Source organism: Sulfitobacter sp. W027 (assembly GCF_025143985.1).
Classification (GTDB): Bacteria; Pseudomonadota; Alphaproteobacteria; order Rhodobacterales; family Rhodobacteraceae; genus Sulfitobacter.
Genome location: NZ_CP083564.1, coordinates 610249 through 664630, shown reverse-complemented (window position 1 = coordinate 664630; position 54382 = coordinate 610249). Strand labels below are relative to the sequence as shown.

Here is a 54382-nt window from a genome sequence, read left to right as displayed (position 1 = left end):
AGGATCACATCGACCTGCTCTGCGGCTGCGTCGAGCCTTGCGCGCAGCGCGGCGCTGTCATCGGCCACACGGCCCAGATCGACCGCCTCATGACCGAACTCCGCCGCGAGTTGCAGCAGCATCGGACGATTGGCGTCGTAAATCTGACCCTCGCGGGCCGTCTCGCCCATCTCGACCAACTCGTCGCCGGTAGAGAGTACCCCCACCTTCAACCGCTTGCGCAGGCTCACCTCCGCCACGCCCGCTGCCGCCAGCACTGCCAATTCCGCCGGACCAACGCGCCTGCCCCCCGCAAGGATCACATCGCCCGCCTGCACGTCCTCCCCAGCTTTGCGGGTGTTGGCCCCCTGCTTTACCGGCCCGTTGAACCGCAACACGCCGCTCTCGGCGGTCACGTCCTCTTGCAGGATCACGGTATCGACCCCCTCGGGCAGCGCCGCACCGGTCAACACGCGGATCGCCTGCCCCGCAGGGACGGCCCCCGGACGATCCCCCGCCGCCGCACGCCCCGGCATGAGCGGCAGCTCGTGCAGCCCTTCCCCACGCCCCCCGGCAAAGCCGTAGCCATCGACCGCCGTATTGGGCAACGGTGGATTGGCGCGGATTGCGGTGACGTCCTGCGCCAAAATGCGCCCCCCGGCATCGGCAGCAGGAAGGGTTTCCGCCCCCGTCACCGGGTTGAGGCGCTCTTTCAACAACGCCAGCGCTTCGTTCACCGGGGTCCAATGCACACCGGGCGGCAGGGCGAAACAATCGTTGCGCAGCGGTGGCGGCGAGGCCGTGACGGGCTTTGCAGGGGCCGCGATCAGACCCACTTCGCGCAGGATGAAATCAGCAATCGCCTTGGTGTCGTTTAGATCAAACACAGGCCGATCCAACTCCAGCACCACATCACTGGCCACGGCGCGCACCGTGGGGTCATCCGGCGCGATCAGGGCGTTTCCGGTCTCCGCCCGATGCGCTTCGACTTTGGGGTGGCTGTCGCGTTTGTAGCCCTCGATCAACACCAGATCGACGGGCGAGAGCCGCGCGAGCTGAGCCTTCAGATGTGGCTCCTCTGCGCCGCGCAACTCGTGCATCAGGGCAAATCGCGCGCCAGAGGCCAGCAGCACCTCGCGTGCGCCTGCGATGCGGTGGCGGTGGCTGTCCTTGCCAGGGTGATCCACGTCGAAGGTGTGATGGGCATGTTTGACGGTGGAGACGGTGAACCCCCGGCCCGTGATTTCGGCCACCAGCCGCTCCATCAATCCGGTCTTGCCTGCATTCTTCCAGCCGACGACGCCGTAAACCCTCATGCCATCGCCTCTGCTGTCGCCAAATCCTCGGGCGTGTTCACGTTGAAGAATGCCGCCTCATCGGGGAAGAGCGCTTCGCGCCCGTCGTGTTTCTCGGTCCAGAGCACCACCTTACGCAGCCCAACCGCCAAAGCGCTGCGCAGATCGTCGCGCAGCGCCACGGGCCAGAGGCCAAAGGTCGGATGCCGCGCCGTGCCGCGTTTGGCGTCTGGGGTCGCAGCCAAGGCGAGCGGGTGGGTCATGCCATCAGCGGCGAGCAACAGACGCGGCACCAAATCGCAGGGGAAGAAAGGCGTGTCGGCAGCCGCGGTGACAATCGTCTCCGCCCCCTGCTCCGCCGCCCAATCCAACCCGGCAAGCACGCCTGCGAGCGGCCCGGCGAACCCTTCGATACTGTCCGCCAGCACCGGCAGGCCCAGATCCGCAAACCGCGCAGCATCGCCATTGGCGTTGAGCGCCAGCCCTGCCACCTGCGGCTCTAGCCGGTCGATTACCGACGACAGCAACGTACCTTGCCCAAGTGGCAGCAGGCCCTTGTCGCCACCGCCCATACGGGTCGCCTGCCCGCCCGCCAAAATGACACCAAGTGGTTGTTTCATCATTTTATTCCTTTGCGGCCTTACGCCCGCTTTTGCGCGGCTCGTCGGCCACGGTGGACGGATCCGCGTCGCGGATCAACCGACCCTCGCCCGCCAGACAGGTAAATCGCTGCCCGCGCATCCGACCGATCAGCGTGAGGTTCACCTGCTGCGCGATCTCCACCCCCCAAGCGGTGAAACCCGAGCGGGACGCCAGCACCGGAATGCCCATCATCGCCGTCTTGATCACCATCTCAGAGGTCAGCCGCCCGGTGGTATAGAGCACCTTATCTTCGGCCCCCACGCCTTCGGAGAGCATCCAACCGGCGATCTTGTCGACCGCATTGTGGCGGCCCACGTCTTCCATATAAACGAGTGGCCGGTCGCCTTGGCACAGCACGGTGCCGTGGATCGCGCCAGCTTCAAGATAAAGGCTCGGCGTGCGGTTGATCTTGGCCGCCAGCGCATAGAGGTCCGAGGTGCGCACCGGCACTTCGGGCAGACGCACATCGGCCAGCCCCTCCATCATATCACCAAAAACGGTGCCCACCGCGCAGCCGCTGGTGCGGGTCTTGCGCTGCATCTTGTCTTCGTAGTCGGTCGCGCGTTTGGTGCGGACGACGACGGTCTCAAGCTCTTCGTCATAGTCGACGCCGGTGATCTCCTCGTCCGAGCGCAACATCCCCTGATTGCGCAGAAAGCCGAGCGCCAGATAGGCCGGATAGTCGCCTATGGTCATCGCGGTCACGATCTCCTGTCGGTTGAGGAATATCGTCAGGGGGCGTTCTTCGACCACATTGATCGCCACCTCCGCGCCGGTGTGATCCACGCCAGAGACATTCCGCGTCAGTCGAACAGCAGTGGGATCGGGGGCGATCAGATAATTGCTAAGTTCATTGTCTCGGGCCAATTGTATCCCCTTCCGGTTAGGTCTAAGCCTTTGACATTATATTTAAGAGTTCGTCATGGCCATCACCACCACCAAATCCGCCTATCGCAAAGGTATCGTTGACGCATTGCCCTTTGTGCTCGTGATTATCCCCTTCGCCTCGCTCTTTGGCCTTCTGGCCACCGAAGCCGGGTTGAACGTCTTTGAAACACTGACCTTCTCCATTGTGGTGATCGCGGGGGCCGCGCAGTTTACGGCCCTGCAGCTGCTGCAAGAGGATGTACCTACGGCCATCGTGCTCGCCTCGGCGCTGGCGGTAAACCTGCGGATGGCGATGTATTCGGCCTCTCTTACCCCGTGGATCGGAGGCGCGCCGGTCTGGCAGCGGGCACTGGCGGCCTATATGACGGTGGATCAATCCTATGTCGCGGCGATGACCCAGTATGAGCGGGAACCGCAGATGACGGTGCCGCAGCGCATGGCCTATTTCTTTGGGACCGTGACGCCGGTGGTGCCGCTTTGGTATATCTTCACGCTGATCGGCGCGATGGTCGGCTCCAGCGTGCCTGACAGCTGGGCACTGGACTTTGCCATCCCGATCACCTTTCTGGCCATGATCGCGCCGATGTTCCGCACGCTGGCCCATGTGGCAGCGGCACTGGTTGCGGTGATCGTGAGCCTCTTTGCTGTCGAGGTGCCCTATGCGCTTGGGCTGATCATCGCGGGGCTTGCGGGCATGATCACCGGCGCGCAGGTCGAAGCGTGGATGGAACGGCGCAAACCGGGGAGCATGGCATGATGATCGATAGAACCGCACTCTGGGTCGTGATTATCGGCCTCGGGCTGGGCAGCTTTTTCCTGCGCTTTGTCTTTACCGGGCTCGTGGGCAACAAGCAGATGCCCGCGTGGCTGTTGCGGCACCTGCGCTATACCGCCGTGGCGATCCTGCCCGCGCTGGTGGCACCGCAGGTGCTTTGGCCCTCGGGCACGGACGGGCAGTTTGACCTGCCGCGTGTGACTGCGGCGGTGGTTACGCTGGGTGTGGGGCTGGCGACCAAAAACGTGCTCGCCGCGATCCTGTCAGGGGCCGCAGCGCTCTATGGGATGATCTATCTGGTGGGGTAAGCGCGGGCGCTACTGGCGGGCCAGTTGCGCCGCATGCAGGGCGTCGATCACGTCGCCCTCATCATCTTCGTAGTATTTCGTTGTGGTCACGCCCGGCAAGGTCTCAAACCGCTCTTGCAGTTTGACGGGATAGAAGGTCGAGCCGACGTTCTGGAAACCGGAAATCTGACTGAGAATACCGCTGGTGGCATTGGCGCAAAAGGCGCCGGGCACCGCCCCGTTGGATGTCACCAGCTGAAGCGCCCGCTCGGCCACTTCGGGGCTGACGGGAATTTCCTGACTGACCACGTGAAAGGTGCTGCGGGCATGGGCCGATTTATAGGCCTGCAACCAGCCCGGCGTTACACCGTAGAGCACATCGCCCCGCTCAGGCAGACGCCCGTCCCGGAACGATCCCGCGGGATCAAAGATCACACGTTGAGACCCGCTCACCATCAGCGCGCTATGGCCGCCACTTCCGGTGCGGTTGTTCACCATGGTCATCAACGTGAGGGACGGCGGCTCGGGTGAGCGATAGGCCGCACGCGCCACGACGTCGGGCGGGCTATCGGGGCTTTGATCCGCCGAACAGCCAGCCAATACGCTCACCAGCGCGAGTGTCGCCAAGAGAGATTTCAAAAGCCTATCCTCTTGAGCAAGGGTGAGAAGCGATTAACCGGCAAAGATCGCCAGAAGAACCAAGATCGCAAGAATGACAACGACGCTGCGTGTCACGAAGGTCATGAACCCGTCAAAGGTCTTTTCTTGGGCATCGTAATTCATGCTACCGTGTTCATGTTCAGCCATTTTCGTCTCCCTAAGACAAGTTGTTGGCGCTGATTAACCTATTCGCATCACCCTGTCACGAGGGGAAGATAATCAGAATACCATACTAGCAATACGGGAAACTGCGCGCTATAGGGGAATCTTACGGTTGCGTGCACGTTAGAGATTCTTTAGATCAAGTTTCCTCCAGATCGGCGACCAATCGAAACCCAATTCTCTGCGGTGCGGCATCGGGCACCTTCTTTGGCAAGGCCCGCAGCATCACGTTCAACTGCGCAACATGCTGCACCAATTGCGCCCGCGCCCCCGCCGGATCGACACCGTAGAATGTAATGATATCTGGATCGAAGTACCCCATGCCTTCAATTCGCAGCACGCCTGCATCGCCCCCGGCAAAGCCGATGGCCGCCTCATGGTCATTGTCGAGCTTTTCCTCGAAGTTCTTGAGGTAAAGCACCACCCGCTCATAGGCCCATTGCGCCGGAGACTTCTGCTTGACCGGCTTGTCCGTGACCGATTTGGGCAGCGGCTGATCGCCTGATTTGGGCTGGTCCGCGCCGGTGTGCACCTCATGCATGCGCGGTAATGCCGCATCCTCATAGGCCTCGGCTGCTGTCTTTACCTCATCGCCCATCGCTCACCCCCTGCGCTGATACACCCATGCGCCATCCGCCGCGCGCAGCACGCGCGTAGCCTCTCCGGCTTGGTAAAGGTGGCTCAGATGGGCGACGGCTTCAACCAGAGCAAGGCCATATTCCGCCTCTCCGATGTTGCGTTTGAACAGAGGCGCGAAACATTCCGAGGCCGATTTTGGCATGTCGATATAGGCCAAGAGACGGCGAAGGGCGCTGTGGTGGTTTTCGATCAACTGTTTAAGCCGCGTGGGCAGGCCGGTGAAGGGCAGTTTATGCCCGCCCAACACCAGATGATCTTCCCGCGTCAAAGGCACGAAACGCTCGCAGGCCTCCAGCCATTCGCCGATCGGGTCGGCCATGGGCTCGGTTGGATAGACGCCAATATTGGGGCTGATGGAGGGCAGGATTTGATCGCCCGCAATCACCAAATTGTCATCCCGGCTCCAGAAGGTGGCATGCTCGGGTGCATGGCCATTGCCGATATGCACATCCCATTCACGCCCGCCCATGCGGATCACGTCACCTTGACGGATCCGGGTAAAGCCCAGTGGCAAAGGCGCCACCACATCCGAGAAATTGAACGGCCGTTCGCTGGCGCGTTTGTCATAGAGCTCAGCCGCCATGCCCGATTTACGATAAAACGACAGGGATTCGGCAACCGGCACCTCTTGAACATCCAACGTCAGCATCCGCGCGGTCAGCCACGCGGTGCGGGTGGTGACCAGTTCCGCACCGAATTCGCTTTGCAGCCAGCCCGCAAGGCCCACGTGATCTGGGTGATGATGGGTCACGATCACACGGGAAATAGGCTTGCCACCCAGTGGGCCTGCCATCAACCCACGCCAAAGCTCCTTGCTCCGGCGTGAGGCAAAGCCCGTGTCGACTACCGTCCAGCTATCGCCCTCGTCCAATGCGTAGACGTTGACGTGATCCAGCTTCATCGGCAGCGGCAAGCGGAACCAAAGCACCCCCGGCGCCACCTCGATTGCCTCCCCCTCGGCGGGCGGCACCTCCCAAGGATAGCGCAGCCCCTTGGGCGGTTTCGGCGTGGCGGCGGAGAGGGTGGCCTGCTCTGTCATCAACTTCTTAGGTCTTCGACATCAAGCGCATAGAGGTCCTCTGCCCCCGCCTGCGCATGGACCAGTAGGCCCTGATGCTCGGGCAAGAGACGTTGGATATAGAACCGTGCCAGTTTCTCACGCGCGCCGCTGCCGCCTGCGGCTTTCTCGGCCATCGCGGCTTGCAGATGCAAGTGCCCACCCAGCACGCGGGCAAAGGCGCGCAGGTAGGGCACGGCACCGGCGAAACGCTCATTCATGTCCTTTTGCGCGGTGACCCACTCGGTCGCCTCGCGCAGGGTTTCGCTGGCCTGCCAGACGGCATCGGCCATGCGCGGGAACGGGTCGCGTGCGGTTTCGGCATCGGCTTCGATCTCATCCAACAGCCGGTTCGCCGCCTCCCCGCCGTCCATCATCTTGCGGCCCACAAGGTCCATCGCCTGAATGCCGTTGGTGCCCTCGTAGATCGCCGTGACGCGCACATCGCGGCTGAACTGCGCCGCGCCGGTTTCTTCGATAAAGCCCATGCCGCCGTGCACCTGCACGCCCATCTCGGCAACGCTCATGCCCACATCGGTGCCAAAAGCCTTGGTGATCGGCGTGAGGAACGCCGCCCGCGCCGCCCATTCGTCGCCCTGCCCGACGCGTGCCATATCGCTGGCATAGGCACAGCTCAGCGCAATGGCGCGGGCTGCGAAAATGTCGGCCTTCATGCTCAGCAGCATCCGGCGCACATCGGCATGGTCCACAATGGTCCCGGTGCCACCCTCAACAGGCGACCGGCCCTGCTTGCGCTCCAACGCATAGTCCAGCGCCAGTTGATAGGCCCCTTCCGCCGTGCCGATGCCTTGCTCACCCACGCCAAGCCGGGCGTTGTTCATCATCGTGAACATCGCCGCCATGCCGCCGCCCTCGCGGCCAATCATCCAGCCGGTGGCCTTGTCATATTGCATCACCGCGGTGGGCGAGCCGTGCAGGCCCATTTTGTGCTCAAGGCTCACAACGCTGACGCCATTGCGCTGACCCGGCTCGCCATTCTCGTCGGGAATGAACTTCGGCACGAGGAAGAGGCTGATCCCCTTGGTGCCCGCAGGTGCGCCCGGCAGGCGGGCCAGCACCAGATGGCAGACATTGCCCGCAAAATCATTATCGCCCCATGAGATATAAATTTTCTGGCCCGAGACCGCATAGGTCCCGTCGCCATTATCCTCTGCCCGGCTGCTGAGCGCGCCGACGTCCGACCCGGCCTGCGGCTCGGTCAGATTCATCGTACCGGTCCACTCGCCGCTGATCAGCTTGGGCAGGTAGAGATTCTTAATCGCGTCCGAGGCATGATGCTCCAGAGCTTCGATCTGGCCTTGGCTCATCAAGGGGGCGAGCTGCAAAGACAGGCAAGCACCGCTCATCATCTCGTTGACCGCGCTGGTCAGGGTCATCGGCAGGCCCATGCCGCCGTATTCAGGGTCCGCCGACATGCCGATCCAACCGCCCTCTGCAATCGCGGCGAAACCTTCGGCAAACCCGGGAGAGGTTCGCACGATACCGTTTTCCAGCTTTGCAGGGTGCAAATCCCCGCCCCGTTGCAGCGGCGCCAGCACATCATCGCACAGCCGCCCAGCTTCGGACAGGATCGCCCCGGTGACGTCTTCGCTGGCTTCAGAGAAACGGTCGGTGCTGCGGAGCGTTGCGAAATCCAGTACGTCCTCAATCAGAAAACGGTAGTCATCCACGGCGGCGCGGTACGGCATATCATATCCTCCTGAAAGGCGCGCTTGATCTGGCAAGCCTGACATGGCCCTGATAAAGGCTGGTTTATGTTGCCGCCAGCATGAAATGCCCGGCCGCCCCCCGCAACCCAAACGCGGCGTCACGGGATGCTGCACGATCCGACAGGCCGAAACACCCGATGACCCAACCGACCGAGACGCTGACCGCCACGCCCCAAGGCATCGCCCGCGCGGCACGCCTGTTGCAAGACGGCGCGCTCGTCGCCCTGCCGACAGAGACGGTCTATGGCCTTGGCGCGGATGCCCGCAATGGTGAGGCCGTCGCGGGGATCTACGCGGCCAAGGGACGACCCAGTTTCAACCCGCTGATCGTACACCTGCCGGATACCGAGACCGCAAAACGCTACGTGCAATGGACCGACGAGGCCGACTGTCTGGCGCAGGCATTTTGGCCCGGTGCCCTGACGCTGGTTTTGCCGCTGAGGCCCGACAGCGGACTGTCGTCATTAGTTACGGCAGGACTGCCCAGTCTCGCGGTGCGCGTGCCAGCCCACCCTGTGATGCGGCAGGTGTTGCAGGCGCTCGACGGTCCCGTGGCCGCGCCCTCGGCCAACCCCTCAGGCAAAATCAGCGCCACCACGGCCGCGCATGTGTTGGCGGGCCTCGACGGTAAGATCGCGGCGGTGCTGGATGACGGCGCTTGCAGCGTGGGTCTGGAAAGCACGATCATCGGCCTGACCGGCCCGCGCCCAACCCTGCTCCGCGCAGGTGGTCTGCCGAGTGAGGCGATTGAAGCGGCGCTCGGACAAACGCTAGAGATCGTCGATGGGGCAGAAATCATCGCACCGGGGCAGTTGGCCTCCCACTACGCCCCCGGCGCGGCTGTGCGGTTGGATGCAGAAACGGCCGGGCCGGGCGAAGTGTTGCTTGGCTTTGGGACGATGATCTGTGATCTCAACCTCTCACCTGCTGGCGATCTAACCGAGGCGGCGGCGAACCTTTTCGACCATCTGCACCAGCTTGACGCGACCGGTCAGCAAATCGCCGTGGCACCGATCCCCAACCACGGGTTGGGCCGGGCAATCAACGACCGTCTGGCCCGCGCCGCCGCGCCGCGCTAGGCGTGGCCGGCTGAGGCCGAGAGCCCCAAGGGGTCGATGCCAAGCGTTTTGAGCGCCGCGCCCCATTTCTCAGCATCCGGCAGGTCAAAGATCACCTCGGGCGAGGCTTCGCAGGTCAGCCAGCCGTTCTGCGCAATCTCGCCCTCCAGCTGCCCCGGCCCCCAGCCCGCATAGCCCAGCATCAACTGCGCGCGCTCTGGCCCCTTGCCGGTGGCGATGTCTTCGAGAATGTCGCGCGTGGCAGTGAGGGCGATGCCATCGCCCACCCTCAGCGTCTCAATGGCAGAGCGGTATTCGTCGGAATGCAGCACAAACCCGCGCCCCGTCTCAACCGGGCCGCCGAAATGCACGGCCAGCGATTTGGCCTGCGGCGGCGTGTCTTCAACCAGTTGATCCAGCACATCCGACAGGCGCAATTCCGGGGCGGGTTTATTAACCATCAGCCCCATCGCGCCCTGTTCAGAATGCGCCGAAAGATAGATCACGGCATGGGCGAAACGTGGATCGCCCATGCCCGGCATCGCGACCAGCAGCTTGCCCGTCAGTTCCATTGTCTGACCCGTCAACGCCCACCTCCTAAAGGTAACCTTTCCTTGAACATGGCCGCTCGCGCCCCACAAAACAAGAGACCTGCCCCGCCGCCCGCCGCATCGGCGAAACATGGATGATGCAAATGTGACTTGGCAGGCGCGGATGGATACCGCATCAAGGCCGCATGAATATATCGCGCCTCTTCTCCGCCCTTCTGTCCTGCCTTGCCCTTGCCCTGCCTGCCGCCGCACAGGACGGTGTCGGCACGCCGTTGCAGGGTGATCTGCTCACCGGTTGGCAACAGGCTGACGGGCGGCGGGTGGCGGCCATCCGGCTGCGCATGGCACCGGGGTGGAAGACCTATTGGCGCAGCCCCGGTGACGCAGGCATCCCGCCAGAGTTCGACTGGTCCGGCTCGGACAACCTGCACGACGTGCAGATCACATGGCCCGCGCCCAAGGTCTTTGACCAAGGCGGTGTGAACTCCATCGGCTATGCGCGCGAAGTAATCCTGCCGCTGACCATCACCCCGCGCCGCCCCGGTGCCCCGGTAAGCTTGGACGCCAGCATCGACCTTGGCGTGTGCAGTGACATCTGCCTGCCACAAACCATCCGCCTGCGCGCCCTGCTCGACACCCGTGACAGCAAACCCACCCCGGCCATCGCCGCCGCCTTTGCAGCGCGGCCCTTTTCGGGGGCCGAGGCCGGTCTGAAAAGCGCCCATTGCAGCCTGCGCCCCACAGCGCGGGGGCTGGAGATCGTAACCCGGCTTGCCCTGCCCTCTGCCGGAGGGAAAGAAACCGTGGTGATCGAACCCGGTAATCCAAACATGTGGATGAGCGAAACCATCAGCCAGCGGTCGGGCAATACGCTCGTCGCCAGCGGTGAGATGATCGCCGAGAACGGCACGGCGCTGGCGCTCGACCGGTCCGCCATTCGGATCACGGTGATCGGCAAGAACCACGCGGTCGAGATCACAGGCTGCACCTCTGGCTGACCTACGGCGCTACTTGCGGCGCTGATGCTCGTCTAACCGCGGCATGATCTCAACGAAGTTGCAGGGCATGTGACGGTAGTCCAACTGCTTCAGCAGGATGCCGTCCCACGCGTCTTTGCAGGCGCCCGGACTGCCCGGCAGCGCGAACAAATACGTCCCCTGCGCCACACCGCCCGTCGCGCGGCTTTGCACGGCGCTGGTGCCAATTTTTTCCATAGAGATCATGGTGAAGACCGTGCCGAAGGCATCAATCTCTTTCTCATAGACATCCCGGTGCGCCTCGACGGTCACGTCGCGCCCGGTGAGGCCGGTGCCGCCGGTGCTGATCACTACATCGATTTCAGGGTCCGCGCACCAGTCGCGCAATTGCGCCGCGATGGCGGGGCGGTCGTCGGTCACGATTTCGCGCGCCGCCAGCACATGGCCCGCCGCTTCAATCCGCGCGACCAAAACATCACCCGAACGGTCCTCGGCCAAGCTGCGGCTGTCCGAGACGGTCAGCACGGCGATTCTTACGGGAATAAAATCTCGGCTGTCATCGATCCTGCTCATGTTCGCTCCATCATTGCCAAACGCGCGGCCAGTGCCACGAAAATGCCGCTGCTGATCCAGCCGAGCACACGCCCGCCTCCGGCCAGTCGTCGCCCGATCCCGGCAGCGAAAACACCCACCGCGCCGTTGATGACGAAGCCGCCCAAGGCCAGCACCGCGCCGAAGGTCAGGAACTGCGCCAAGACCGGCCCGGCGTCGGGCACCACGAATTGCGGCAAGAACGCCAGCACGAAAAGGATCACCTTGGGGTTGGTCAGATTGACGATAAACCCGGTGTTAAACGCCCGCCAGCCGCCCATGCCAGGCGTCGTATCCCGCGGTTTTCCGGCTTGCCGCAGCGTTTGCACCGCAAGCCACAGCAGATAGGCCACGCCGAGCCAGCGGATCAGATCAAGCGCCCAAGGCAGCGCCGCCACCAGCGCCCCAAGACCAAGCCCCGCCAGAGTCACATGCACCAAAGCGCCCGCTGAAATCCCCGCACTCGCCGCCAGCGCGGCACGCGGTCCTGACCGCAGCCCCTGCCCAAGGCAGAACATCATATCCGCCCCCGGCGTGAGGTTCAACGCCAAGGCGGCGGGCACGAAGGCTAGAAGGGTCAGCGCATCAACCATCGCGCAGCTTAGCCTGAACGCTGAGCAGATCGGCCCAAGCTTCACGTTTGGCTTCGGGATTGCGCAGAAGGTATGCGGGATGCACCATTGGCATGCAGGACAGATCAGCGGCCTTGGTCCAATTGCCCCGCAGCCGCATGATGCTGCGTTTCTCCAGCAGCGACTGGCAGGACCAATTGCCAAACAGCACCAGCACCTTGGGCTTGGCCAATTCGATATGACGCTGCACAAAGGGCCGCATCATCGCAATCTCATCGGGCTTCGGGTCGCGCCCCTGCGGTGTGCGCCATGGCAGGATATTCGATAGGTAGACGTTGCGGTCCCGCCCCATGTCGATCGCCGTCAGCATCCGGTCGAGCATCTGACCGGTACGCCCGACGAAAGGCTTGCCCGCGCGGTCTTCGTCGCGGTCGGGCGCCTCGCCTAAGATCATCAGCGGCGCGCCCGGCACCCCATCGCAGAACACCAGATTGCGCGCGCCCCTGTGCAGCTCGCAGGCTTCAAACCCTTGGATCGCCGCGCGCAATTCGTCCAACGTCTGCGCGCCCTGCGCAGCGCGGCGGGCCAGCGCTACGGGGTCGGGCGTCTCTGCCGCTTGCAGAGGCTGCGGCCCTTTGCCGAGCTTGGCACTGGCCTTGGGCGGGCTTGCGGGCACCTCATAGCGGTTGACCGGCGCGTCGCAAATCGCCTCGGTCGCGCCAAGCTCAACCTGCCACGCCAGCATCTCAGCCGCGTGATGATAATCGAATGATTCCATGGCCGCAGCTTACGCTCTGCGCGCGGGGGGCGAAATGCCCTATCGCTGCGCTTTACCTGCCAACCCGCCCGCGCCTATAAGGCGGCAACAGCAGAAGGGATCGTCACCATGTCATTCGCCCATCGCCACCTGCTTGGCATCGAGCAGCTCTCGCAGTCCGACATTACCACCCTTCTGGATCTGGCCGACACCTATGCCGACCGCAACCGCCAGCCGAACAAGCATTCCGACGCGCTGCGCGGGCTGACGCAGATCAACATGTTCTTTGAAAACTCCACCCGCACGCAGGCGAGTTTCGAGATCGCGGGCAAGCGTCTTGGCGCGGATGTGATGAACATGGCGATGCAGGCCAGCTCAATCAAAAAGGGCGAGACGCTGATCGACACGGCAATGACGCTCAATGCCATGCACCCCGATTTGCTGGTCGTGCGTCACCCGCAGTCGGGCGCGGTGGACCTGCTGGCGCAGAAGGTGAACTGCGCGGTGCTCAACGCGGGCGACGGGCGGCATGAGCATCCCACGCAGGCGCTGCTGGATGCGTTGACGATCCGCCGCGCCAAGGGGCGGCTGCACCGCCTCAGCATCGCCATCTGCGGCGACATCGCGCACAGCCGCGTGGCGCGGTCGAACATCCTGCTGCTGGGCAAGATGGAGAACCGCATCCGCCTTGTCGGCCCGCCAACGTTGATGCCGAGCCAGATCGACCAATTCGGCGTGGAAGTTTTCGACGACATGAAAAAAGGCCTCGAAGGCGTCGACGTGGTGATGATGCTGCGCCTCCAGAAAGAGCGGATGGACGGCGGCTTTATCCCCTCCGAGCGCGAGTACTACCACCGCTACGGGCTGGACGCCGAAAAGCTCGCCCATGCCAGCCCCGATGCCATCGTCATGCACCCCGGCCCGATGAACCGCGGGGTCGAGATTGACGGCACGCTGGCCGATGACATCAACCGCTCGGTGATCCAAGATCAAGTCGAAATGGGCGTCGCCGTGCGCATGGCCGCGATGGATCTGCTGGCGCGCAACCACATCGCCGCTCAGCCCGGCGCGGCCTGACCGGAACCCCAAAGGGCCGCGCGGCGTTTTCCTCTGAACAGTCAAAGGAAGCCGTCATGCCCCATACAGAAGTCGCCCCGCAAGAAGCTGGCAAGGTCCGGGTCTATACTCTCTCGCTCTCTGATGACGAGGCGCGGGCCATGCGTGATGATGAGACCGCGCAGGCGGCAGCACTGGGGGTCGAGCGGATCGACGCGGCCTATACCGAGGTGTTCCGGGTGGCCGACCTCGATCAACTGGGGCTCGCGGGCTATCTGCGCGACGGCAATGGCGTAAATCCAGATCAGATTGAAAAAGACCGCAGCAAGCTTGCCGCGTTGGACGGCTGGGTGCTGATCGTCTACTCGCGCGCCTTCGCCGGGCAGTCGCAGCATCTGACCCCGATCCCGGCGCTGACCCATATCGGGACCTATAGCGAAAGCGGCCCTGAAACCTCTGTGCAAGCGATGGAAGCGGAGGCCGCCCAGCCCTACACCGGCATTCCTCGCGTCTCACCGCCCGAGCCTGCTAAGGGCGGTGGTGGCAAAACAATGTTAATCATCGGGGTCGCTGCTTTGATCCTGATTATCATCTGGTGGCTTCTAGCCTAAAGACGAAAATCGCTGGCGCCTCTGGTGCCAGCGGGGTACATCTGGCGCATGCAAGAACCTGAACACGATCCAAAAATGTCTGGCCGTATCGCCATGGTTGCCCTGCTGGTTGCCTTTGGCGTGGTTGGGCTGATGATTTGGATTGGCGGGTAAGGGCCAGCCGCCTGACGGGCCGGGTTAAAACCGCTTCGTAAATCTGCTTGGTTCGGGGGGCGATTTGGGGCATGACAGCGGCGCATCCGCTTTCGTATCAAAGGCCCGCCCATGACCCAGCTTTTCACCAACCTGCGCATTCTTGACCCCGAAGCTGGCACGCTTGAGCCAGCCGCTGTTTTGGTCCGCGATGGGGTGATTGCCGAGATTTTGAACCACGGGGTTACCGCGGTAGATGGTGCAGAGGTGATCGACTGCGGCGGTCATATCCTCGCCCCCGGCATCGTCGATATCGGCGTGAAGGTTTGTGAGCCGGGCGAGCGGCACAAGGAAAGCTACCGCTCTGCCGGGCTGGCCGCGGCGGCGGGCGGGGTGACCACGATGGTCACGCGCCCTGATACAGACCCCGCCATCGACAGCCCCGAAACGCTCGAATTCGTCACCCGCCGCGCTAATGAGGCCGCCCCGGTGAATGTGGTCCCGATGGCCGCGCTCACCAAAGGCCGCGAAGGGCGCGAGATGACCGAGATCGGCTTTCTAATGGACGCCGGTGCCGCCGCCTTTACCGATTGCGACCGCGTGGTGACGGATACCAAAGTCTTCTCTCGCGCGCTGACCTATGCCCGCAGCCTCGGCGCGCTGGTCATCGCACACCCGCAGGATCCGGGGCTGAGCAAGGGGGCGGCCGTCACCTCCGGCAAATTCGCCTCGCTGCGCGGTTTGCCTGCCGTATCTCCCATGGCCGAACGCATGGGGCTGGACCGCGACATTGCCTTGATCGAAATGACCGGCGCGCGGTATCACGCAGACCAGATCACCACCGCCCGCGCCCTGCCCGCGCTGGAGCGCGCCAAGCGCAACGGGCTCGACATCACCGCGGGCGTGGGCATCCACCATCTCACGCTCAACGCGCTCGATGTGGCCGATTATCGAACCTTCTTTAAGGTGAAACCGCCGCTGCGGGACGAAGAAGATCGCATTGCCGTGGTGGAGGCCGTCGCAAGCGGCTTGATCGACATCATCTGCTCCATGCACACCCCGCAGGATGAAGAAAGCAAACGCCTGCCCTTCGAAGAAGCCGCCAGCGGCGCGGTAGGATTGGAAACGCTGCTGCCCGCTGCCCTGCGACTGGTCCATGCTGAGATGATGGATCTGCCCACGCTTTGGCGCGCGCTGTCGCTGAACCCGGCCAAACGCCTCGGGCTGCCCGGCGGGCGGATCGCGGTGGGTGCGCCTGCGGATCTGGTGCTGTTCAACCCCGACGCCCCCTTCGTACTGGACCGCGCGACGCTGCGGTCAAAATCCAGAAACACGCCCTTTGACGGGATGCGGATGCAGGGTAAGGTCGTCGCAACTTATGTTGCAGGCTCCTGCGTTTACGAGGCGAATTGATGCCCCCTATCGAAACTTCAATCGAGATGATCCTTTTCTGGGCGTTGGCGGGCTATATCATCGGCTCCATCGCCTTTGGTATGGTGCTGGCCCGGATGATGGGGCTGGGCAATCTGCGCAGCATCGGGTCGGGCAACATCGGCGCGACCAATGTGCTGCGCACCGGCAACAAAAAGGCCGCGGCGCTGACGCTGTTGCTGGATGGGGCCAAGGGGGCCGTGGCGGTGTTGCTGGCGCGGGCCTTTGCGGGCGAAGATGCGGCGCAGGCGGCGGCACTTGGGGCGATGATCGGCCATTGTTACCCGATCTGGCTGGCCTTTCGCGGCGGCAAGGGAGTGGCGACTTTTCTAGGCATCATGCTGGCGCTGGCTTGGCCGGTTGGGCTGACATGCTGTGCGGTCTGGTTGATCACTGCGGCACTCTCGCGCATTTCTTCCCTGTCCGCGCTAGCTGCGGCGGCAAGCTCAACCTTCTTGCTGGTATTTCTCGGCTACGGGGAAATGCTGCTCTTGGGGATCGCGCTGACGCTGCTGATCTTCTGGCGGCACCGCGACAACATCCGCCGCATCCGTGCAGGTACGGAATCGCGGATCGGTCAGAAAGGCTGACACCGCCCCGAAGGCGGCATCAGCCTCTTCATGCTTTAGTAGGAATATTCGGCGTAGATACGGCTTAGGTCGCCGTTCCATGGCCCATGATAATCTGCCAGCAGATCATCTGCAGGCACGCGGCCTGTCTCGATACTGTCGCGCAGGGCGTTGAGGAAATGCGTTTCATCCGGCACAAGACCACCGGCACCGGGACGCGCGCGGGATTTCAAACCGGCCTCTGACAGGGCCACCGCCTCGCGCGCAAGATCATGCATCTTGAGCCCGCCAACCTCGGCCTGAAGGCCATGGGTCGAGGCGGCGACGCGCAGTTCTTCCCGCGTCTCTGCATCCCAGTCCTTGACCAAATCCCAAGCGCCATCCAGCGCGGATTGGTCATACATCAGCCCTACCCAGAAGGCGGGCAGCGCGCAAAGACGCCGCCAAGGGCCACCATCGGCCCCGCGCATCTCGATGAACTTCTTTACCCGCGCCTCGGGGAAAAGGGTCGTCAGATGATCGGCCCAATCGCTGAGCGTTGGCTTTTCGCCGGGCAGCGCAGGCAGTTCGCCTTTCAGGAAATCGCGGAAAGACTGGCCAAGCGCGTCGATATATTTACCGTCGCGGTAGACAAAATACATCGGCACATCGAGCGCATATTGCACCCAAGCCTCGAACCCGAAACTTTCATCAAAGACGAAAGGCACCATCCCGGTGCGGGCATCATCCAGATTGCGCCACACCAGCCCGCGGGTGGATTTCACACCATTGGGCTTGCCATCAAGGAAGGGTGAATTTGCGAATAGCGCGTTGGCGATGGGCTGCATCGCCACGGCCACGCGCATCTTTTGCACCATGTCGGCCTCGGTGGCGAAATCTAGGTTCACCTGAACCGTACAAGTGCGGCGCATCATGGTGGTACCCATGGTGCCGACCTTTTGCATATAGCCGTCCATCAACTTGTAGCGGCCCTTGGGCATCAAATCCATTTGCTCATGCGACCATTCGGGTGCTGCCCCTAGACCGATAAAGCCCACGCCGATCTCGTCGGCCACGTCTTTCACTTCGCGCAGATGGGTGTTCACCTCATCACATGTCTCATGGATGGTCTCGACCGGCGCGCCTGACAGCTCCAACTGGCCGCCCGGCTCAAGACTGATGTTGGCACCCTCTTTTTCCAGCCCGATAAGCTTGCCACCCTCCTCGACCGGCGCCCAGCCGTGGCGGTCGCGCAGCCCTTCCAGCATCACCTGGATTGAGCGGTCGCCCTCATAGGGCAACGGCTTGAGGGTATCGGTGCAATAGCCGAATTTCTCGTGTTCTGTGCCGATGCGCCAATCTTCTTTTGGCTTGCAGCCGTCGGCCAGATACTGCGCCATTTGGTCATGATGTTCGATCGGGCCGCCGCCGGATTGAGGAATGGACATATGCGAGGGCTCCGTTTTGAAGGGTCGTCTTGGGTGTCTTCTGAATTGTCGACTTGACGTCGTGTCTTGCAGGGATGGGCGGAATTGCCGGGGCTGTCAATGCAGCAAGACATGCGCCGGGCGCAGGGGTGCGCGCTCCCAGATCACAACGGCGTCATGACGGGTCTTGCGCAACTCAAAGAGCATCCTCTCGGTGCGCAGCCCCGGCAGGGCGGCAAAAGCGTCAAACAGCGCCTCGGATCCGGCAGCATTCACCGGGATCAACAGGGGCGTCTCATCGTCGCGCGGCTCAAGCCGCCAATGGGCTGGAAACATCTGCCGGTCGAGGCTCAGCCGTTGCAGTTCGCGCAGAGAAACCGTGCCCCCGGTCAGCGGGCCGAAATAGGTAATCTGCCCCTCGACGACCTGAACGGCCCCCGCCCCGTCACCTTCACCGCGAAAGCGGGCACGTTGCACGCCAAGCCAGATCAGCGCCGCGCCCCCAGCAAGCGCCGCATAGCCCGGCACCGCGAGTAAAAACCCCGGCCCGGCCACCAGCCAGAGGCCCAAGAGCATCAGCACGCTGCCGACAATCGCTTCGCGCCAACGCCAAAGCTGGTCGCGGGCCCCTTGGCGCAGAAAACTCATTGGGCCATCCTTTGCATCACCAGTCTCCCAAAGCCTGCTGCCACATGGTCATCGCAGCCACCGCCGCCGTATCGGCACGCAGGATGCGCGGGCCTAGCGTGACGGCATGAGCGTGATCGAATGAGTGGAGCCGTTTGCGTTCGCTCTCGGAAAAGCCGCCTTCGGGGCCAATCAGGATGGCCCAAGGCCCCTGCGCGCCTACAGGCAGCGCGCCGCTCTCTCCGACCAGAGCCTCATCGCAGAACATGATCTGCCGGGTGCTGTCCCACTGGTCCAGCAGCCGCCCCAGCTTCTCGGCCTCGGCCACTTCCGGCACATAGGTGCCGCCGCATTGCTCTGCCGCCTCGACCGCATGGGCTTGAAGACGGGACTGCTGCACGCGGCCTGCGTTGGTAAACTCTGTCATCACTGGCATAATGCGGGACGCACCCATCTCGGCGGCTTTTTCAACAATAAAGTCGGTGCGTGTCTTTTTGATAGGGGCAAAGAGCAGCCACAGGTCAGGCGGCATCTGCAAGGGGCGGGTCTGCTCAACACAGATCAGCACCCCGCCGCGTTTGCCCGCCTCGGTGACCTCCGCCAGCCATTCGCCATCGCGCCCGTTGAACAAAAGCACCCCGGCCCCGACCGAGAGCCGCATCACCCCAAAGAGGTAATGCGCCTGCTCACGCGCCAAAGGAACCGTTTGCCCCTGCCCCAAGGGCTGATCTACATACAATCTGATTTTTGCGTTCATAGGGCCAGATATATGCACAACCAGCCGCCTTCGCCAGATGCTACGCCCGATGCGCCTGTTGCCGATGCGGTGGCCGACAATTGGGTCGACCGCCATGCCCCCCGCGCCTTGCGGCCCTATCTGCGGCTGAGCCGCGCGGATCGGCCCATCGGCACATGGCTGTTGTTGTTGCCCTGCTGGTGGGGGCTGAGCCTTGCGATCCTGTTCGACCAATTGCCACGGTGGGAGGATCTGTGGATTTTCGCAGGCTGCGGCATCGGCGCGTTTCTGATGCGCGGCGCAGGCTGTACGTGGAACGACATCACCGACCGCAACATCGACGGCAAGGTCGCGCGCACCCGCTCGCGGCCTATTCCTTCGGGCGCGGTCACGGTGAAACAGGCGCTGGCGTGGATGGTGCTGCAGATGCTGCTGGCGCTGCTGATCCTGCTGACGTTTAACCAAGCGGCCATCGCCATGGGCGTTCTGGCGCTGCTGCCGGTGGCGGTCTACCCCTTTGCAAAACGCTTTACATGGTGGCCGCAGGTCTTTCTGGGGCTGGCCTTCAACTGGGGCGCGATGCTGGCTTGGACAGCCCACGCAGGCACGCTGCACGCGCCTGCCGTGGTGCTCTACCTCGCAGGGATCGCTTGGACGCTGTTCTATGACACGATCTATGCCCATCAGGACGCCGAGGATGACGCGCTGATTGGGGTGAAATCCACCGCGCGGCTTTTTGGTGAGAATTCGGGCCAATGGCTGCGACGCTTCTTAATGGCGACCGTGGGGCTGATGGGGATCGCGGTGATCTATGCCGGGTTGCCGCAGGCTTCGGTGCTGGCGCTGGCGATTGCCCTCGGCGGGCCTTGGGCGATGGGCTGGCATATGGCGTGGCAGCTTCGGGGGCTGGATACGAAGGACAACGCCAAGCTTTTGCAGCTCTTTCGCGCTAACCGTGATACCGGCATGATCCCGCTGTTGTTTTTCGCAGCAAGTCTTCTGGCCTGATTGCACCCCCGGCAGGACGCGCGTATCAAGTCTTGAGCTTAACAACCAGAAGGCCGCCCATGCGCCTCTCCGCCATTTTCATGATCGCCCTGACCTTTGCAGCCGCAGCGGTGGTCTCTTTAGTGGCGGCAAGCTTTTCGGTGCAACTGATCGAGGATACTTCCGAAATCGGTGTGCGTGACGCGCTGGACGATCAGGGCATGACATGGGCCGAGGTGCAGGCCGACGGTTTGCAGGTCACCCTCGCCGGGATCGCGCCGACCGAAGCGGTCCGCTTCCGCGCCCTCTCAACTGCTGGAACCGTGGTCGACGCCGCCCGTGTGATCGACGAGATGGAGGTTGAAGCCCAATCCGGAATCGCCCCGCCGCGTTTCTCTGCCGAAGTGCTGCGCAACGATGCGGGCATTTCGATCATCGGCCTGATCCCCACCAGCACCGACCGCGACGCGGTGATCGAAGCCTTTGGCGACATGGCGGGTGAGGCCACGGTGACCGATCTGTTGGAATCCGCAGACTATCCTGCACCTGATGGCTGGGAAGACGCATTGAACTTTGCTGTACGTGCCATGGCGGACCTGCCCCGCGCCAAAGCTTCCGTCGATGCAGGCCGCGTGACGATAACCGCCATCGCCGACAGCGCCGCCGCCAAAGCACAGATGGAGCGCAAGTTGCAGCGCGCGGCCCCACCCAGCCTGCGTCTGCGTCTCGACATCGCCGCACCGCGCCCGGTGATCACGCCTTTCACTTTGCGGTTTGAGATCGACGAAGAAGGCGCGCGTTTCGATGCCTGTTCTGCCGATAGCGATGCTGCCGCCAACCGCATCCTCAAAGCGGGCATCGCCGCTGGCGCGCCTGAGAGCGCCAATTGCACCATCGGTCTGGGTGTGCCCAGCCCGAACTGGGGCCGCGCCGTGGCGCTGGCGATCGATGCGCTGAGCCGTGTGGGCCAAGGCTCCATCTCTTTCGCGGACGCAGACATCACCTTGCTCGCGGCGCCGGGCACCGATTCCGATAGTTTCGACCGCGTGGTGGGAGAGCTGGAAAATGCCCTTCCGGACGTTTTCGCCCTGACCGCAAGATTGCCCAAGGTCGAAGACCCCGACGCTGGCCCGCCTGAATTCACCGCGACCCTGTCCCCCGAGGGGCAAGTGCAACTCCGTGGACGGCTTACCAGCGAAGGGCTGCGCGATCTGGCGGACAGCTATGCGAAATCGCATTTCGGGTCGGCCAATGTCTACACCGCCGCCCGTCTGGATGAGACCCTGCCCGCCGATTGGGCCACCCGCGTTTTGACCGGGCTTGAGGCGATGGCCTCGCTCGCCAATGGCTCTGTCACGGTCACCCCCGACCGGCTTGAAGTGATCGGCGACACCGGTAGCAAAGAGGCGAACACCACCGTTGCCTCCCTTCTGGCCGACAAGCTGGGCGAAAGCGCCGATTACAGCATCGACATCACCTATAAAGAAAAACTCGATCCCATCGCCGGGCTGCCGACCCCCGAGGAGTGCGAAGCCGAGATCCGCGAAATCCTCAAGATCGGCAAGATTACCTTTGAACCGGGCAACGCCACGATTGACGCCTCGGCACTTGGTACGATGGATGACATCGCCGAAGTTCTGAAACATTGCGGGGACATTCCGCTGGAGATCCAAGGCTACACCGACAGTCAAGGCCGCGGATCGATGAACCAGTCACTCTCGCAAAGCCGCGCGGAATCGGTTCTAAACGAACTGCGCGCCCGCCGGGTTCTGACTTCTTCCTTCGTAGCCAAAGGCTATGGTGAGGAAAATCCCATCGCCGATAACCAGACCGAAGAGGGCCGCGAAGCCAACCGCCGCATCGAATTCCGCCTGATCCGGCCCGAGGCTGAGACCCCCGAAGACGAAACAGCGCTGGAATCTGCTGAAGAAACGGGCGATACCACGGCAGAAGAGATCGGGGAATCCGACGAAACCGAAGAAGGCAGCGGTGATGAGCAGAACTGAGTTTGTCCTGGCAACAGCCATCATTCTTTTCGTGGCCTTCTGCATGGGATGGTTCGCCAACTGGCTGCTGAACCGCTTCACCCGTGTGGCCGCCGATGATGTGGCCCAGCTTGACCGGATGAGCCAAGAGCTGCACGAGGCCGAGGAGACCCGCGATCAGGCGATCACCTATCTGCAACAGCGCGAAGCCGAACTGACCAACCAGCTTGCCCAGACTGAGGCAGAGCTGCGTGCCGCGATGGACGGCCTGCGCGACGCCCGCCACGAGGCCGAAGAGATGCGCGCCTATATCGAGCGTCAGAAAGCCTAACCACACGCCCTGCCGGAGGGTCCCATGGCCAAACTTGCCCATTCCATGATCCGCGTCCTTGATGAGGCGGCATCAGTGAAATTCTACGAAGACGTGTTTGGCCTTAGAATCGCCGACAGGCTGGATTTCGACAGCTTCACCCTGATCTACTTGCGCGATGCTGCGGGCGATTTCGAGCTGGAGCTGACGGTCAACAAGGACCGCGACACGCCCTATGACTTGGGCGATGGCTATGGCCATCTGGCCTTTGTGGTCGAAGACCTTGAGGCCGCCCGCGACACCGCGATCAAAGCCGGTGCCGCCCCGCGTGACATCGTTGATTTTCGCCCTGCGGGGGAGACTGTGGCAAAGTTCTTCTTTGTGGCGGACCCCGATGGCTATCAGATCGAAGTCATAGAAAAAGGCGGGCGCTTCGCCTAAAGCGATCGCTTACCAGCGCTCTAGCGCGGCCTCATCCTCGTCTTTTGCGGCGACCCAAGCCTCACCCTCTGCCGTGATCTCACGCTTCCAGAACGGCGCGCGGGATTTGAGGTAGTCCATCAGGAATTCCGCCGCCTCGAAAGCATGGCGGCGATGCCGCGCGGCGCTGGCGACCATCATAATCTGCTCACCCGGGGCCAGCCGCCCATAGCGGTGGATCACCAGCGCATCTTGCAAATCGAACCGCGCGACCGCCTGCTCAGCAATCTCGCGCAGGGCCTTTTCGGTCATGCCGGGGTAATGTTCGATCTCCATCGCGCTCAGCGTACCTGCATCATTGTCGCGCACGACGCCGGTGAAGGTCACAATCGCCCCGCTGGCCCCCTCGCCCTTGGCAAAACGCGCGGCCTCCTCGGCCAGATCAAAGGGCGCTTCCTGCACCAGAACCCGCATCGGTCAGCCCCCGGTCATCGGTGGGAAAAAGGCCACTTCGCGCGCGCCTTGGAGCGGGGCGTCGAAATCGGTCAATTCCTGATCTACGGCCACGCGCAATGCAGAGAGGTCAGAGAACGCCAAAGCGTAGCGCTCTTCTCGGCCGCGCAATTCTTCGACCAATTCGGCCACGGTCGCGGCGGTGCTTTCCACCCGTTCGCGGGGCAGGCCGATCCGCTCGCGGACCCAAGCGAAATACAGAACATCCATCAGCGTGGCTCCTTCAAATGTGGCAGCGCCTTGCGCAGGTAGTCAAAGCCGGTAATGGCGGTCAGCACCGCTGCGATCCACAGCAGGACCAGCCCCAACAGCCCGGCCCATTCCATTCCGGCAAGTTTCCAGCCCAGCCCCAGAGTATCTTCAACCTCACCATCCAGGATCGCTTCGATCATTTGCTGGTCCATGCCAAAGACGCTCATCCCGAGGTAATGTTCAAACACGCCTTGTGAGAACAGCACCGCGATGGCAATCATCTGTAGCGTCGTTTTCCATTTGGCCAGTTGGGTGACCTTCAGCGTCCCCGCAACATCGCCTAGATATTCCCGCAAGCCCGAAACGAAGACTTCGCGAAACAGGATCAGCGTTGCAGGCAGGACAAGCCACGGCGACCAACTGGAGAAGGCCACGATTACCATCAGCGCGATCACGACCATCGCCTTGTCGGCAATCGGGTCAAGCATGGCGCCCAGCTTGGTCTCTTGCCCCCAAGCGCGGGCGAGGTAGCCGTCAAACCAATCCGTCACCGCCGCCCCTACAAACAGCACCAATGCGAACCAATCGGCATAGGGACGTGTAAAATAGAGAAACATGACCGCCACACCGGGGGCCGCGACCAGCCGAAGCAGGGTCAGGATATTGGGCAAATTCCATTTCATGACATCATCCTATCCTGCGCCTTTCCCGGCTGAAAGGACGAAACCGCGCCAGCGGTCTGCCCTTCGGTTGGCGCGTCGCTAGCCCTTCTCATGGAAATAACCGTAAATTGTCTCTGCCAGCGCATCCGACACGCCATCGACGGCCTTAAGATCGCTGAGGTTCGCGCGGCCCACGGCCTTGGCCGAGCCGAAATGCGCCAAAAGGGCGCGTTTGCGCGCGGCCCCGACGCCCGGCACATCATCGAGCGGCGTGGCGCTGACCCCCTTGGCGCGTTTCGCGCGGTGAGTGCCGATGGCGAAACGGTGCGCTTCATCGCGCAGACGCTGCACGAAATAAAGTACCGGATCATTGTGCCGCAGTGCCATGACCCGCTTGCCGACGCGGTGGAACTCCTCTTTACCCGCGTCACGGTCGATACCTTTGGCCACGCCGACCATCGGAATATCCTCAACCCCATGCTGCGCCATGATGGAGGCCACGGCGCTCACCTGCCCCGCGCCGCCGTCGATCAGCAGCAGGTCAGGCCAAAGGCCCCGGCTCCGGTCCGGGTCTTCTTTGATGAGCCGTTTGAAGCGGCGGTGGAGCACCTCTTTCATCATGCCAAAGTCATCGCCCGGGGTCAGGTCATCACCACGGATGTTGAACTTGCGGTACTGGTTTTTCATCATACCCTCGGGGCCCGCGACAATCATCGCGCCAACGGCATTGGTGCCTTGGATGTGCGAGTTGTCGTAAACCTCGATCCGCTCAGGCGGCACCGGTAAATCAAAGGCATCGGCCAGCCCTTGCAGCAACTTTGTCTGGGTCGCTGTCTCGGCCATCTTTCGGGCGAGACTTTCACGCGCGTTGCGCAGCGCACCATCGACCAACTCTGCCTTCTCGCCTCGTTGCGGCACCAGCAGTTCGACCTTGCGACCGATCTTGCCACTCAGCGCCTCGGCCATCAGATCGGGGTTTTCGATCTCGTTGCTCAGGATCAACTGGCGCGGCGGCTCGCGGGTGTCGTAGAACTGGCCGATGAAAGCCTCCAAGACTTCAGCGGCATCCACATCGGCCCCGACGCGCGGATAGTAATCGCGGTTGCCCCAGTTCTGATTGGCGCGGATGAAGAAGACCTGCACGCAGGCCTGTCCGCCTTCCATATGCAGCGCGATGATGTCGGCCTCATTCACCCCTTGCGGGTTGATGCCTTGCGCCGTCTGAACCTGCGTCAGCGCCTTGATCCGATCGCGCAGGGCCGCGGCGCGTTCAAACTCCATCGCCTCTGATGCTTCGGCCATGTCCCGCGCCAGACGCCCCTGAATTTCAGTCGATTTGCCACTCAGAAACCGCTCCGCATCGCGGACGGTCTGGCGGTATTCCTCGGCCGAGATCTTGCCGACGCAAGGAGCAGAGCAGCGTTTGATTTGGTGCTGCAAGCAGGGCCGCGTGCGGCTGTCGAACATTGAGTTAGAGCAATCACGCAACAGGAACACCCGCTGCAACTGGTTCAGCGTGCGGTTCACCGCACCCGCGCTGGCGAAGGGGCCGTAGTAGCTGCCCTTTTCCTTTTTCGCGCCACGGTGTTTCTTGATCTGTGGGTAGTCGTGATCGGCTGTGACAAGGATATTGGGAAAGCTCTTGTCGTCGCGCAGCAGCACGTTGAACTTGGGCTTGAGCTGTTTAATCAGGTTTTGTTCAAGCAGCAGCGCCTCGGTTTCCGTCTTCGTGGTCAGGAACATCATCGAAGCGGTATTGGCGATCATCCGTGAGATGCGCCCCGAATGTCCTGTGGGCCGCGCATAAGACGACACTCGCGCCCGCAGGTTCCGCGCTTTGCCGACATAGAGCACACGGCTTTCCGCATCGAGCATCCGATAGACGCCCGGCGACGAATCGAGCGACTTCAGATAGGCCTGAATCACCTTGCGGCCTTGAGGCGGTGGGCTGTCGTTGGGCGTGGTCATCTTAGGCGCTGATTCTCATGCTTTGCTGCAATAGGACGGCAATGGGGGCAAGCTTTAACATGTCCACTGAAGATGTGGATAAGTCTGACGATAACTTCTGGGCATCTCGGATTTCTCTTTGTTTTTAACATGGTTCGCTGATTTGCCTAATTTTTAGGCACGCCCATAATGTCCTGATTTTGCTCATCCTTTTGTTTACTGTGAAACAAGCCCCTGAAAACAAAGGGGTTTCGGTAACACTTTGGTTACATAGGTTAAGGACGTGCAAAACTTCTCGCATGGCTATCAGTTTGCGGGGCTTCTGGGGCTTTTATCCCACTGCAAATGTTCGCCTCCGTCAGTGCAGATCAACTGCCCTGTGACCCCCGGCGAATCGATGAAATACCCAAGTGCTGCCGTAATATCCTCAGGATTAGCTCCCCGGCCTAGAACCGTGGCGCGCCGCTGTGCGGCAAAGTCTTCGGCGTCTTGATGAGAGCCCTGCAAGGTGGGGCCGGGGCCGATCCCATTGACCCGGATCGCGGGCGCCAGCGCCTGTGCGGTCGTGCGCGTCATCGCCCAGAGGCCCATCTTGGCGATCGTATAGGTGGTGAATTCCGGCGTAAGGTTACGGACCCGTTGGTCGAGCATATTAACGATCAAACCGCTCGACCGCGGCACTCCTCTGTCGTCGGTTTCGGGCGACACCCCCTGCCCCGCCATCGCCTGCGTCAGCACGAAAGGCGCCCGCAGGTTGCTGCCCATATGGCGGTCCCAGCTTTCGCGACTGGCGCTGATGATATCGTCCTGTTCGAAAATTGACGCGTTGTTCACAAGGCAGGTGATCGGCCCGCCGAGCGCCTCTGCCGCGCGGGGCAATAGCGCTTCGGTCGCGGCATCATCCAAGAGGTCTGCCTGTAGCGCTACAGCACCACAGCCCATGGCGGCGATCTCGGCGGCGGTCGCCTCGGCCCCGTCGCGTGAGGTGGCGTAATGCACCGCCACATCAAAGCCCCGCTGCCCAAGATACAGCGCCATGGCGCGGCCCAGACGTTGCCCGGCTCCGGTCACCAATGCCCGCCGCATCTGTCGCCCTCCTCAGATCAGGATGATAAACAAATAAAGTCCATAAAGCGCGCTGAGCGCCACACCCCAAAGCCGCGTGATATCCCGCCCCAGATAAACGAAGGGGATCAGCAACAGCGACGCGCCCAGCATCACCCAAAGGTCGATCCGCAAGAAGGCTTCGTCGACCTTAATTGGGCCAACAAGGCTCGCGATGCCGATGATTGCCAGCAGGTTAAACATGTTCGAGCCGATAACGTTGCCAAGCGCCACATCCGCCTGACGGCGCAGCGCGGCCATCACGGTGGTCGCCAATTCCGGCAGCGATGTGCCCACGGCCACAAGCGTCAGGCCAATCACTGTGTCACTCACCCCATAGGTCTGGGCGATGATCGTGGCGTTATCCACCAGAAGGCTTGCGCCCAAGGGCAGGCCAATCAGACCAAGGATCAGGAACAGCGCAATCTGCCAACCGGCCATATTGGGGTCAGCGCCTTCAAGCTCTTCCTCATCCTCAGCGGCACCGCTGCGACAAGCGTGACGGTGATCCTTGGCATCGCCAAAAGCGTCATAGAGCATATAGGCCAGCCCAGCGAGCAGGATCAGCCCCGCGATCCAGTCAAAGACCCCGCGGAAAGCCAGCGCGATGAACAAGACCGAGGCGGCGATCATCTGGTTATAGGTCTTACGCGTGCTGCATTCCGAGGTGTGCATCGTCGCCAGCAACGCCGGAATACCCAATACCATCAGGATGTTCGCCGTGTTCGACCCGACGACATTCCCAAGCGCCAAACCCGGCGCGTTGTCCAAGATCGCCTTGACCGAAATCAGCAGTTCAGGCGCAGAGGTGCCAAAGGCCACGATCGTCAGACTGACAATCAGCGCGGGCACCCCAAGGCGCAGCGACAGGTTCACCGCCCCTTTGACCAGAGCATCCCCCGCGAACAGCAGGATTACGAGGCCAAGCCCCGACAGTAGCCACGGCATCAGCATTAACGCCCTCCCTTACAGGCACAATCGCCTTTGCCAATGCGGTAACGTCCGCAGTCACGGCATTTGGTCCGGGACAGGCGTTTGCCTCCTAGCCAATGCATTTTTCCAAACCAAGCCAAAAGGCCCATGGCCACCAGAAAGAGCAGAACGATCTTAAAAACCATGCGCTAGAGACCAAACCGCGCATAGGCTGCGCGTTCCTCTATGCCCTGCACCGCGTCTTGTACCATCTGTACGCCAAAGCGTGACAGAAGCCCGCGTTTCGCTCCGTAGCGGCGCAGTTTGACCTTCTCGCCAAAGCGCTCTTTCAGCAGGGGTTTCAGATGGCCGATGCCGTCGATCAACCCCAGTTCGGCGGCGCGTTTCGCCAGCCAAATTTCCCCGGTGAAGAGGTCTTGCCCCTCGGGCAGTTTGCCCGCACGGCGTGTCTTTACATGGTCGATAAAATTCTCGTGGATGTCTTCCAACAGCACCTTCAGCCGGGCAACATCCTCGGGGTTTTCAGGGCGGAACGGGTCGAGCATGGATTTGCTCTGCCCTGCCGTATAGACGCGCCGCTCAACTCCATGTTCCCGGATGAACTCATGCACCCCGAAAGAGGCCGAGATCACCCCGATTGAGCCCAAGATCGAGCTTGGGTCCGCGTAAATCTCATCCGCCGCAGCCGCCAGCCAGTAACCGCCCGAGGCGGCGACATCTTCGACAAAAGCGATGACGGGGATGTTCTTTTCCTCCGCCAACCGCCGAATGCGTGCGCCGATCAGCGATGATTGCACCGGACTGCCACCGGGAGAGTTAATCTCCAACGCGACAGCGGCAGGCTTGCCCTTGGCAAAAGCCTTTTCGATGACCGGACCCATGGTGGCATCGTTCAACACCGCGCGGCCCTGCGATCCGATCATGCCGGAAAGCCGGATCACGGAAACGCTGGGCGGGGATTTAAGGAAGGGCAGCCGAATTCTCATTCTTCTCATGTAGAACGCCCACCCCGCGCAAACAAGGCGGGCGCAGAAGTTTCGCGGCCCTCAGGCCCGCAGACGCCAGCCGGTGCGGAAAATCCACCAGATCACAACAAGGCAAAGCGCCGTAAACAGCGCGATTGCGGCAAGGCTGGTGAGGATTGGCACATCGGCAGAACCGAAAAATGCCCAACGAAAGCCTGAGATCAGATAGACCACCGGATTGAAATGCGAGATCACCTGCCAGACCGGCGGCAGCATCGAGATCGAGTAGAAGGACCCGCCGAGGAAGACCAACGGCGTGACGATCAAGAGCGGCACCAGTTGCAACTGCTCAAAATTCCCCGCCCAGATTCCGATGATGAAGCCCATCAGCGCGAAACTGATGCAGGTCAGGATCAGGAAAGCGAACATGGCGATGGGATGCTGGATTGTGATGTCGACAAAGAAAAACGCCGTGATCAGGATGATCGTGCCGATAAACAGCGCTTTGGTCGCAGCCGCCCCGACATAGCCGATGACGATCTCGAAAAAGTTGATTGGGGCCGAAAGGAGCTCATAAACCGTGCCGATAAATTTCGGGAAATAGATGCCGAAAGAGGCGTTTGAGATCGACTGCGTGATGACGCTCAGCATGATCAGCCCCGGCACGATAAAGGCGCCATAGCTCACGCCCTCGACCTCTTCGATCCGGCTGCCGATGGCTGCGCCGAAAACAACGAAGTAGAGCGAGGTTGATAGCACCGGGGAGATGATGCTCTGCGTGATGGTGCGAAAGAAACGCGCCATTTCAAAGGCGTAGATGGCTTTGATCGCGGTCCAGTTCATGCCGCATCCTCCTTGAGCAGATCGACGAAGATATCTTCCAGACTGCTTTGCCGTGTCGCCACGTCCTGCAACACCAGACCGCTTTCGGCGACTTTCGAGAGTAGCTTAGTGATGCCGGTCCGCTCGGCGTTGGTGTCATAGGTGTAGATCAGGGACTGCCCGTCGGTGGACAACTCCACATCCGGCGATCGCAGCGCCAGTGGGACTTCGGTGATCGGCTCGGTGAGCTGCACTTCAAGTTGCTTTTTGCCCATCCGCGCCATTAGAGCGTCTTTCTCTTCGACCAGCAGCAGTTCACCCTTGGCGATGACGCCGATCCGGTCCGCGATGGCCTCTGCCTCTTCGATATAATGGGTGGTCAGGATGATCGTCACGCCAGAGGCTTTCAGCCCCGCGACGATCTCCCACATGTCCTTGCGCAGCTCCACATCAACGCCCGCGGTGGGCTCGTCCAGAAACAGCACCTTTGGGTCATGCGACAACGCCTTGGCGATCAGCACCCGGCGCTTCATTCCGCCCGAAAGCTCACGGATCTGGCTGTCTTTCTTATCCCAGAGCGAAAGTTGACGCAGGATTTTCTCCAGCACCGCCTCATCCGCCGGCCGGCCAAACAGCCCGCGCGAGAAGCGCACGGTGTTGAGCACCCGCTCGAAAGGTTCGAGATTGATCTCCTGCGGGACCAGTCCGATCATCGAACGTGCCGCGCGAAAATCGTCCTTAATGTCATGGCCGCCCACGGTTACCTTGCCGCTGGTCGCGGTGGTGATGCCACAGATGGTCGAGATCAGCGTCGTCTTGCCCGCCCCGTTGGAGCCGAGAAGAGCAAGGATTTCGCCCTGCTCAATCTCCAGATTGACCCCTTTAAGCGCCTCGAAACCGCCCGCGTAGGATTTACGCAGGTTCTGAATATCCACGATTGTCGGCATGGTCGTCTCCGCTTTGGTAAGGCGGGCAACCTAACTGGCTTTGGGCCGGGTGAACAGATGCCTTCAAGTCTTGGCGCGGCCGAACCAGCCCTTTTTGGCGGGGGCGTCTTCATCAGCTTCCGCGCTTTCGCCCGTCTCTTCTGCCGGACCTTCGAGCGAGGATTGCAGGCTATCAAAGAACTGATCTGCCATCTTTTTTGCGAAACCGTCGATGATCCGACTGCCAAGCTGCGCCAGCTTGCCGCCGACTTTGGCCTCGACATCATAGCTCAGCTCGGTGCCGCCGTCCTTTTCGGCAAGCCGCACTTCCGCACCGCCTTTGGCGAAACCGGCTGCACCGCCCTTGCCCTCGCCCGTGATGGTCAGCGCTTCGTTCGGCACGAGATCAGAGAGTTTCACATGGCCCTTAAAGGTCGCCTTCACCGGGCCGACCTTTTGCACGACGGTGGCGTCATAACCCTCTTCAACCGAGCCGGTTACATCCTGCGCGCCGGGCACACAGGTTTGCAGCATCTCAGGGTCCAGCAGCGCGGCATAGACCTCAGCTGGGGTGGCGGCGATCTGACGGGTGTCGGACATCTGCATGGCTGGCTCTCCCTTTGGCGTATCCCACCAGTCTAGCGGGTAATTCTGCGCAAACCAACGTCAAAGCGCTGGACCTCCCGCGCCGGGCTGGTAGGTCTTTGCCATGACAACTACTCCCCATAACCGCGCCGGTCTGGCGATCGGTCTGATCCTTCTCGGCGTGGCCGCGATTTCGGTCAATGACATGCTCATCAAACGTCTGTCGGGCGGCTATCCGCTGCATCAGATCGTTTTTACGCGCTCGGCCATCGGGATCATTCTGGGGCTGGTACTGGTCAAACTTGAGGGCGGGTTTCATCTGCTCAAGACGCGCCAGCCGGGGCTGCATCTGCTGCGCGGGCTGCTGATCGTGATCTCGAACATGTCCTTCTTTCTAGCGCTGTCGGTCCTGCCCTTGGCCGAAGCGACGGCGCTGTTCTTTGCCGCACCCCTGTTCATCACCCTGCTGTCGATCCCGCTTCTGGGCGAAAAGGTCGGCCCGCTGCGTCTTGGCGCCGTAATCGTGGGGTTTGTTGGCGTGGTCATCATGATGCGGCCATGGGCTTCGACGGCGACGCTCGACGTCTCCCGCTGGGTCTTGCTGCTGCCGGTACTGGCGGCGCTGACCTATGCGCTGAACCAATTGATGACCCGTAAGCTGGGCGTGAACTCTAAAGCATCGGCCTTGATGGTCTATATTCAGGCCGCCTTCGTTGCCGTGTCCCTTGGGTTCTTCCTGATCGCTGGTGACGGGCGGTTCGTGGATGAGGGCAGCAGTGCTTCGCTCCAGTTCCTGCTGCGGGCGTGGATTTGGCCGGCGCAGGAGGATTACCTCACCTTCCTCGGCATCGGCCTCAACATCGCGCTGATCGGCTATTGCCTGAGCCAAGCCTACCGGCTGGGCGATGCGGCCACGGTGGCCCCATTCGAATACATCGGCCTGCCGCTGGCGGTGTTCTGGGGTTTCGTAATCTTCGGCGATCTCCCGGTCTGGGAGGTCTGGGTCGGGATCGCGCTGATCCTTGCCTCGGGCCTGTTCGTCTATCTGCGCGAGCGCCAAAAGGCGCTGCGCGTGACCCGTTTGCAGGGCGGACGGCGCGCTTAGCGCGCCACTTCCACCACCACCTTGCCCGTCGCCTTGCGGTCGCGCAGCAGGGCCAGCGCCTCATTCGCCTGCTCCAGCGGCATGACGTTGCTGACATGGGGCTTCAGCTTGCCCGCGACATACCATTTGATCAGCTCGGCGAAACTGTCGGTCAGCACCGAAGGTTTGATCTTGGCATAGCCACCCCAGTAAAAGCCCAGCGCGGTGAGGTTCTTGACCAGCAGGATATTGGCCGGAATCTGCGGCACCTCACCGCTAGCAAAGCCCAGCGGGATCAGCCGCGCTTCGGGATTGCAGGCACGCATGGCGGCTTTGAACTGGTCGCCGCCCACCGGGTCATAGACCACATCGGCCCCGCCCAATTCCTTGACGATCGCGCGGATGTCGTCGGTCTCGGAGTTGATCAGATGATCGGCCCCCGCCTCTTTGCAGACAGCGAGCTTGTCCGCACCCCGCGCCACGGCGATCACCTCGGCCCCCATCAGTTTGCCCATCTCCACCGCCGTCAGGCCAATGCCGCCCGATGCACCCAAGACCAGCAACCGCTCGCCCGGCTGCAGCCGCGCCTTATAGTCCAGCGCCACATGGCTGGTGCCATAGGCGATCAGGAAGGCGGCGGCGTCGACCGAACTCATTTCTTCAGGGATCGGCACGCAGACTGCGGCGGGAATGGCGGCGTATTCGGCCAGCCCGTCGAACCCGGTATAGGCCGCCACGCGCTGCCCGACTTTCAAATTCTCGACCCCCGCGCCCAGAGCGGTGATCGTGCCCGCCATTTCCATCCCCAAGGTAAAGGGCAGCGGCGGCTTTTCCTGATAGGTGCCTTTGATGATCAGCAAATCGCCAAAGTTCAGCCCGCAAGTATCGACTTGGATCAGCACCTCACCTTGCCCCGGCATCGGCATCTCAAGCTCTTGCAGGGTGAGCGGTTCGTCATAGGCGGTGACTTGCATGGCGCGCATCGGGCTGTCCTTTCGTGCTGCTTTGGCCCGAAGAGGCCAGAAGCCGCCGGACTTGGCAAGGCCCGAGGCACGCGCCGCTGCGTCAGCCGGGCATGATCACCAGCCGAATGCCATAGGCGATGACCGCCAGCAGGGCGACACTGGCCAGCCAAAGCGCCACGAACCAGCCCGCGCGTTTCAGCCAGTGGCCCATCAGTGATACCCTTCCTCAGGGTCGATTTTGCCGCGGAACACCCAATAGGCATAGGCCGTATAGCTAAGGATCAAGGGCAGCAGAACCAGCGTGCCGACCAGCGCGAACATCAGGCTTTCATCGGGTGCGGCGGCATCGGCGATGGTGAGACTCGGCGGGACCATATGCGGGTAAAAACTGATCCCGATGCCGATGAAGCCCAGCACAAAGAGAGCCAGCGCGCAGAAGAACGGCTGTTTGTCGCCGCGGCGTTGCAACCCGCGCAGCATCCCGAAGGCCGCCAGCGCCACCAGCAGAGGCACGATGCCGCTGAAGAGCGCGGTGGGCCAAGCGAACCACCGCTCGAAATAGACCGCATCGGTGAAGGGCGTCCAAAGGCTGACCAGCCCCATGAAGACCAGTGTCGCCACCGCCAGCGGCCATGCAAGGCGGCGCATATGCGCCTGAATGCGGCCTTCAAGCTTCATGTTAAGCCATGTCGCGCCCAGCAAAGCATAGCCCGTGGTGACCGCCACCCCGGTCAGGATCGAGAAGGGCGTGAGCCAATCCCACCACCCGCCCGCATAGGCGCGGCCCTCGATCTCAATCCCCTGCACCAGCGCACCGAGGGCGATGCCCTGACAGAAGGACGCCACCAGAGAGCCGCCAAAAAACGCCATGTCCCAAAGGGGCTTCCACCTTTTCGTGCGCCAGCGGTATTCAAATGCCACCCCGCGAAAGATTAGCCCGAGCAGCATCAGGATGATCGGCATATAGAGCGCAGGCATCACCACCGCATAGGCCAGCGGGAAGACCGCGAAAAGCCCGCCGCCCCCCAGCACCAGCCATGTCTCATTGCCGTCCCAGATGGGGGCAACGGAGTTCATCATCACATTGCGTTCGCTCTCATCCTTGGTCATCGGAAAGAGCAGCCCAACGCCCAAATCGAAACCGTCGAGGATGACATAGATCAGCACGGCACCCGCGATGATCCCGGCCCAGATGAACGAAAGTTCCAGTCCCAGCATCTTAGCTCTCCTCGCCCTTATCTCTGACCGCCGCCTCTTCGCCCACGGCAAGGATCGGCCCGTCGCCCTGCGCCTCATCGCGCTCGTCTTCCAGTACGTGGCCCACGACGGGTTTTCGCATCATCGCCACAATATACCAAGTGCCCGCGCCAAAGACGAAGAAGTACACCACGATAAAAGCAATGAGCGAGGTTGCCACCGCCGGCGCTTCGACGGGCGCAAGACTGTCAGAGGTCCGCAGCAGCCCGTAAACGGTGAAGGGCTGACGCCCGACCTCGGTCGTGATCCAGCCTGCCAGCACCGCGACAAAGCCCGTGGGCCCCATCAGCAGCGCCAGACGGTGCAACAGCGGCGCATCGTAGAGCCGCCCCCGCAGCCGCGCCAGCGCGGCCCAAAGGCCCAGCCCCAGCATCGCAAAGCCAAGTGCGATCATGATGCGGAAGGACCAGAAGACAATCGCCACCGGTGGCTCATCCGCGTCCGGGATCGTATCCAACCCGTCCAAGGGCGCATTCAGATCGTGTTTGAGGATCAGCGACGACAGCTTGGGGATCTCAATGGCATAGTCGATGCGCTTTTCCTCGGGGTTCGGGATGCCGAACAGGATCAGCGGCGCACCGTGCGGGTGGCTATCGTAATGCCCCTCCATTGCCATGACCTTTGCAGGCTGATGCTCAAGCGTATTCAAACCATGCATGTCGCCCGCAAAAATCTGCAGCGGTGTCACCAGCAGAAGCATCCACATCGCCATCGAGAACATGGTCCGCGCCGCTGCATCCGCGCGGTCGCGCAGCAAGTGCAACCCGCCGACCGCGCCCACGACCAGCGCCGTGGTCAGATAGGCCGCCAGCACCATATGCACCAAACGGTAGGGGAAGGAGGGGTTAAAGACGATCGCCCACCAGTCTTCGGGCACGAATTGACCGACATCATTGATGCCAAAGCCCGCAGGGGTCTGCATCCAGCTGTTGACCGACAGGATCCATGTGGCCGAGGCCAGCGTGCCCAGTGCCACGAGTGCTGTGGCGAACATATGCAGCCCATCGCCGACCCGCTTACGGCCAAAGAGCATGATGCCAAGGAAACCGGCTTCAAGAAAGAAGGCCGAAAGCACCTCATAGGCCATGAGCGGCCCGACGACCGGCCCGGCCTTATCAGAAAAAACCGACCAGTTGGTGCCGATCTGGTAGGACATGACGATGCCCGAGACGACACCCATGCCAAAGGCCACGGCAAAGATCTTCTTCCAGTAGTTAAAGAGCTTCAGATAGGTCTCTTCTCGTTTCCAAAGCCAGAGCGCGTTGAGCACGGCCAGAAAACTTGCCAACCCGATTGAGAAAGCCGGGAAGATGATATGGAACGAAACCGTGAATGCAAACTGCACCCGCGCTAGGATTTCGGCGGTGTAACCGTCGAGCATGTGAAGCCCTCGCGTGTTGTTTCCTGACCTATATAGGACCGGGGGGAGCGAGAGGCACAGGCTAAATTGCCGCAGCCGTTTGCATTTGTCCTAACTGTCGAATGTCACCACCACACGCAGCCCCGGCGCGTTGTCGATGAGTTCCAGCCTTGCCCGGTGCAGTTTCACGACCCCATCGACCAGCGCCAGCCCCAGCCCATGGCCCGGCGTGCCCCGGCTGCGATCAAGCCGGTAGAGCCGCTGCAACACTTTGTCGCGGTCCTGCGCCGGAATGCCGGGGCCGCCATCTGCGACACTGAGTGTGACCTGACCCGCCGCCTGTTCCAGCGAAATGTCCACCGCCTCGGCGTCGCCAGAATGGCGCAGGGCATTCTCGATCAGATTGGCGATCATCTGACCCAGCAATGCACGGTCGCCTGTGACATGGGCAGGCGTCTTTGGCAGGGTGCAGATCAGGCGCTTGCCCTGTTCGCCCGCCGCGGGCTCATAAAGCTCGACCATGGTTCGGCACAGCGCGGTCAGATCGACGGGGGTGAAATGGGCGCGGGCATCGCCCTGCTCCACCTGCGCGAGTTGTAGCAGAGATTGAAAGATCGCGGCGATGCCGTCCAATTCGGCACGTGCGCGGGCCAGCGGTTCGGTTCTGTTTTCGCCCGTGGCCTCGGCCCTGTCGAGATCGTCCAGATGCACCGAGACACGTTGGATCGGGGTTTTCAGGTCATGGGCGATATCCAGCGACACCTGCCGCAGCGCTGCCACCGACGTTTCCTGCGCCCGGGCCATTTGGTTGACCGCCTCACCAATGCGCAGCAGGTCATCCGACCAGCGCGGCCCGGGCGATACCCTTGCCGCCAGATCGCCTGCGGTCAGCCGGTCCAGCGTGGCGCGGATCACCTCGACATGCCGTTTGGAACGTCGGGCAAGGATCAACCCGCCCGAAAGCGCGATCAACACCGTGGGCAACAGGCTCACCAGCAAGATATTCACGAAAACCTCGCGCAGGGCGGTGATCTCGGCCCGGCTGCGCGCGATGGTCAAAAGCCCGCCATAAAGCGTATCGGTGAGCGTGAGATAAACCCCGTCATACTGCGCCCGCGCCGCGCCGATTGAGACGATGTGATAACCTTCGTTATCCCGCGCGATGGCCCCGTTGCCATAGATACGACCATTAGGGCCGATGTAGCTTAGGATCAGCCTGTTGGGGTCTGTCTCGCGCGATTCCGCCTCGACCAGCCGCGCAAGGGCGGCGGCACCGGGGGCGGCGCGAAAGCCCGCCATGTCTTGCGCGAGATCTGCCCGGATCGCCTGTTCAAACGATCGCTGGGTGACGGCATAGCTGGCCGCAAGGCTAAGCAGGCTGACGATGGTAAAAAGCAGCACCAGCAAAAGCGCCAACCGCAGCGGCATGGAACGCCACAACCCTGCCAGCCGCGCCTTCATGTGTCGATCCTATAGCCCGCGCCGCGCACGGTCTGGATCAACTCGCCGTCAAAGGGTCGGTCGACCTTGGCCCGCAGGCGGCTGATGTGGGTCTCCACCACGTTAGTCATCGGGTCAAAGGAGATGTCCCAGACCGCCTCAAGCAGCATGGTTCGCGTTTGGACCCGGCCTTTCCGGCGGAGCAGATGCTCTAGCAAAGCAAATTCACGCGGTAGCAGGTCAATCTCTTGGCCCGCGCGCGTGACCCGGCGGCTGATCAGGTCCATCGTCAGGTCGCCAGCGCGGAGGGTCGTTTCCTGCTCCAGCGCCTGCGGGCGACGCGCCAGCGCATTCACCCGCGCCGACAGTTCGCCAAAGGCAAAGGGCTTGACCAGATAATCATCCGCCCCGGCGTTCAGCCCGTCGATCCGATCCTCCACCGCGCCCATCGCCGTGAGCAGCAACACCGGCGTGGCATTGCCCGCCCCGCGCAGGGTTTTCAATAGCGTCAGCCCGTCCAACTCAGGCAGCATCCGATCAAGGATCAGCACGTCATATTGCCCGGTGGTGGCCTGCACCAACCCGTCGCGGCCATCGGCCACCACATCCACGGCATGCCCCTCTTCGCGCAGGCCCCGCGCGATATAGGTGCTGGTGGTGGCATCGTCTTCGACAACAAGCAGTTTCATCGGGGTCTCATCTAGGTTCAGCCAAGAGGTAAGGCAATTCCGCTGCCCGCGCATCCCGCCGCCTGCATTCTCACAGATTTGTATAGCGCCTGCGACGACGCTGTAAAACGCGCGCCCCAGATAGGGGTCCAGAAACACTGAATGCACAGCAAGGAGCATCTCATGAACCAGACCCTTTCCAAGGCCCCCCGCGCCGCCGCCCTTGCGCTGAGCGCCGCCGTCGCCGCGACCCCAATGCTGGCACTTGCGCCCACTGCGGCGCTGGCCGTTCCGCCGGGTGGCTATGCTGACCTTGTCGAGGCCGTTTCTCCCGCCGTGGTCTTTATCGAAGTGACCGCCAAACAACAAAACGCGCAGATCCAGCAGCAGCTTCCCCCCGGCATGCCCGAAGAACTGCGCCGCCGGTTCGAGCAGATGTTGCCCGACCAGCCCGGTGCCGAGGCGACTCCGCGCCAAGGTTTGGGGTCCGGCTTCATCATCTCCGAAGACGGTCAGATCGTGACCAACCATCATGTCGTGGCAGGCGCTGAAACGGTAACTGTGAAACTTGCCGATGGTCGTAGCTTTGACGCCGAAGTGGTCGGCAGTGATGCGATGACCGACATCGCGCTGCTCAAAGTCAAAGCGGATGTGGACCTCCCTAAGGTGGACTTTGGCACGTCCAAAACCCTGCGCGTCGGCGATGAAGTCGTCGCCGTGGGCAACCCCTTTGGCCTTGGCGGCACCGTGACCTCAGGCATTGTTTCGGCTCTGTCGCGTGACATCCAGGCCGGGCCGTTCGATGATTTCATCCAAACCGATGCGGCGATCAACCGTGGCAACTCAGGCGGGCCGCTGTTTAACAACGATGGCGAAGTCGTGGGCGTGAACACCGCAATCCTGTCGCCGGGCGGCGGCTCTGTCGGGATCGGCTTCTCGGTGCCTTCGGACCTTGTGCAAACCATCGTGGCCGATCTCGCCGATGACGGCTTGGTTGAGCGCGGCTGGCTGGGTGTGCAAATCCGGCAGATGACCCCCGAGGTCGCCAATGTGCTGGGCTATGACGAGCCGCGCGGCGCGGTGATCGAAGCCATCAGCGAGGACAGCCCTGCCGCGAAGGCGGGTCTCAAGAAAGGCGATATTATCCTGTCCTTCGGTGACACTGAGATTGACGATCTGCGCGACCTGACTCGCGCCGTCGCCACCACATCGCCCGAGACCGCGACAGAGGTTGTCGTGCTGCGCAAAGGTGCGGAAACAACCCTCGACGTAACCGTGGGCGCGTTGGAACCCAAGCCAGCGTGACCCATGTCTTCCCGACGCCCCTCATGCCGTCGGGAAGCCCCCCAGCCCTTAGCCCTTGCCGGGCTGGGTACCCTGCCCCGGTGGTCTCATACCGCCGGGGCCTTTTCATGCGGCTATGCGCCCTCGCCCGAAGAGAGCGGCGCGCTGTGTAGATGAAAGCGGACCAATTCCGCCACCGAACTGGCCTCAAGCTTGCGCATTACCCGGGCGCGATGCACCTCGACCGTTTTGACCGAAATATCCATTTCACTGCCAATTTCACGGTTTGACAACCCAGCCACCACCCGCTCGAACACCCGATGCTCTTGCGGGGTAAGCCGGGCCAGCAGCTGTGCATTTTCAACGTCTGCCTCTTGGCTTTTGCGACGCGCCGCATCGGTCTGAAGGGCGGTGTTGATCAGATCGAGCATGTTTTGATTGTTAAACGGCTTTTCGATGAAATCCACTGCCCCCGCCTTCATCGCCTTTACCGCAGTAGAGACATCGCCAAAGGCCGTCATCAGGACCAGCGGTATCGCGATGCCCCGCGCGTTCAGCGCCTTTTGCAGCTCCAGACCGCTCATCTCCGGCATTCGAACATCGCTGACAAGGCAGCAGATGCCGGTATCCTCATATCCCTCAAGGAACTCCGCCGCCGATGCAAAGGAAGTTGCTCGCAGCCCGACGGAGCCCAGCAACCACACCAAGGATTCCCGCACCGCGGCATCATCATCGACAACGTAAACGATCCTGTCTTCAGGCATTCTACTTTTGCACCTCCAACGGCATACGCACAGTCAGGCGAGCACCATCTGCGTCAGATTTGGTTACTGCGATGGTCCCCCCATGGGACAGCACAATCGTTTCGCAAATCGCCAGCCCCACGCCCAGACCCTTGTCCTTGGTCGAGCGGAAGGCGCTGAAGGCCGTCTGGGCGGGCATGTCCGGCGCAAAACCGCGCCCTGCGTCGGCCACGTCAATCACGATCTCCCCCGCCTCGCAGCGCGCCGAGACAGAGACTTCGGCATCAGGGCGGTCCGCCTCCCGGCAGGCGTCAATGCCGTTCTTGATCAGATTGATTAAAAGCTGTTCGATCTCGATCCGGGCGCAGTGCAGTTCGACATCCCCACATTGATCAGAGACGACCACGGCGATGCCGGTGGCAGAGCTCTCCGGCTGGATCAGCAATTGCACCGAACGCAGAATGTCGTCGAACCGCACCGCGACACGGTCTGCGTCGTCGTTATGCAGGTAGTTCGACATGGACCGCAGGATGGCACTGGCACGTTCTGATTGGCTTTGCATGTTGTTGAGCACGGCGATCATATCCTCTCTCTCAAGCTGGTCGTTCTGGGCACGCAACACACAGCCTGCGGCAAAATTGTGAATAGCGGCTAAAGGCTGGTTCAATTCATGGGCGATGGCGGCGGTCATCTGGCCCAACGTCTCGCGCCGGTTAAGCAGTTGCAGTGCCGTTTCATGCCGGTGCAGCCGCTCTTCGCGCTCTACTTTTTCGGTGATGTCTGAGGCAATCGTCAAAAGCCCCCCTGCGGCCACCGGGTAGTCCGTCACTTCCAGCCAACGCCCGTCCGACGACCGCGCGCGAAAGAATTTCGCCGGTGTGTTACGGCGGTCACGCCGCTGCTCGCTCCAGCGGAGCTTCCCTTCGGGGGTCATGGCCAATTTGCCGGTGCGCGTGAAATGGGCCAACAGCTCATCGAAGTGCCGCCCGATGATGTCACCGCCGATCCCGGCATAGGTCGTGCGGTATTCCTCGTTGCAATAGACCAGCCGGTCGGTCCGGTCGAAAAGCGCGACCATCGTGGAGATGTTTTCAAAGGCCAGCGCCAAGGCTTCCAGCGCGGACTTGCGTTCGGTTTCAGCGGTGGCGATCTCGGTCATGTCAAAACAGGTGCCGCGATAGCCTGCAAGTTGCGCATTGCTGTCAAAGAAGGGCTTGCCCGACATGTCGATCAGCCGTTCCCGCCCCCCGGCGAGGGGGATGACCAAGCGCAGATCGCGAAACGGTGCCTGCCGGGCCAGCCGCTGCTGAAGCATATCGAAGTCGCCCTTGCTCCGTTCGATATTGGCTTCGGCAAGGGTTTTGCCCTGCTCAAATATCGGCGTTTCAGCTTCGGTTTGACGTCCTCCACCCGAAAGGAACGTAAACCGCCGGTCGACGTCCATTTCCCACACCCAATCGGTCGCACTTTCCGTGAAATCGCGAAAACGGGTTTCGCTTTTTACCAGATCATTCAGCACGTTCTGCTGGTCCGTTACATCTTGGATCGCGGCCAGCAGGTGCACGTCCCGTCCACGGTCCAAACGACGAATACAGGCGCGCGCCTCGATCTGGCGGCCATTGGCGGCCAGAAACTTCACATTCTCAATCACATCGCGCGGGCGGCTGCCCGCCATATGCAGATTGTTGCGGATCGTGGCACGGCTGCGCGGCTCCACGAACTGCTGTCCCTGTTGCCACATCTCCCGCAGGCGTTGCGCATCGCGCCCCAGCAGCGCCTCCACCTCAGGGGAGACATCCACCAACGCGCCCTCTTGGTCCCATTCCAAATAGCCTACACCTGCCACTTCGGCTGCAAGGGCGTGTTTTGTCGCGCTGATCTCCGCTTCATAGACCGCGTCCTGCAGGGCGGAGCGGTCCATGACCATGACCAGGACACCCACGACCTGCCCCCGGTCAGAGAGCGGTTGATAGACCGCCGACCCTTGATTGCGGGCCAAGATGGGGCGCGAGAAATCGAAATGCCAAGTGACCTGCCGCCCTGCCAAGGCCTTTTCAAGATTGGCCGTTACCTCATCCAACATATCAGGCGGGACGACCTCAGACAGATGCCGCCCCTCAATCTCATTCGAAGGTTTGCCGAAGGACGCGCTATAGGCATCGTTGACAAAAGCATAGGTCATATCAGGCGCGAGAAAGGCCGCCTGCACGGGCAGATCATTCAGCAGATCGGGCAGCTTACGACGCGTCTCATCGCTGTCGCTTGCACCTTGCAGCTTCCGGTGGTTGCGCAGAACCCGCCAGCTTTGGGCCACCACCACAGCAAGCGAAGCTGCCGCCAAGACAAGCTCAACCGGATCACGGTAGAGGATGCCATGCGGCTCCTGCCCCGAGAACAGCGCCACGGTAATGTACAAAAGCAAGATCGCAACCGCGCCCAGCACGCTAAAGCGATTAACCGGGTCGCCAGTTTGCTTGGCGATCATCACGCAGGACAAGACAACTCCGCACAGCGCAATCAATGTGAACGCCGCGACTAAGCTCATGCAGCACCTCTACTTTCCTCAAGACGTTCGCCTCTATTCGCCTCCCTGTCTATTGGGGGAAACCCTGACAGGCCGAAGTTCGTTTGCCCCCTTGCCCCCGCTGTACCGCGATGCGAAACAAATACGTGAAAAGATCTTCCGCAATTTCAGCGCATTGCCTTTGATTGTTAGGGATAACCCTCATCTGACGGGGGCTTTGCCCAATTGGCGTAAAGTCCTAGGTCTGTAATTTGATCCGCAGCCTCGGGAGCAGCCGGGCAATTTTTAAGGTTACAAATTTGGATTAGCGTAATGAAAGATAACCAAAACTCAGGGTCAGATACGTTTGATGAAACGCACAAGCCAAACAAAGTGCCGACAGAGGCAGAGTTGATGGAGATTCGCAGCCTCTACGCCCAAGCCGACGCGATGGCCGAGGCCGCAGAGAAGGCCGAGACATCCGGCGGCGATGGCCAATCTTCTGACACTCCCCCGCCCACAGTGCCCTCGCATCAGGGCGACGAACGAGGTGACGCCGGCTGAGAGCCAAACCGCTCACTTTTGACTGTTAGACACCACATGATCACTGTCGATGCCGCCCAGCGAATGAAACAGGCCCGACGTGTTGTTGACGCCAAATTTCTTCAACAATTTGGCGCGATACACCTCTACCGTGCGGTGCGAAATGTCGAGATTGATGGCGATTTCCTTGCTGGTCAGCCCCTCCGCCAGATGACTTAGAATCTCGCGCTCGCGGCGGGTCAGTGGCAGATAGGGCCGCTCGCCCGACAAATCGGCAAAGCTCCAGACCGCGCGATCAAGCGGGCTTTCAGGGGTGAAGGAATGTCCCCGCACCCGGCACCAGAAGAGACTACCATCGCGGCGCGCCATGATGCGCTCATCCCAATAGGTGTTGGTCTCGCGCAGTTGCACCACGCCCCGGTCGCGGATGTTTACGAACTCTTCATCCGACGGATATAGCACCGAAAACCATTGGTCGCGCAGGGCCGCACGTTCATAGCCAAACATCTGTGCAAAGGCGATGTTGCATTCGCGGATCACCCTGTTCTCCGTCACCACCAGACCGATGGGTGCATGCACGAAGGCCAGTTCAGCGAATTGCCCATCGCGGAAGCAGTCATCGGTACGTATTTCCACCATCTTGCCCCAATCATCTCTTTCTCGGATGCTCGAAACTCAAGCTAGTCGACGGGGGGAGACGGTGCAACAACGCGCTGGCCCGTCCAGGGAGGATACCATGAAGACACTCACGCGGATCGCCGCCGTGACGGCGAGTATTGCGGCCTTTGCCGGAGCGGCATGGGCCGAAGACCCGATCAAGATCGCCCTCGTGCACGGGCTGTCGGGCAGCAGTTTCGAAGCCTTCTCCAAACAGGCGCAGACCGGTTTCGAGCTCGGCATCGAATATGCCACCGACGGCACGAACACGGTCAAGGGCCACAAGATCGAACTCATCATCAAAGACACGCAGTTCAAGCCCGATGTCGCCCGTGCCGTGCTGGCCGAGGCTTACGGCGACGATGACGTGCTGATGGCTGTGGGCTCGACCTCCTCGGGCGTGGCGCTCGGGATGCTGCCGATCGCCGAGGAATACGAGAAGATCCTGATCGTGGAGCCCGCTGTGGCCGACAGCCTGACCGGGCCCGAGAGCAACCGCTACGTCTTCAAGACATCGCGCAACTCCTCGATGGACATGCAGGCGCAGGCGCTGGCGCTGAAGCCGGACGAGAACCTCTATGTCGCGACCATCGCCGAGGATTACGCCTTCGGCAAGGACGGCATTGCCGCCTTCAAGGCCGCGCTGGATGGCAGCGGCGCGACCGTTGTGACCGAGGAATACGTGCCCCAGGGCACTGCCGATTTCACCGCCGCGGCGGAGCGGATGTTCAACGCGCTGAAGGACAAGGAAGGCCGCAAGGTGATCCTCGTCTATATTGCTGGCGGTGGCGACGCGCCCGGCAAGATCCAGGCGCTTGACCCCTCCCGCTTCGGCATCGAGATCTCGATGGGCGGGCATATCCTGCCGGTGCTGCCGACCTACAAGCGCTTCCCGGGCATGGAAGGCGCGGTTTATTACTACTATGAGGCCTACGACAACCCGGTGAACGACTGGCTGGTAAAGACCCATCAGGAGCGGTTCGACAGCCCGCCGGACTTCTTCACCGCCGGTGGCATGGCCGCCGCCCTGGCCGCGGTGAAAGCCATTGAGACCGCCGACAGCCTTGAGACCGAAGACCTGATCGCCGCGATGGAAGGCATGTCATGGGAGACGCCCAAGGGCACCATGACCTTCCGCCCCGAGGACCATCAGGCGCTGCAGTCCATGGTGCATTTCAAAATCCGCGTTGATGAGAACGTCGATTGGGCGATCCCCGATCTGGTGCGCATCATAGAAGCGGACGAGATGGACATCCCCATCGGCCGCACCAACGACTGATCACCCATAGGCCCGCCCCCTCTACTGGGGCGGGCCGCCCCCCGCGCCCGCATCCGCGCCAAAGGTTTCCCCATGCCCTCGCCCTCGCTCGTCACACGCGACCTGACCATTCGTTTCGGCGGTCACGTCGCGGTCAATCAGGTTTCCTGCGCCTTCCACCCCGGTGAGCTGACCGCCATCGTCGGCCCGAACGGGGCCGGAAAAACCACCTATTTCAACCTTATCTCGGGCCAGCTTGCCGCCACCTCGGGACAGGTGCTGAAAGGCGAGACCGACCTCACCCGCATGGCCCCCTCGGCGCGCGCGCGCCAAGGTGTGGGCCGCGCCTTTCAGCTGACCAATCTCTTCCCGCAGCTCTCGGTGCTGGAGAACATCCGCCTTGCCGTGCAGGCCCGAGAGGGCGCGGGCTGGCGGCTCCTGCGCCCGGTGCAGCGTTTCACCGAGCTTACCAAGGACGCCGAACATTACCTCGAGGCCACCCGCCTGACCCGCGCCGCCCATCTGCCCGCCGCCGCCCTGCCCCATGGCGACCAGCGCAAGCTGGAGGTGGCGCTGCTGATGGCGATGGAGCCCGATATCTACATGTTCGACGAGCCCACCGCTGGCATGTCGCTGGACCATGCGCCCGAGGTGCTGGAGCTTATTGCGCAGATCAAGGCCGACCCGGCAAAGACCGTCCTGCTGGTGGAACACAAGATGGACGTGGTCCGCGCGCTGGCCGACCGCATCATCGTGCTGCACAACGGGGAATTGCTCGCCGATGGCGCACCTGCCGAAGTCATGGACAGCCAGATCGTACGCGACGTCTACCTAGGCACCGCGACGGAGGAGACGGCATGAGCCTGCTGACCCTCGACCACATGAAGACCGACATCGGCCAATACGCCGTGCTGCATGACGTGAGCCTTGCGGTGCCCGAAGGCGGCGTCTTTGTCCTGCTGGGCCGCAACGGAGCGGGCAAGACGACGACGCTGCGTTCGATTATGGGGCTGTGGAAACCCGCGCCCGGCACGGTGCGCTTTGACGGCACCGACCTCACTGGCTTGCACACCGCCGACATCGCACGACGCGGGATTGCTTATGTGCCCGAGAACATGGGGATTTTCGGCACCCTGACGGTGGAGGAAAACCTGATCCTCGCGACCGACAAGGGCCGTTTTGACGCCACGCGCCTGAAACGCATCACCACGCTCTTCCCGGCGCTGGAGCGGTTCTGGACGAAACAGGCATGGTCGCTTTCAGGTGGCCAAAAACAGATGCTCGCCGTCGCCCGCGCCATCGTGGAGCCGCGGCGCCTGATCCTGATCGACGAGCCGACCAAAGGCCTCGCGCCGGCCATCGTGAGCGCTATGGCCGAGGCCTTCGCCGAGATTTCACGTGAAGCAACGATCCTGCTGGTGGAACAGAACTTCGCCTTTGCCCGGCAATTGGGCCGCGAAATGGCGGTGATCGACGACGGTCGCGTCGTTCACAGCGGCTCCATGGCCGATTTCGCCGTCGACAAACCGCTGCAAGACCGGCTGTTGGGCCTGTCGTGATGAGGAAGAACATGGATCGCATATCCGACACATTGGGACGCTTCGGCGGGGTCTACCTGCTGCCGCTGGCCCTCGCGGCGCTGGCCTTCGTGCTGATCGGCGCGCCTTCGTCATGGGCCACGCTGACCGTCGCGGGGCTGGCAATGGGGATGATGGTGTTTCTCATGGCCTCTGGCCTGAGCCTTATCTTCGGCCTGATGGACGTGCTGAACTTTGGGCACTCGGCCTTTGTCAGCTTCGGCGCCTTTGTCGCGGCCTCCGTTCTGGCCGCGCTGAGCGGCTGGCTGGGGGCCGATAATGTGCTGCTGAATATCGCGGCCCTGAGCCTCGCGATCATCGCGGCGATGTCATTTGGCCTCGCCGCCGGGTGGTTTTTCGAGACGGTGATCATCCGCCCGGTTTATCACGACCATCTGCGCCAGATCCTCATCACCATGGGTGCGCTGATCGTGTCGGAACAGATCATCCTCGCCATTTGGGGCGGCACGCCGATCACCGTGCTGCGACCGCAATTCCTCGAAGGCGCTTGGATCATCGGGGACGTCAGCATCGAAATCTACCGCATCTTCGCCTTCGGCCTTGGTCTCGCGGTCTTCATCGGCCTTTACCTCGTACTGAACCGCACCCGGCTGGGCCTTCTCGTGCGCGCCGGCGTCGAGAACCGCGAGATGGTGGAGGCGCTTGGCTTTCGCATCGACCGGCTATTCATCGGCGTCTTTATGGTCGGCTCTGCGCTGGCCGCCGTGGGTGGTGCTATGTGGGCGGGCTATGAGACGCTGATCACCCCCGCGCTTGGCGGCGAGATGATGATCGTTGTCTTCATCGTCGTGATCATCGGCGGCTTGGGCTCCATCGAGGGCACGCTCTTGGGCGCGCTGCTGGTGGGGCTGACGGCGAATTACGTCGGCTTCCTCGCCCCGAAACTGGCGCTGGCAAGCAACATGATCCTGATGACGGCAATCCTTCTGTGGCGCCCCAACGGGCTGCGCCCGGCGGTGAAGTGAGGTGAGTATGCAGAGCAAACAGACCTACGGCACCATCGCCGTGAAAACCGCCGTTCTCGTGATCGCCGCCCTGCTGCTCTTCGCGCCCTTCCTGTTTCAGGACGTGCGCGCGCTCGAGGTCGCCGCACGCATCTGTATCTTTATCGTGCTGGTGGCGAGCTATGACCTGCTGATCGGATACACCGGAATCGTCAGCTTCGCCCATACGATGTTCTTCGGTTTCGGCGCCTACGGTGCCGCCATCGCCCTGCGCCAGATGGGGCCAGGCTGGGACGCGGTTGCCCTGGGCGCTGTCGCGGGTGTGCTGGTCTCGCTGGTGGTGGCCACTGGCGTCGGGCTGCTCAGCCTACGGGTGAAGGCGATCTTCTTTGCGATGATCACGCTGGCGACGGCTTCGGTCGCACTGGTGTTGGCCTCGCAGCTGTCGCAGTTCACCGGCGGCGAAGACGGGATCACCTACCGCGCGCCGGACCTGTTCAAACCGGCGACGAAACTGATGGTTGACGCAGACGGCAAAGTAGCGCGGCTCTTCGGCGTGAAGCTCAATGGCAAACTCGCAGCCTATTACTTCGTGTTCTTCACCTCGCTGGCGCTGTTCCTGTTGATGCTGCGGGTGGTGGCGGCACCGCTCGGTTCGGTCCTGAAGGCAATCCGCGAGAACGAGGCCCGGGCCGAGGCCATCGGCTACCGTGTTGTGGCTTTCCGTACCTTCGTCTTCTGCCTCTCGGCCGCCGTCGCCTCGCTTGCTGGCACGGTCTATGCAGTCTGGCTGAAATACACCGGGCCGGACACGACGCTGAGCTTCGCCATCATGATCGACATGCTGCTGATGGTGGTGATCGGTGGCATGGGCACGATGTGGGGCGCGGTTGTCGGGGCCGTGCTGATGGTGATGGCGCAATACTATCTGCGCGACCTGATGGGGGCAGCCGCCGAGGCGACTGCCAGCATTCCGCTGCTGCCGGAATTGCTCGACCCTGACCGCTGGCTTTTTTGGTTGGGCATCATCTTTATCTTGCTGGTCTATTTCTTCCCGCGGGGGATCACCGGCACTGTCATGCAAAAGGGTGCGCGCTGATGACCTCCCCCCGTTTCCGCTTTATCCCCGTCATGGATCACGAGATCCATGTCACCGAATGGGGCGACCCGGCCAAGCCTGCGCTGATGATGCTACACGGACTGGCGCGCACCGGGCGCGACTTTGATGAGGTGGCCGCCGCCCTGTCTCGTGACTTTCATGTGCTCTGTCCCGATATGATCGGGCGGGGGCTGTCGAGCTGGTCGCGCAATCCGGAGGCGGAATATTCGGTCGAATACTACGCAGGCGTCGCGACGGATGTGCTGGATCACTATCGGATCGACTGTGCGGCGTGGCTCGGCACCTCCTTGGGCGGCATGATAGGCATGCATATCGCCTCGGGCCGTGACGCAAACAGGATCAGCGCGCTCGTGGTGAATGACATCAGCCCCGAACTGCCCGAGGCTGCGGTCGAGCGGATCCTGTCTTATGTCGGCAGCCTCCCCGACTTTGGCAGCTTTACAGAGGGCGAGGCGTGGCTGCGCGCGACCTACGCGCCCTTCGGTCCCGCCGCCGACGCTTTTTGGCAGCGCATGGCACGGTCTTCGCTGCGCCGTCGCGGCGACGGGCGGCTGACGCTGCATTATGATCCACGTATTACCGTCCAATTCACCGCCTCAGCGCATGAGCTTTCCACCTGGGACCGTTGGGGCCGCACCTCCACACCCACGCATCTTTTGCGCGGCGCGCAGTCGGATTTGCTGCTGCCCGAAGCGGCCAAACGGATGACTGAAAGCGGACCGCGCCCCAGTATGACCCAGTTTCCCGACTGCGGCCATGCACCCAACATGTCCAACCCTGCGGATATCACCCTGTTGCGCGGTGTTTTGAACGAATTGCTGGGTCATGCTGCTTCTTAGAAAAAAGCCCCACTTGCAAATTTGACGCTGTTGCCCGGGCATTTTCCAGCGGGCAGGTATTTTTCTTGCGTCAGCAAAGAACTCTGCAGTCTAATGCCTTAAGGGCGAACCCGGCACTAAGAAGGCCGGGGCGCAGAGGACAGAGACCGACTTGGGCAAAAACCGGCATGAAAAAGATTAGAAATGCACTGTCTCAACGTGCGAAACAGATTTTCATTCTGGTGGCATTGGGCGGCGTTGTCCTTGGCTTCGGCCATCGGATCGAGACCCTTTCCTATCAAACCTACATGCAGGACCTCGAACTCGATACCACATTAGAACTGATCGAAGTGCGTGAGCGGATCCGCGCGGATATCTTTGACCAAATCCTAAAACTGCGCGAATTGGCCACGGTCGTCAGCGAGAACCCGAACATTACTCAGTCTGAGTTCAGCGCCCGCGCGGCGGAGTTCATGACCGACAATCCCGATGTGATTAACCTTGCGGTGGCACCCGACCTCGTTGTCACCATCGTCCACCCTTATGAGGCCAACCAAAGCGTGTTGGGTCTGGACTACCGGCAGAACGAAGCGCAACTGCCGAAGGTCGAACAGGCCATGAAAAGCGGCGAGGGTTTGGTCACCGGGCCGGTCGACCTTGTTCAAGGCGGGCGCGGACTGATCTTGCGTCACCCAATCTTTTACGCAAACGGCGGTTCAGATGTAGAAACGAACCTGCCCTGGGGCATCCTGTCCATGGTGCTGGATTACGATGCCTTTGTCACGCGGCTGCAGATTCCTGAATTGGCCGAGAAATACGATCTGGCCATCCGCGAACTGACCCCAGAGGGGCAGATTGAACAGACGATCATTGGCGATCCGACCCTTTCCATGGTCAACCCGATCGAGCTCGACTTCAACTTTACTTTTGGTGTTTGGCAATTGGCTGCCACCATCAAAGGCGGCTGGCCAGAGCATCGACCTGATTTCTGGCTGCATTGGCTTTTGCGCGTCCAAGGTGCACTTGGGGTTACTGTTTTCGCGTGGTATATCATGCGCTTGGCCGAGAACCGCAAGTTGGCCGAAGAACGCTTGCGCACAGGTGTCGAAGCCTTGGACCATGGTTTTGTCATGTACAATCCCAAGGGCACATTGGTCCTTTGCAACGAAAAATACCGCGAAATCCATGACTACAGCGACGTAGTGAAGCCCGGATCAACCTACGAAAAGATCGTGCGTGATAGCATTCGCCGTGGGATCGTGCCTGATGCCGTCGGCAAGGAAGAGGAATGGATCCGCGTCTGGCTGGAAAAGCGTGAGAACGGCGCCTTTGAAACCGAGCAGCGCATGCCCGATGGCCGCATCATCCGCACCTCTGACCGCCGCATGGAAGACGGCAGTGTTGTTGGTCTGCGGATCGACGTGACTGATTTAAAGAAAGCGCTGTTGACGGCGGAGGACGCGAATAAGGCCAAGACCGACTTTATGGGCGTGCTGAGCCATGAGTTACGCACACCTCTGACCGTTATTCTGGGCCATGTTCGCCTTGCGCGGCATTTCGACCGCACCCCGGCGGCGCGCGACCTTTGCACCGCCATTGATGCTGATCCTCAGACCCGTGAAACTCTGGCGCCCAAGCTGTCTGCCACGATGAGCAAGCTGGGCGACATTATGCAAACGGTGGAACGGTCGGGCAATCATCTGCTGACCCTGATCAACGAGGTGCTTGATTTCGCTAAGATCGACGCCGGCAGTCTCTCGATCACGATGGAGCCGGTGCAGATCGACGATATCGTCACCCCAACCGCAGATCAATTGCGTCCGATGATCGAAGACAAAGGTTTGGAATTTAACGTAAAGTCGGCCACTGGCGTGATGCTGGCCGATGGTAAGCGGATCCAGCAGGTCTTGATCAATCTGCTGAGCAATGCAACGAAATTCTCGGACCAGGGCACGATCTCGCTGACCTGTCGCATTCGCGGGGAGGTCGTTGAGTTCCGCGTCACGGATTCAGGCATCGGCATCCCGGAGAACGAGTTGGAGCGTGTTTTTGAGCCCTTCCATCAAGTCGATTCCACCGCCACACGGCGCTTTGGTGGAACCGGGCTGGGCCTTGCGATTTCACGCGATATTGCCACGGCCCATGGTGGCAGCCTTGTGGCGACCAGCATCATGGGCAAGGGAAGCACCTTCCTGCTAACCCTCCCCTTGCGCCCCGCCATTGCCGTCGCCGCCGCCGAAGCGCGAGAGGCTGAGGTGGCGTAACCTCCTCAGCTTTCGGCCAACCGCTCGACGACCTGTTCCTGTTCGCCCAGCCCTTCGACGCCCAGTCGAACCCGGTCGCCGGGGCTTAGATAACGTGGCGGTTTAAAGCCCATACCCACCCCCGGCGGGGTGCCAGTGCAGATCAGATCGCCCGGCTCTAGCTGGATGAATTCGGACATGTAGGAGATGATAGCCGCCACATCGAAGACCATTTTCTCGGTCGTGCCATCTTGAAGCCGTTCACCATTGATCTCGGTCCATAGGGAGAGCTTGCCGGGATCGCCCAACTCATCGCCTGTCACCAACACCGGACCTGTAGGGCAGAAATTGGGGAAGCTTTTGCCCTTGACCCATTGGCCACCCCGCTCGGCCTGCCAAGCGCGCTCTGACACATCGTTGACGACACAGTAGCCCAGCACGTGATCCAACGCCTGCTCCCGGCTTACATTCAGCGCGCTGCGCCCGATCACCACGCCCAACTCCACCTCCCAATCCAGCTTGCTCATCCCCTTGGCATAGAGGAGCGGGTCGTTTGGCCCGCAATAGCTGCCGCTGGCCTTGTTGAAAAGGATCGGTTCGGTCGGCACCTCCATCCCCGCCTCAGCGGCGTGATCGGAATAGTTCAGCCCGATGCCCCAGATGTTGCGCGGCTGGCCCACCGGTGCCGCGATGCGCTGGCCTTGGGTCTCGAACAGCGGCAGCCCTTCCAGATCGACACCATCGAGCGTCTTGCGCAGCGCCGGGATCGTCTCAGGCGTGAAATCTGCCACAAGGCTCGAGACATCCCGCGCTTTGCCCGCCGCATCCAGCACCACTGGCGTCTTCACTCCGTCGCGCGCCCCGTATCGCATCAATCGCATGACCTGGCTCTCCCTTTCCTAACCATCGCTGCCGATACCATAGTCAAAGAAACGGCGCTGGCCACTCCTTTGCAGAGGCCGAGGTGGGACTGCTCCCTGACGCAAGGAGAGAGGAACCGACAAGACCTGAGTGGCGTTGGCTTGATGAAGGGGGTTCCCATGAAAAACCTGCGTACCGACCTGCTCACCAAACCGATTTTCCGTTGGGCCCAAAAGACCCTGCCTGCATTATCGCAAACCGAAAGCGAGGCACTGACGGCGGGCGAAGTCTGGTGGGAGGCGGAGCTTTTTTCAGGCAATCCAGACTGGTCAAAACTGCGCGCGGTCAAGGCACCCCGGTTGAACGCAGAGGAGCAGGCCTTTTTCGACGGTCCGGTGCAAGAGTTTTGCGCCATGATCGACGATTGGAAAATTAACCACGAGGCCGCTGACCTGCCGCCCGCGGCCTGGACCTTCCTGCGGGACAAGAAATTCTTTGGCATGATCATTCCCAAGGCCCACAGCGGCTTGGGTTTCTCGGCTTTTGCCCACTCCGAAGTCGTGCGCTACATCTCGTCGCGTTCGGTCGCTGCGGCTGTCACGGTGATGGTGCCCAACTCCCTCGGTCCCGGTGAGCTGCTGCATCAATTTGGCACAGATGCGCAAAAGGACCATTGGCTTCCCCGCCTTGCCGATGGGCGCGAGTTGCCCGCCTTTGGCCTTACCAGCGCAGAAGCCGGATCAGACGCCTCAGCCATGGTCGATGAGGGGGTGATCGAGAAAGGCATCTGGCAGGGCGAAGAGGTCCTTGGCATCCGCCTCAACTGGGCCAAGCGCTATATCACCCTCGCCCCGGTCTGCACGGTCCTCGGGCTCGCCTTTCAATTGCGCGATCCGAATGGGCTGCTGGGCGATACGCCCGACCTTGGCATCACCTGTGCTTTGGTGCCGACTGACCTGCCGGGGGTCGAGACCGGGCGGCGACATCTGCCCTCCTCCACCATGTTCATGAACGGGCCGACGACGGGTAAGGATGTCTTCATCCCCCTTGATCACATCATCGGCGGGGCGGAATATGCTGGCAAAGGTTGGATGATGCTGATGTCCGCGCTGGCCGCCGGGCGCGGTATTTCCCTGCCTTCAATGGGCTGCGCCGCCATTGCCTTTTCCGCTCATACCACCGGGGCCTATGCGCGCATCCGCCAGCAGTTCAACCTGCCCATCGGCAAGTTTGGCGGGGTACAAGCGCGGATGGGGAGGCTTGCGGCGGATGCCTACGCCATGGATGCTGCGCGGCATCTGACATGCGCGGGCTTGGACGAAGGCCGCGCGCTTTCCGTCATTTCCGCGATTATGAAAGCCCATGCGACCTTCAAGATGCGCGAAGCCCTGAATGACGCGATGGACGTGCATTCAGGTAAAGCCGTGATCGACGGGCCGCTGAACTACCTGCTGCCACTTTACCGCGCCGTACCTATCGGCATCACGGTGGAGGGGG

58 protein-coding genes (2 of these 58 running past the window's edge) are annotated in these 54382 nt (G+C 61.8%); 23 read left to right on the top strand and 35 right to left on the bottom strand.

Going from position 1 to position 54382, the window contains the following annotated elements; all coding sequences use genetic code 11:
- The 3 genes in view from K3759_RS03285 to K3759_RS03275 are tightly spaced (at most 4 nt apart) and all read right to left on the bottom strand, a layout consistent with a single transcriptional unit that may run on beyond the window.
- Positions 1–1295, bottom strand: partial view of a bifunctional molybdopterin-guanine dinucleotide biosynthesis adaptor protein MobB/molybdopterin molybdotransferase MoeA gene (locus K3759_RS03285; protein WP_259984303.1) — the 5' portion only. It extends 469 nt beyond the left edge of the window; only the first 1295 of its 1764 coding nucleotides appear in the window; the start codon lies at positions 1293–1295; its stop codon lies beyond the left edge, outside the window.
- Positions 1292–1894: a molybdenum cofactor guanylyltransferase MobA gene (mobA, locus tag K3759_RS03280; protein ID WP_259984302.1), complete on the bottom strand. Its 603-nt coding sequence runs from the start codon at positions 1892–1894 to the stop codon at positions 1292–1294. The genes K3759_RS03285 and mobA overlap by 4 nt, the downstream gene beginning before the upstream one ends.
- A gap of 4 nt (positions 1895–1898) precedes the next feature.
- A complete protein-coding gene (locus tag K3759_RS03275; protein WP_259984301.1) occupies positions 1899–2783 on the bottom strand; it encodes a formate dehydrogenase accessory sulfurtransferase FdhD in 885 nt (294 codons plus the stop codon).
- A gap of 55 nt (positions 2784–2838) precedes the next feature.
- On the opposite strand from K3759_RS03275, the gene K3759_RS03270 reads away from it, so the two are divergent.
- Together K3759_RS03270 and K3759_RS03265 are read left to right on the top strand one after the other, a co-directional pair.
- Positions 2839–3561: an AzlC family ABC transporter permease gene (locus K3759_RS03270; protein ID WP_259984300.1), complete on the top strand. Its 723-nt coding sequence runs from the start codon at positions 2839–2841 to the stop codon at positions 3559–3561.
- Positions 3561–3887: an AzlD domain-containing protein gene (locus K3759_RS03265; protein ID WP_259985550.1), complete on the top strand. Its 327-nt coding sequence runs from the start codon at positions 3561–3563 to the stop codon at positions 3885–3887. Before K3759_RS03270 ends, K3759_RS03265 begins: the two co-directional genes overlap by 1 nt.
- Before the next feature lie 9 nt (positions 3888–3896).
- Here the strand turns inward: K3759_RS03265 and K3759_RS03260 are convergent, their stop codons facing one another.
- The 5 genes from K3759_RS03260 to K3759_RS03240 form a co-directional block, all read right to left on the bottom strand.
- Positions 3897–4505 carry a hypothetical protein gene (locus K3759_RS03260; protein WP_259984299.1) on the bottom strand — a complete coding sequence of 203 codons (609 nt, stop codon included), beginning with the start codon at positions 4503–4505 and terminating at the stop codon, positions 3897–3899.
- 33 nt (positions 4506–4538) lie between these two features.
- Positions 4539–4673 carry an aa3-type cytochrome c oxidase subunit IV gene (locus tag K3759_RS03255; protein WP_259984298.1) on the bottom strand — a complete coding sequence of 45 codons (135 nt, stop codon included), beginning with the start codon at positions 4671–4673 and terminating at the stop codon, positions 4539–4541.
- Between the two features lie 154 nt (positions 4674–4827).
- Positions 4828–5286 (bottom strand): DUF6173 family protein, encoded by a 459-nt coding sequence (locus K3759_RS03250; protein WP_259984297.1) that lies wholly within the window; start codon positions 5284–5286, stop codon positions 4828–4830.
- 3 nt (positions 5287–5289) lie between these two features.
- Complete coding sequence (locus tag K3759_RS03245; RefSeq protein ID WP_259984296.1) at positions 5290–6366, bottom strand: MBL fold metallo-hydrolase; 1077 nt, start codon at positions 6364–6366, stop codon at positions 5290–5292.
- Positions 6366–8093: an acyl-CoA dehydrogenase gene (locus tag K3759_RS03240; protein ID WP_259984295.1), complete on the bottom strand. Its 1728-nt coding sequence runs from the start codon at positions 8091–8093 to the stop codon at positions 6366–6368. The genes K3759_RS03245 and K3759_RS03240 overlap by 1 nt, the downstream gene beginning before the upstream one ends.
- A 158-nt stretch (positions 8094–8251) precedes the next feature.
- Here K3759_RS03240 and K3759_RS03235 point away from each other — a divergent pair, with 158 nt between their 5' ends.
- Positions 8252–9193 carry an L-threonylcarbamoyladenylate synthase gene (locus K3759_RS03235; protein WP_259984294.1) on the top strand — a complete coding sequence of 314 codons (942 nt, stop codon included), beginning with the start codon at positions 8252–8254 and terminating at the stop codon, positions 9191–9193.
- Here the strand turns inward: K3759_RS03235 and K3759_RS03230 are convergent.
- On the bottom strand, positions 9190–9744 hold the full coding sequence (locus K3759_RS03230; protein ID WP_259985548.1) for a YqgE/AlgH family protein: 555 nt from the start codon (positions 9742–9744) through the stop codon (positions 9190–9192). The genes K3759_RS03235 and K3759_RS03230 overlap by 4 nt on opposite strands.
- A 164-nt stretch (positions 9745–9908) precedes the next feature.
- On the opposite strand from K3759_RS03230, the gene K3759_RS03225 reads away from it, so the two are divergent.
- Complete coding sequence (locus K3759_RS03225; protein ID WP_259984293.1) at positions 9909–10721, top strand: protein-disulfide reductase DsbD domain-containing protein; 813 nt, start codon at positions 9909–9911, stop codon at positions 10719–10721.
- A 9-nt stretch (positions 10722–10730) separates the two neighbouring features.
- Here the strand turns inward: K3759_RS03225 and moaB are convergent, their stop codons facing one another.
- The 3 genes from moaB to K3759_RS03210 are packed head-to-tail and all read right to left on the bottom strand — an operon-like array spanning position 10731 to position 12641.
- Positions 10731–11273: a molybdenum cofactor biosynthesis protein B gene (gene moaB, locus K3759_RS03220; RefSeq protein WP_259984292.1), complete on the bottom strand. Its 543-nt coding sequence runs from the start codon at positions 11271–11273 to the stop codon at positions 10731–10733.
- Complete coding sequence (locus K3759_RS03215; protein ID WP_259984291.1) at positions 11270–11884, bottom strand: LysE family translocator; 615 nt, start codon at positions 11882–11884, stop codon at positions 11270–11272. The genes moaB and K3759_RS03215 overlap by 4 nt, the downstream gene beginning before the upstream one ends.
- Complete coding sequence (locus tag K3759_RS03210) at positions 11877–12641, bottom strand: uracil-DNA glycosylase family protein (protein WP_259984290.1); 765 nt, start codon at positions 12639–12641, stop codon at positions 11877–11879. The genes K3759_RS03215 and K3759_RS03210 overlap by 8 nt, the downstream gene beginning before the upstream one ends.
- 108 nt (positions 12642–12749) lie before the next feature.
- Between K3759_RS03210 and K3759_RS03205 the strand changes: the two genes are divergently transcribed.
- From K3759_RS03205 to plsY, 4 genes are all read left to right on the top strand, one after another.
- On the top strand, positions 12750–13697 hold the full coding sequence (locus K3759_RS03205) for an aspartate carbamoyltransferase catalytic subunit (protein WP_067265620.1): 948 nt from the start codon (positions 12750–12752) through the stop codon (positions 13695–13697).
- 56 nt (positions 13698–13753) lie between these two features.
- Entirely contained in the window at positions 13754–14287 is a 534-nt protein-coding gene (locus K3759_RS03200) for a hypothetical protein (RefSeq protein WP_259984289.1), read from the top strand.
- 264 nt (positions 14288–14551) lie between these two features.
- Positions 14552–15832 (top strand): dihydroorotase, encoded by a 1281-nt coding sequence (gene pyrC, locus K3759_RS03195; RefSeq protein ID WP_259984288.1) that lies wholly within the window; start codon positions 14552–14554, stop codon positions 15830–15832.
- Entirely contained in the window at positions 15832–16440 is a 609-nt protein-coding gene (gene plsY, locus K3759_RS03190) for a glycerol-3-phosphate 1-O-acyltransferase PlsY (RefSeq protein ID WP_259984287.1), read from the top strand. The genes pyrC and plsY overlap by 1 nt, the downstream gene beginning before the upstream one ends.
- 35 nt (positions 16441–16475) lie before the next feature.
- Here the strand turns inward: plsY and K3759_RS03185 are convergent, their stop codons facing one another.
- From K3759_RS03185 to K3759_RS03175, 3 genes are all read right to left on the bottom strand, one after another.
- Complete coding sequence (locus tag K3759_RS03185) at positions 16476–17846, bottom strand: glutamate--cysteine ligase (RefSeq protein ID WP_259984286.1); 1371 nt, start codon at positions 17844–17846, stop codon at positions 16476–16478.
- A gap of 96 nt (positions 17847–17942) precedes the next feature.
- A complete protein-coding gene (locus tag K3759_RS03180; RefSeq protein WP_259984285.1) occupies positions 17943–18473 on the bottom strand; it encodes a hypothetical protein in 531 nt (176 codons plus the stop codon).
- A gap of 16 nt (positions 18474–18489) precedes the next feature.
- Positions 18490–19209, bottom strand: a complete 720-nt coding sequence (locus K3759_RS03175) for a 16S rRNA (uracil(1498)-N(3))-methyltransferase (protein ID WP_259984284.1) — start codon at positions 19207–19209, stop codon at positions 18490–18492.
- Between the two features lie 12 nt (positions 19210–19221).
- Between K3759_RS03175 and ubiA the strand changes: the two genes are divergently transcribed.
- Genes ubiA through K3759_RS03155 form a run of 4 tightly spaced genes read left to right on the top strand, consistent with a single transcriptional unit; the run spans position 19222 to position 22911 of the window.
- Positions 19222–20196: a 4-hydroxybenzoate octaprenyltransferase gene (gene ubiA, locus K3759_RS03170; RefSeq protein ID WP_243262299.1), complete on the top strand. Its 975-nt coding sequence runs from the start codon at positions 19222–19224 to the stop codon at positions 20194–20196.
- A gap of 59 nt (positions 20197–20255) precedes the next feature.
- Positions 20256–22181, top strand: coding sequence for an OmpA family protein (locus K3759_RS03165; RefSeq protein ID WP_259984283.1), 1926 nt, complete (start codon positions 20256–20258; stop codon positions 22179–22181).
- A complete protein-coding gene (locus K3759_RS03160; protein WP_007118939.1) occupies positions 22168–22491 on the top strand; it encodes a hypothetical protein in 324 nt (107 codons plus the stop codon). Before K3759_RS03165 ends, K3759_RS03160 begins: the two co-directional genes overlap by 14 nt.
- Positions 22492–22515: 24 nt before the next feature.
- Complete coding sequence (locus tag K3759_RS03155; RefSeq protein WP_259984282.1) at positions 22516–22911, top strand: VOC family protein; 396 nt, start codon at positions 22516–22518, stop codon at positions 22909–22911.
- Positions 22912–22920: 9 nt separating this feature from the next.
- On the opposite strand, the gene K3759_RS03150 is transcribed toward K3759_RS03155, so the two are convergent.
- The 10 genes from K3759_RS03150 to K3759_RS03105 all read right to left on the bottom strand — a co-directional run bounded on the left by K3759_RS03150 (position 22921) and on the right by K3759_RS03105 (position 31560).
- Positions 22921–23364 carry a molybdenum cofactor biosynthesis protein MoaE gene (locus K3759_RS03150; RefSeq protein ID WP_259984281.1) on the bottom strand — a complete coding sequence of 148 codons (444 nt, stop codon included), beginning with the start codon at positions 23362–23364 and terminating at the stop codon, positions 22921–22923.
- A gap of 3 nt (positions 23365–23367) precedes the next feature.
- Entirely contained in the window at positions 23368–23616 is a 249-nt protein-coding gene (gene moaD, locus K3759_RS03145; RefSeq protein ID WP_259985546.1) for a molybdopterin converting factor subunit 1, read from the bottom strand.
- Positions 23613–24278 (bottom strand): CDP-diacylglycerol--glycerol-3-phosphate 3-phosphatidyltransferase, encoded by a 666-nt coding sequence (pgsA, locus tag K3759_RS03140; protein WP_132444239.1) that lies wholly within the window; start codon positions 24276–24278, stop codon positions 23613–23615. Before pgsA ends, moaD begins: the two co-directional genes overlap by 4 nt.
- Before the next feature lie 78 nt (positions 24279–24356).
- Complete coding sequence (gene uvrC / locus K3759_RS03135; RefSeq protein WP_259984280.1) at positions 24357–26225, bottom strand: excinuclease ABC subunit UvrC; 1869 nt, start codon at positions 26223–26225, stop codon at positions 24357–24359.
- A 285-nt stretch (positions 26226–26510) separates the two neighbouring features.
- Positions 26511–27290: an SDR family oxidoreductase gene (locus tag K3759_RS03130; protein WP_259984279.1), complete on the bottom strand. Its 780-nt coding sequence runs from the start codon at positions 27288–27290 to the stop codon at positions 26511–26513.
- 12 nt (positions 27291–27302) lie between these two features.
- Positions 27303–28262 carry a calcium/sodium antiporter gene (locus tag K3759_RS03125; RefSeq protein ID WP_259984278.1) on the bottom strand — a complete coding sequence of 320 codons (960 nt, stop codon included), beginning with the start codon at positions 28260–28262 and terminating at the stop codon, positions 27303–27305.
- 167 nt (positions 28263–28429) lie between these two features.
- Entirely contained in the window at positions 28430–29227 is a 798-nt protein-coding gene (locus K3759_RS03120) for a S49 family peptidase (RefSeq protein WP_259984277.1), read from the bottom strand.
- A 60-nt stretch (positions 29228–29287) separates the two neighbouring features.
- Complete coding sequence (locus K3759_RS03115; protein WP_259984276.1) at positions 29288–30049, bottom strand: ABC transporter permease; 762 nt, start codon at positions 30047–30049, stop codon at positions 29288–29290.
- Positions 30046–30975 carry an ABC transporter ATP-binding protein gene (locus K3759_RS03110; RefSeq protein WP_259984275.1) on the bottom strand — a complete coding sequence of 310 codons (930 nt, stop codon included), beginning with the start codon at positions 30973–30975 and terminating at the stop codon, positions 30046–30048. Before K3759_RS03110 ends, K3759_RS03115 begins: the two co-directional genes overlap by 4 nt.
- Positions 30976–31038: 63 nt before the next feature.
- On the bottom strand, positions 31039–31560 hold the full coding sequence (locus tag K3759_RS03105; protein ID WP_259984274.1) for a CoxG family protein: 522 nt from the start codon (positions 31558–31560) through the stop codon (positions 31039–31041).
- A gap of 103 nt (positions 31561–31663) precedes the next feature.
- Between K3759_RS03105 and K3759_RS03100 the strand changes: the two genes are divergently transcribed.
- Positions 31664–32644, top strand: coding sequence for a DMT family transporter (locus K3759_RS03100; protein WP_243262287.1), 981 nt, complete (start codon positions 31664–31666; stop codon positions 32642–32644).
- Here the strand turns inward: K3759_RS03100 and K3759_RS03095 are convergent.
- From K3759_RS03095 to K3759_RS03070, 6 genes are all read right to left on the bottom strand, one after another.
- A complete protein-coding gene (locus K3759_RS03095) occupies positions 32641–33606 on the bottom strand; it encodes an NADPH:quinone oxidoreductase family protein (protein ID WP_259984273.1) in 966 nt (321 codons plus the stop codon). The two genes, K3759_RS03100 and K3759_RS03095, sit on opposite strands and share 4 nt — an antisense overlap.
- A gap of 82 nt (positions 33607–33688) precedes the next feature.
- Positions 33689–33799: a DUF2474 family protein gene (locus K3759_RS03090; protein WP_259984272.1), complete on the bottom strand. Its 111-nt coding sequence runs from the start codon at positions 33797–33799 to the stop codon at positions 33689–33691.
- Complete coding sequence (cydB, locus tag K3759_RS03085) at positions 33799–34806, bottom strand: cytochrome d ubiquinol oxidase subunit II (protein WP_259984271.1); 1008 nt, start codon at positions 34804–34806, stop codon at positions 33799–33801. The genes K3759_RS03090 and cydB overlap by 1 nt, the downstream gene beginning before the upstream one ends.
- A 1-nt stretch (position 34807) precedes the next feature.
- Positions 34808–36226 (bottom strand): cytochrome ubiquinol oxidase subunit I, encoded by a 1419-nt coding sequence (locus tag K3759_RS03080; RefSeq protein WP_259984270.1) that lies wholly within the window; start codon positions 36224–36226, stop codon positions 34808–34810.
- 90 nt (positions 36227–36316) lie between these two features.
- On the bottom strand, positions 36317–37666 hold the full coding sequence (locus K3759_RS03075) for a HAMP domain-containing sensor histidine kinase (protein WP_259984269.1): 1350 nt from the start codon (positions 37664–37666) through the stop codon (positions 36317–36319).
- Positions 37663–38334: a response regulator transcription factor gene (locus tag K3759_RS03070; RefSeq protein WP_259985545.1), complete on the bottom strand. Its 672-nt coding sequence runs from the start codon at positions 38332–38334 to the stop codon at positions 37663–37665. The genes K3759_RS03075 and K3759_RS03070 overlap by 4 nt, the downstream gene beginning before the upstream one ends.
- A 162-nt stretch (positions 38335–38496) precedes the next feature.
- Here K3759_RS03070 and K3759_RS03065 point away from each other — a divergent pair, with 162 nt between their 5' ends.
- On the top strand, positions 38497–39618 hold the full coding sequence (locus tag K3759_RS03065; protein ID WP_259984268.1) for a Do family serine endopeptidase: 1122 nt from the start codon (positions 38497–38499) through the stop codon (positions 39616–39618).
- Between the two features lie 113 nt (positions 39619–39731).
- Here K3759_RS03065 and K3759_RS03060 read toward each other — a convergent pair whose 3' ends face one another.
- Both K3759_RS03060 and K3759_RS03055 read right to left on the bottom strand, forming a co-directional pair.
- The gene (locus tag K3759_RS03060) at positions 39732–40361 is read right to left on the bottom strand and encodes a response regulator transcription factor (RefSeq protein ID WP_259984267.1); all 630 of its coding nucleotides are present in this window, start codon (positions 40359–40361) and stop codon (positions 39732–39734) included.
- A gap of 1 nt (position 40362) precedes the next feature.
- Positions 40363–42885: a PAS domain-containing protein gene (locus K3759_RS03055; RefSeq protein ID WP_259984266.1), complete on the bottom strand. Its 2523-nt coding sequence runs from the start codon at positions 42883–42885 to the stop codon at positions 40363–40365.
- A 291-nt stretch (positions 42886–43176) separates the two neighbouring features.
- On the opposite strand from K3759_RS03055, the gene K3759_RS03050 reads away from it, so the two are divergent.
- Complete coding sequence (locus K3759_RS03050; protein WP_259984265.1) at positions 43177–43407, top strand: hypothetical protein; 231 nt, start codon at positions 43177–43179, stop codon at positions 43405–43407.
- A 12-nt stretch (positions 43408–43419) separates the two neighbouring features.
- On the opposite strand, the gene K3759_RS03045 is transcribed toward K3759_RS03050, so the two are convergent.
- Complete coding sequence (locus K3759_RS03045) at positions 43420–44025, bottom strand: LuxR C-terminal-related transcriptional regulator (RefSeq protein WP_259984264.1); 606 nt, start codon at positions 44023–44025, stop codon at positions 43420–43422.
- 97 nt (positions 44026–44122) lie between these two features.
- Between K3759_RS03045 and K3759_RS03040 the strand changes: the two genes are divergently transcribed.
- From K3759_RS03040 to K3759_RS03010, 7 genes are all read left to right on the top strand, one after another.
- Complete coding sequence (locus K3759_RS03040; RefSeq protein ID WP_259984263.1) at positions 44123–45322, top strand: substrate-binding domain-containing protein; 1200 nt, start codon at positions 44123–44125, stop codon at positions 45320–45322.
- 72 nt (positions 45323–45394) lie between these two features.
- A complete protein-coding gene (locus K3759_RS03035) occupies positions 45395–46162 on the top strand; it encodes an ABC transporter ATP-binding protein (protein WP_259984262.1) in 768 nt (255 codons plus the stop codon).
- On the top strand, positions 46159–46860 hold the full coding sequence (locus K3759_RS03030) for an ABC transporter ATP-binding protein (RefSeq protein ID WP_259984261.1): 702 nt from the start codon (positions 46159–46161) through the stop codon (positions 46858–46860). Before K3759_RS03035 ends, K3759_RS03030 begins: the two co-directional genes overlap by 4 nt.
- A gap of 11 nt (positions 46861–46871) precedes the next feature.
- Positions 46872–47864: a branched-chain amino acid ABC transporter permease gene (locus K3759_RS03025; protein ID WP_259984260.1), complete on the top strand. Its 993-nt coding sequence runs from the start codon at positions 46872–46874 to the stop codon at positions 47862–47864.
- 7 nt (positions 47865–47871) lie between these two features.
- The gene (locus K3759_RS03020) at positions 47872–48942 is read left to right on the top strand and encodes a branched-chain amino acid ABC transporter permease (protein WP_259984259.1); all 1071 of its coding nucleotides are present in this window, start codon (positions 47872–47874) and stop codon (positions 48940–48942) included.
- Positions 48942–49802, top strand: coding sequence for an alpha/beta fold hydrolase (locus K3759_RS03015; RefSeq protein ID WP_259984258.1), 861 nt, complete (start codon positions 48942–48944; stop codon positions 49800–49802). The genes K3759_RS03020 and K3759_RS03015 overlap by 1 nt, the downstream gene beginning before the upstream one ends.
- A gap of 167 nt (positions 49803–49969) precedes the next feature.
- Entirely contained in the window at positions 49970–52045 is a 2076-nt protein-coding gene (locus tag K3759_RS03010) for an ATP-binding protein (RefSeq protein ID WP_259984257.1), read from the top strand.
- Positions 52046–52050: 5 nt separating this feature from the next.
- On the opposite strand, the gene K3759_RS03005 is transcribed toward K3759_RS03010, so the two are convergent.
- Positions 52051–52905 carry a fumarylacetoacetate hydrolase family protein gene (locus K3759_RS03005; RefSeq protein WP_259984256.1) on the bottom strand — a complete coding sequence of 285 codons (855 nt, stop codon included), beginning with the start codon at positions 52903–52905 and terminating at the stop codon, positions 52051–52053.
- Between the two features lie 159 nt (positions 52906–53064).
- Between K3759_RS03005 and K3759_RS03000 the strand changes: the two genes are divergently transcribed.
- Positions 53065–54382, top strand: partial view of an acyl-CoA dehydrogenase gene (locus K3759_RS03000; protein WP_259984255.1) — the 5' portion only. The gene runs 947 nt beyond the window's last position; only the first 1318 of its 2265 coding nucleotides appear in the window; it begins with the start codon at positions 53065–53067; its stop codon lies off the right edge, out of view.

What these genes read in the sequence shown, in the direction of transcription:
- K3759_RS03050 (WP_259984265.1), top strand. Translation starts at nt 43,177, where the DNA reads ATGAAAGATAACCAAAACTCAGGGTCAGATACGTTTGATGAAACGCAC.
- K3759_RS03165 (WP_259984283.1), top strand. Translation starts at nt 20,256, where the DNA reads ATGCGCCTCTCCGCCATTTTCATGATCGCCCTGACCTTTGCAGCCGCA.
- K3759_RS03075 (WP_259984269.1), bottom strand. Translation starts at nt 37,666, where the DNA reads ATGAAGGCGCGGCTGGCAGGGTTGTGGCGTTCCATGCCGCTGCGGTTG.
- K3759_RS03210 (WP_259984290.1), bottom strand. Translation starts at nt 12,641, where the DNA reads ATGGAATCATTCGATTATCATCACGCGGCTGAGATGCTGGCGTGGCAG.
- K3759_RS03040 (WP_259984263.1), top strand. Translation starts at nt 44,123, where the DNA reads ATGAAGACACTCACGCGGATCGCCGCCGTGACGGCGAGTATTGCGGCC.
- mobA (WP_259984302.1), bottom strand. Translation starts at nt 1,894, where the DNA reads ATGAAACAACCACTTGGTGTCATTTTGGCGGGCGGGCAGGCGACCCGT.
- K3759_RS03005 (WP_259984256.1), bottom strand. Translation starts at nt 52,905, where the DNA reads ATGCGATTGATGCGATACGGGGCGCGCGACGGAGTGAAGACGCCAGTG.
- K3759_RS03265 (WP_259985550.1), top strand. Translation starts at nt 3,561, where the DNA reads ATGATCGATAGAACCGCACTCTGGGTCGTGATTATCGGCCTCGGGCTG.
- uvrC (WP_259984280.1), bottom strand. Translation starts at nt 26,225, where the DNA reads ATGACCACGCCCAACGACAGCCCACCGCCTCAAGGCCGCAAGGTGATT.
- K3759_RS03230 (WP_259985548.1), bottom strand. Translation starts at nt 9,744, where the DNA reads ATGGAACTGACGGGCAAGCTGCTGGTCGCGATGCCGGGCATGGGCGAT.
- K3759_RS03010 (WP_259984257.1), top strand. Translation starts at nt 49,970, where the DNA reads ATGAAAAAGATTAGAAATGCACTGTCTCAACGTGCGAAACAGATTTTC.
- moaB (WP_259984292.1), bottom strand. Translation starts at nt 11,273, where the DNA reads ATGAGCAGGATCGATGACAGCCGAGATTTTATTCCCGTAAGAATCGCC.
- K3759_RS03090 (WP_259984272.1), bottom strand. Translation starts at nt 33,799, where the DNA reads ATGGGCCACTGGCTGAAACGCGCGGGCTGGTTCGTGGCGCTTTGGCTG.
- K3759_RS03155 (WP_259984282.1), top strand. Translation starts at nt 22,516, where the DNA reads ATGGCCAAACTTGCCCATTCCATGATCCGCGTCCTTGATGAGGCGGCA.
- K3759_RS03255 (WP_259984298.1), bottom strand. Translation starts at nt 4,673, where the DNA reads ATGGCTGAACATGAACACGGTAGCATGAATTACGATGCCCAAGAAAAG.
- K3759_RS03160 (WP_007118939.1), top strand. Translation starts at nt 22,168, where the DNA reads ATGAGCAGAACTGAGTTTGTCCTGGCAACAGCCATCATTCTTTTCGTG.
- K3759_RS03225 (WP_259984293.1), top strand. Translation starts at nt 9,909, where the DNA reads ATGAATATATCGCGCCTCTTCTCCGCCCTTCTGTCCTGCCTTGCCCTT.
- K3759_RS03105 (WP_259984274.1), bottom strand. Translation starts at nt 31,560, where the DNA reads ATGCAGATGTCCGACACCCGTCAGATCGCCGCCACCCCAGCTGAGGTC.
- K3759_RS03235 (WP_259984294.1), top strand. Translation starts at nt 8,252, where the DNA reads ATGACCCAACCGACCGAGACGCTGACCGCCACGCCCCAAGGCATCGCC.
- K3759_RS03025 (WP_259984260.1), top strand. Translation starts at nt 46,872, where the DNA reads ATGGATCGCATATCCGACACATTGGGACGCTTCGGCGGGGTCTACCTG.
- pgsA (WP_132444239.1), bottom strand. Translation starts at nt 24,278, where the DNA reads ATGAAATGGAATTTGCCCAATATCCTGACCCTGCTTCGGCTGGTCGCG.
- plsY (WP_259984287.1), top strand. Translation starts at nt 15,832, where the DNA reads ATGCCCCCTATCGAAACTTCAATCGAGATGATCCTTTTCTGGGCGTTG.
- K3759_RS03110 (WP_259984275.1), bottom strand. Translation starts at nt 30,975, where the DNA reads ATGCCGACAATCGTGGATATTCAGAACCTGCGTAAATCCTACGCGGGC.
- K3759_RS03150 (WP_259984281.1), bottom strand. Translation starts at nt 23,364, where the DNA reads ATGCGGGTTCTGGTGCAGGAAGCGCCCTTTGATCTGGCCGAGGAGGCC.
- K3759_RS03205 (WP_067265620.1), top strand. Translation starts at nt 12,750, where the DNA reads ATGTCATTCGCCCATCGCCACCTGCTTGGCATCGAGCAGCTCTCGCAG.
- K3759_RS03100 (WP_243262287.1), top strand. Translation starts at nt 31,664, where the DNA reads ATGACAACTACTCCCCATAACCGCGCCGGTCTGGCGATCGGTCTGATC.
- K3759_RS03070 (WP_259985545.1), bottom strand. Translation starts at nt 38,334, where the DNA reads ATGAAACTGCTTGTTGTCGAAGACGATGCCACCACCAGCACCTATATC.
- K3759_RS03185 (WP_259984286.1), bottom strand. Translation starts at nt 17,846, where the DNA reads ATGTCCATTCCTCAATCCGGCGGCGGCCCGATCGAACATCATGACCAA.
- pyrC (WP_259984288.1), top strand. Translation starts at nt 14,552, where the DNA reads ATGACCCAGCTTTTCACCAACCTGCGCATTCTTGACCCCGAAGCTGGC.
- ubiA (WP_243262299.1), top strand. Translation starts at nt 19,222, where the DNA reads ATGCACAACCAGCCGCCTTCGCCAGATGCTACGCCCGATGCGCCTGTT.
- K3759_RS03125 (WP_259984278.1), bottom strand. Translation starts at nt 28,262, where the DNA reads ATGCTGATGCCGTGGCTACTGTCGGGGCTTGGCCTCGTAATCCTGCTG.
- K3759_RS03020 (WP_259984259.1), top strand. Translation starts at nt 47,872, where the DNA reads ATGCAGAGCAAACAGACCTACGGCACCATCGCCGTGAAAACCGCCGTT.
- K3759_RS03015 (WP_259984258.1), top strand. Translation starts at nt 48,942, where the DNA reads ATGACCTCCCCCCGTTTCCGCTTTATCCCCGTCATGGATCACGAGATC.
- K3759_RS03055 (WP_259984266.1), bottom strand. Translation starts at nt 42,885, where the DNA reads ATGAGCTTAGTCGCGGCGTTCACATTGATTGCGCTGTGCGGAGTTGTC.
- K3759_RS03130 (WP_259984279.1), bottom strand. Translation starts at nt 27,290, where the DNA reads ATGCGGCGGGCATTGGTGACCGGAGCCGGGCAACGTCTGGGCCGCGCC.
- K3759_RS03065 (WP_259984268.1), top strand. Translation starts at nt 38,497, where the DNA reads ATGAACCAGACCCTTTCCAAGGCCCCCCGCGCCGCCGCCCTTGCGCTG.
- K3759_RS03080 (WP_259984270.1), bottom strand. Translation starts at nt 36,226, where the DNA reads ATGCTCGACGGTTACACCGCCGAAATCCTAGCGCGGGTGCAGTTTGCA.
- K3759_RS03175 (WP_259984284.1), bottom strand. Translation starts at nt 19,209, where the DNA reads ATGAACGCAAAAATCAGATTGTATGTAGATCAGCCCTTGGGGCAGGGG.
- K3759_RS03270 (WP_259984300.1), top strand. Translation starts at nt 2,839, where the DNA reads ATGGCCATCACCACCACCAAATCCGCCTATCGCAAAGGTATCGTTGAC.
- K3759_RS03200 (WP_259984289.1), top strand. Translation starts at nt 13,754, where the DNA reads ATGCCCCATACAGAAGTCGCCCCGCAAGAAGCTGGCAAGGTCCGGGTC.
- K3759_RS03030 (WP_259984261.1), top strand. Translation starts at nt 46,159, where the DNA reads ATGAGCCTGCTGACCCTCGACCACATGAAGACCGACATCGGCCAATAC.
- K3759_RS03215 (WP_259984291.1), bottom strand. Translation starts at nt 11,884, where the DNA reads ATGGTTGATGCGCTGACCCTTCTAGCCTTCGTGCCCGCCGCCTTGGCG.
- K3759_RS03250 (WP_259984297.1), bottom strand. Translation starts at nt 5,286, where the DNA reads ATGGGCGATGAGGTAAAGACAGCAGCCGAGGCCTATGAGGATGCGGCA.
- K3759_RS03035 (WP_259984262.1), top strand. Translation starts at nt 45,395, where the DNA reads ATGCCCTCGCCCTCGCTCGTCACACGCGACCTGACCATTCGTTTCGGC.
- K3759_RS03180 (WP_259984285.1), bottom strand. Translation starts at nt 18,473, where the DNA reads ATGAGTTTTCTGCGCCAAGGGGCCCGCGACCAGCTTTGGCGTTGGCGC.
- K3759_RS03245 (WP_259984296.1), bottom strand. Translation starts at nt 6,366, where the DNA reads ATGACAGAGCAGGCCACCCTCTCCGCCGCCACGCCGAAACCGCCCAAG.
- cydB (WP_259984271.1), bottom strand. Translation starts at nt 34,806, where the DNA reads ATGCTGGGACTGGAACTTTCGTTCATCTGGGCCGGGATCATCGCGGGT.
- K3759_RS03115 (WP_259984276.1), bottom strand. Translation starts at nt 30,049, where the DNA reads ATGAACTGGACCGCGATCAAAGCCATCTACGCCTTTGAAATGGCGCGT.
- K3759_RS03120 (WP_259984277.1), bottom strand. Translation starts at nt 29,227, where the DNA reads ATGAGAATTCGGCTGCCCTTCCTTAAATCCCCGCCCAGCGTTTCCGTG.
- K3759_RS03240 (WP_259984295.1), bottom strand. Translation starts at nt 8,093, where the DNA reads ATGCCGTACCGCGCCGCCGTGGATGACTACCGTTTTCTGATTGAGGAC.
- K3759_RS03095 (WP_259984273.1), bottom strand. Translation starts at nt 33,606, where the DNA reads ATGCGCGCCATGCAAGTCACCGCCTATGACGAACCGCTCACCCTGCAA.
- K3759_RS03045 (WP_259984264.1), bottom strand. Translation starts at nt 44,025, where the DNA reads ATGGTGGAAATACGTACCGATGACTGCTTCCGCGATGGGCAATTCGCT.
- K3759_RS03060 (WP_259984267.1), bottom strand. Translation starts at nt 40,361, where the DNA reads ATGCCTGAAGACAGGATCGTTTACGTTGTCGATGATGATGCCGCGGTG.